General features: G+C 72.4%; 41 protein-coding genes and 1 pseudogene. 23 read left to right on the forward strand and 19 right to left on the reverse strand.

Annotated features, from left to right (window positions below; all coding sequences use genetic code 11):
* Nucleotides 1–460 precede the first annotated feature (460 nt).
* The 3 genes from AWQ71_RS37855 to AWQ71_RS37865 all read left to right on the forward strand — a co-directional run bounded on the left by AWQ71_RS37855 (nt 461) and on the right by AWQ71_RS37865 (nt 4,356).
* The gene (locus AWQ71_RS37855; RefSeq protein WP_067143734.1) at nt 461–1,435 is read left to right on the forward strand and encodes an aldo/keto reductase; all 975 of its coding nucleotides are present in this window, start codon (nt 461–463) and stop codon (nt 1,433–1,435) included.
* A gap of 296 nt (nt 1,436–1,731) precedes the next feature.
* The gene (polX, locus tag AWQ71_RS37860; protein WP_067143660.1) at nt 1,732–3,417 is read left to right on the forward strand and encodes a DNA polymerase/3'-5' exonuclease PolX; all 1,686 of its coding nucleotides are present in this window, start codon (nt 1,732–1,734) and stop codon (nt 3,415–3,417) included.
* Between the two features lie 123 nt (nt 3,418–3,540).
* On the forward strand, nt 3,541–4,356 hold the full coding sequence (locus tag AWQ71_RS37865; protein WP_157570826.1) for a hypothetical protein: 816 nt from the start codon (nt 3,541–3,543) through the stop codon (nt 4,354–4,356).
* Between the two features lies 1 nt (nt 4,357).
* Here the strand turns inward: AWQ71_RS37865 and AWQ71_RS37870 are convergent, their stop codons facing one another.
* Nucleotides 4,358–4,822, reverse strand: a complete 465-nt coding sequence (locus AWQ71_RS37870) for a MarR family transcriptional regulator (protein ID WP_218002143.1) — start codon at nt 4,820–4,822, stop codon at nt 4,358–4,360.
* Between the two features lie 102 nt (nt 4,823–4,924).
* Between AWQ71_RS37870 and AWQ71_RS37880 the strand changes: the two genes are divergently transcribed.
* The 3 genes from AWQ71_RS37880 to AWQ71_RS37890 all read left to right on the forward strand — a co-directional run bounded on the left by AWQ71_RS37880 (nt 4,925) and on the right by AWQ71_RS37890 (nt 9,548).
* Nucleotides 4,925–6,115 carry an FUSC family protein gene (locus AWQ71_RS37880; protein WP_084259750.1) on the forward strand — a complete coding sequence of 397 codons (1,191 nt, stop codon included), beginning with the start codon at nt 4,925–4,927 and terminating at the stop codon, nt 6,113–6,115.
* A gap of 230 nt (nt 6,116–6,345) precedes the next feature.
* Nucleotides 6,346–7,581, forward strand: coding sequence for a sulfite oxidase (locus AWQ71_RS37885; protein WP_084259751.1), 1,236 nt, complete (start codon nt 6,346–6,348; stop codon nt 7,579–7,581).
* 374 nt (nt 7,582–7,955) lie between these two features.
* A complete protein-coding gene (locus AWQ71_RS37890; protein WP_067143672.1) occupies nt 7,956–9,548 on the forward strand; it encodes a WS/DGAT/MGAT family O-acyltransferase in 1,593 nt (530 codons plus the stop codon).
* 34 nt (nt 9,549–9,582) lie between these two features.
* Here the strand turns inward: AWQ71_RS37890 and AWQ71_RS37895 are convergent, their stop codons facing one another.
* From AWQ71_RS37895 to AWQ71_RS37940, 11 genes are all read right to left on the reverse strand, one after another.
* Nucleotides 9,583–10,158: a TetR/AcrR family transcriptional regulator gene (locus tag AWQ71_RS37895; protein WP_245658930.1), complete on the reverse strand. Its 576-nt coding sequence runs from the start codon at nt 10,156–10,158 to the stop codon at nt 9,583–9,585.
* 148 nt (nt 10,159–10,306) lie between these two features.
* Nucleotides 10,307–10,471 (reverse strand): hypothetical protein, encoded by a 165-nt coding sequence (locus AWQ71_RS42365; RefSeq protein WP_174550792.1) that lies wholly within the window; start codon nt 10,469–10,471, stop codon nt 10,307–10,309.
* 295 nt (nt 10,472–10,766) lie between these two features.
* A complete protein-coding gene (locus AWQ71_RS37900; RefSeq protein WP_067143675.1) occupies nt 10,767–12,377 on the reverse strand; it encodes a monocarboxylic acid transporter in 1,611 nt (536 codons plus the stop codon).
* Nucleotides 12,374–12,706: a DUF485 domain-containing protein gene (locus tag AWQ71_RS37905; protein ID WP_084259756.1), complete on the reverse strand. Its 333-nt coding sequence runs from the start codon at nt 12,704–12,706 to the stop codon at nt 12,374–12,376. Before AWQ71_RS37905 ends, AWQ71_RS37900 begins: the two co-directional genes overlap by 4 nt.
* A gap of 280 nt (nt 12,707–12,986) precedes the next feature.
* Nucleotides 12,987–14,471 (reverse strand): sodium/solute symporter, encoded by a 1,485-nt coding sequence (locus tag AWQ71_RS37910; RefSeq protein WP_067143678.1) that lies wholly within the window; start codon nt 14,469–14,471, stop codon nt 12,987–12,989.
* Nucleotides 14,472–14,484: 13 nt separating this feature from the next.
* Nucleotides 14,485–14,907, reverse strand: coding sequence for a hypothetical protein (locus AWQ71_RS37915; protein ID WP_067143681.1), 423 nt, complete (start codon nt 14,905–14,907; stop codon nt 14,485–14,487).
* A complete protein-coding gene (locus AWQ71_RS37920) occupies nt 14,904–15,653 on the reverse strand; it encodes a LytR/AlgR family response regulator transcription factor (RefSeq protein WP_067143684.1) in 750 nt (249 codons plus the stop codon). Before AWQ71_RS37920 ends, AWQ71_RS37915 begins: the two co-directional genes overlap by 4 nt.
* 134 nt (nt 15,654–15,787) lie before the next feature.
* Nucleotides 15,788–16,960, reverse strand: coding sequence for a sensor histidine kinase (locus tag AWQ71_RS37925; RefSeq protein ID WP_067143686.1), 1,173 nt, complete (start codon nt 16,958–16,960; stop codon nt 15,788–15,790).
* Nucleotides 16,961–16,970: 10 nt separating this feature from the next.
* Nucleotides 16,971–17,396 carry an HIT family protein gene (locus tag AWQ71_RS37930; RefSeq protein ID WP_157570827.1) on the reverse strand — a complete coding sequence of 142 codons (426 nt, stop codon included), beginning with the start codon at nt 17,394–17,396 and terminating at the stop codon, nt 16,971–16,973.
* Nucleotides 17,397–17,463: 67 nt separating this feature from the next.
* Nucleotides 17,464–17,841, reverse strand: coding sequence for a DUF3618 domain-containing protein (locus AWQ71_RS37935; RefSeq protein ID WP_157570828.1), 378 nt, complete (start codon nt 17,839–17,841; stop codon nt 17,464–17,466).
* The gene (locus AWQ71_RS37940; protein WP_067143695.1) at nt 17,838–18,236 is read right to left on the reverse strand and encodes a phage holin family protein; all 399 of its coding nucleotides are present in this window, start codon (nt 18,234–18,236) and stop codon (nt 17,838–17,840) included. The genes AWQ71_RS37935 and AWQ71_RS37940 overlap by 4 nt, the downstream gene beginning before the upstream one ends.
* Nucleotides 18,237–18,575: 339 nt before the next feature.
* On the opposite strand from AWQ71_RS37940, the gene AWQ71_RS37945 reads away from it, so the two are divergent.
* The 5 genes from AWQ71_RS37945 (at nt 18,576) to AWQ71_RS37965 (ending at nt 29,557) form a co-directional block, all read left to right on the forward strand.
* Entirely contained in the window at nt 18,576–21,035 is a 2,460-nt protein-coding gene (locus AWQ71_RS37945; protein WP_067143698.1) for a glycoside hydrolase family 48 protein, read from the forward strand.
* 186 nt (nt 21,036–21,221) lie between these two features.
* Complete coding sequence (locus AWQ71_RS37950) at nt 21,222–23,591, forward strand: glycoside hydrolase family 9 protein (RefSeq protein ID WP_067143700.1); 2,370 nt, start codon at nt 21,222–21,224, stop codon at nt 23,589–23,591.
* 120 nt (nt 23,592–23,711) lie between these two features.
* Nucleotides 23,712–25,154, forward strand: a complete 1,443-nt coding sequence (locus AWQ71_RS37955) for a glycoside hydrolase family 10 protein (RefSeq protein WP_245658931.1) — start codon at nt 23,712–23,714, stop codon at nt 25,152–25,154.
* A 237-nt stretch (nt 25,155–25,391) separates the two neighbouring features.
* Nucleotides 25,392–28,667: an SNF2-related protein gene (locus AWQ71_RS37960; RefSeq protein ID WP_067143702.1), complete on the forward strand. Its 3,276-nt coding sequence runs from the start codon at nt 25,392–25,394 to the stop codon at nt 28,665–28,667.
* Nucleotides 28,664–29,557 carry an SWIM zinc finger family protein gene (locus tag AWQ71_RS37965; RefSeq protein ID WP_245658933.1) on the forward strand — a complete coding sequence of 298 codons (894 nt, stop codon included), beginning with the start codon at nt 28,664–28,666 and terminating at the stop codon, nt 29,555–29,557. The genes AWQ71_RS37960 and AWQ71_RS37965 overlap by 4 nt, the downstream gene beginning before the upstream one ends.
* A 9-nt stretch (nt 29,558–29,566) precedes the next feature.
* Here the strand turns inward: AWQ71_RS37965 and AWQ71_RS37970 are convergent, their stop codons facing one another.
* Together AWQ71_RS37970 and AWQ71_RS37975 are read right to left on the reverse strand one after the other, a co-directional pair.
* Nucleotides 29,567–30,496, reverse strand: a complete 930-nt coding sequence (locus AWQ71_RS37970) for a diacylglycerol/lipid kinase family protein (protein WP_067143704.1) — start codon at nt 30,494–30,496, stop codon at nt 29,567–29,569.
* 91 nt (nt 30,497–30,587) lie between these two features.
* Nucleotides 30,588–33,338, reverse strand: a complete 2,751-nt coding sequence (locus tag AWQ71_RS37975) for an immune inhibitor A domain-containing protein (RefSeq protein ID WP_067143705.1) — start codon at nt 33,336–33,338, stop codon at nt 30,588–30,590.
* A gap of 302 nt (nt 33,339–33,640) precedes the next feature.
* Here AWQ71_RS37975 and AWQ71_RS37980 point away from each other — a divergent pair, with 302 nt between their 5' ends.
* The 9 genes from AWQ71_RS37980 to AWQ71_RS38020 all read left to right on the forward strand — a co-directional run bounded on the left by AWQ71_RS37980 (nt 33,641) and on the right by AWQ71_RS38020 (nt 45,011).
* Nucleotides 33,641–34,990 (forward strand): FAD-binding oxidoreductase, encoded by a 1,350-nt coding sequence (locus AWQ71_RS37980; protein WP_067143707.1) that lies wholly within the window; start codon nt 33,641–33,643, stop codon nt 34,988–34,990.
* Nucleotides 34,991–35,071: 81 nt separating this feature from the next.
* Nucleotides 35,072–36,862 (forward strand): serine/threonine protein kinase, encoded by a 1,791-nt coding sequence (locus AWQ71_RS43540; protein WP_067143709.1) that lies wholly within the window; start codon nt 35,072–35,074, stop codon nt 36,860–36,862.
* A gap of 153 nt (nt 36,863–37,015) precedes the next feature.
* Nucleotides 37,016–38,623, forward strand: a complete 1,608-nt coding sequence (locus tag AWQ71_RS37990) for an acyl-CoA carboxylase subunit beta (RefSeq protein WP_067143711.1) — start codon at nt 37,016–37,018, stop codon at nt 38,621–38,623.
* Nucleotides 38,624–38,630: 7 nt separating this feature from the next.
* The gene (locus tag AWQ71_RS37995; protein ID WP_067143713.1) at nt 38,631–40,655 is read left to right on the forward strand and encodes an acetyl/propionyl/methylcrotonyl-CoA carboxylase subunit alpha; all 2,025 of its coding nucleotides are present in this window, start codon (nt 38,631–38,633) and stop codon (nt 40,653–40,655) included.
* Entirely contained in the window at nt 40,621–41,439 is an 819-nt protein-coding gene (locus AWQ71_RS38000) for an enoyl-CoA hydratase-related protein (protein ID WP_084259752.1), read from the forward strand. Before AWQ71_RS37995 ends, AWQ71_RS38000 begins: the two co-directional genes overlap by 35 nt.
* A complete protein-coding gene (locus AWQ71_RS38005) occupies nt 41,436–43,304 on the forward strand; it encodes an acyclic terpene utilization AtuA family protein (protein ID WP_067143717.1) in 1,869 nt (622 codons plus the stop codon). Before AWQ71_RS38000 ends, AWQ71_RS38005 begins: the two co-directional genes overlap by 4 nt.
* 68 nt (nt 43,305–43,372) lie before the next feature.
* The gene (locus AWQ71_RS38010) at nt 43,373–43,579 is read left to right on the forward strand and encodes a hypothetical protein (protein ID WP_067143718.1); all 207 of its coding nucleotides are present in this window, start codon (nt 43,373–43,375) and stop codon (nt 43,577–43,579) included.
* 163 nt (nt 43,580–43,742) lie between these two features.
* Nucleotides 43,743–44,594 (forward strand): helix-turn-helix domain-containing protein, encoded by an 852-nt coding sequence (locus tag AWQ71_RS38015; RefSeq protein WP_067143721.1) that lies wholly within the window; start codon nt 43,743–43,745, stop codon nt 44,592–44,594.
* Nucleotides 44,595–44,753: 159 nt separating this feature from the next.
* Nucleotides 44,754–45,011, forward strand: a complete 258-nt coding sequence (locus tag AWQ71_RS38020; protein ID WP_067143723.1) for a hypothetical protein — start codon at nt 44,754–44,756, stop codon at nt 45,009–45,011.
* A gap of 27 nt (nt 45,012–45,038) precedes the next feature.
* On the opposite strand, the gene AWQ71_RS38025 is transcribed toward AWQ71_RS38020, so the two are convergent.
* The 5 genes from AWQ71_RS38025 to AWQ71_RS38045 all read right to left on the reverse strand — a co-directional run bounded on the left by AWQ71_RS38025 (nt 45,039) and on the right by AWQ71_RS38045 (nt 52,242).
* Nucleotides 45,039–47,183 (reverse strand): ArnT family glycosyltransferase, encoded by a 2,145-nt coding sequence (locus tag AWQ71_RS38025; protein ID WP_169806728.1) that lies wholly within the window; start codon nt 47,181–47,183, stop codon nt 45,039–45,041.
* A complete protein-coding gene (locus AWQ71_RS38030) occupies nt 47,180–48,391 on the reverse strand; it encodes a bifunctional glycosyltransferase family 2/GtrA family protein (protein ID WP_067143748.1) in 1,212 nt (403 codons plus the stop codon). The genes AWQ71_RS38025 and AWQ71_RS38030 overlap by 4 nt, the downstream gene beginning before the upstream one ends.
* Nucleotides 48,392–48,528: 137 nt before the next feature.
* Nucleotides 48,529–49,977 (reverse strand): sensor histidine kinase, encoded by a 1,449-nt coding sequence (locus AWQ71_RS38035; RefSeq protein WP_067143725.1) that lies wholly within the window; start codon nt 49,975–49,977, stop codon nt 48,529–48,531.
* The gene (locus AWQ71_RS38040) at nt 49,974–50,717 is read right to left on the reverse strand and encodes a response regulator transcription factor (protein WP_157570829.1); all 744 of its coding nucleotides are present in this window, start codon (nt 50,715–50,717) and stop codon (nt 49,974–49,976) included. The genes AWQ71_RS38035 and AWQ71_RS38040 overlap by 4 nt, the downstream gene beginning before the upstream one ends.
* Complete coding sequence (locus AWQ71_RS38045) at nt 50,698–52,242, reverse strand: phytoene desaturase family protein (RefSeq protein WP_067143727.1); 1,545 nt, start codon at nt 52,240–52,242, stop codon at nt 50,698–50,700. The genes AWQ71_RS38040 and AWQ71_RS38045 overlap by 20 nt, the downstream gene beginning before the upstream one ends.
* Nucleotides 52,243–52,486: 244 nt before the next feature.
* Here AWQ71_RS38045 and AWQ71_RS38050 point away from each other — a divergent pair, with 244 nt between their 5' ends.
* From AWQ71_RS38050 to AWQ71_RS38060, 3 genes and pseudogenes are all read left to right on the forward strand, one after another.
* Nucleotides 52,487–53,401 carry a pseudouridine-5'-phosphate glycosidase gene (locus AWQ71_RS38050; protein WP_067143729.1) on the forward strand — a complete coding sequence of 305 codons (915 nt, stop codon included), beginning with the start codon at nt 52,487–52,489 and terminating at the stop codon, nt 53,399–53,401.
* Between the two features lies 1 nt (nt 53,402).
* Nucleotides 53,403–54,347 carry a carbohydrate kinase family protein gene (locus tag AWQ71_RS38055; protein WP_067143731.1) on the forward strand — a complete coding sequence of 315 codons (945 nt, stop codon included), beginning with the start codon at nt 53,403–53,405 and terminating at the stop codon, nt 54,345–54,347.
* 65 nt (nt 54,348–54,412) lie between these two features.
* Nucleotides 54,413–54,769, forward strand: a pseudogene (locus AWQ71_RS38060) (hypothetical protein); the annotation flags it as partial.

Here is a 54,769-nt window from a genome sequence, read left to right on the forward strand (position 1 = left end):
AACCTGGACAACCTCGCACCACTGTGCGCCGCGGACAACAAGTGGAAGTCCCGCCACCCCGACCGGGTAGAAGTGATCGACCAAGGGGACGGGACCGTGTCGATGCGGTTCCACCGGTATTCCAAGCTCCGCCCCCGACGCTGGACCGACAGACAGTAACCAACCACCACTGAACAGCCATCCGTGACCGGCGAGCGCGATCCGTCATGCACGTCGAAGCCGTCCGCAGGCATGCGGTGAGCCGGCGGGGTCCTTCGTCCTGGCACCGGTGACCTGTCTCGTTGGAGGCGGACTCTCGCAGATCATTAGGCTGCCGATCGAGTTGGGGCAAATGTTCCTCCTTCGGCAGCTGGTGACGCGCGGCGAAAGCGCTCACAACGACATGAGCTTCCGCGGGCTTCCAACGACGCTGTAAAGCCCGTATGTTCACCGCGACCGGACGGAACCTAGGGTGATCGGCATGGATTACGTACGGCTCGGCACCACCGGACTCAAAGTCAGCAGGATCTGCCTCGGCATGATGAGCTACGGCGACCCCGACAAATGGGGCGGCTGGGTACTCCCCCAGGACCAGGCCGAACCCATCGTCCGCAAGGCCGCCGACAACGGCGTCACCTTCTTCGACACCGCGGACGTCTACTCCCAGGGTGTCAGTGAAGAGGTCACCGGCAACCTCCTGCGCGCCATATTCCCCCGCCGCGAGGACTACGTCCTCGCCACCAAGGTCTACTTCCCCATGGGCACCGGCCCCAACGACTGGGGGCTGTCCCGCAAACACATCCACGCCGCGATCGACGCCTCGCTACGCCGCCTCGGCACCGACTACGTCGACCTCTACCAGATCCACCGCTGGGACGACGAGACCCCGATCGAGGAAACGATGGAGGCCCTTCACGACGTCGTCCGCGCCGGAAAGGCCCGCTACATCGGCGCCTCCTCCATGTACGCCTGGCAGTTCGCCAAGGCCCAGCACACAGCCGAACGCAACGGCTGGACCAAATTCGTCGCCATGCAGCCGCACTACAACCTCGTCTACAGAGAAGAGGAGCGGGAGATGATCCCGCTGTGCCGTGACCAGGGCATCGGCCTGATCCCGTGGAGCCCGCTCGCTCGCGGCCTGCTCGCCCGCGCCGGCGCCCCGGCCGACACCGCACGCCAGGTCGGGGACGGCGCGCGCCAGGAGCAGCTCTATGGGGGCGCGGGAGATGCCGCGATCATCGAGCGGGTGGTCGAGACGGCGCGTGAGCACGAGGTGCCTCCGGCTCAGGTGGCGCTGGCGTGGCTGCTCCACCAGCCGGGCGTGACCGCCCCGATCGTGGGCGCCACCAAGGAGCGGCACGTGGACGACGCCGTCGCCGCGGTGGATCTGGCCCTGAGTGAGAAGGAGCTCGCCTTCCTCTCCGAGCCGTACCTCCCGCGTACGATCATTTTCTGATGTCGAGCGTGCGTCCGGCCCGGTCCTGCCCGAGCCGGTCGTCGTTCGAGACGCACAGGGCGAGCGCCCGATGCGGGCGGCATCGGGCCTCGGCGACGCCGCCCGGCTCTTGGCCGTTCGCTTCACTGGCCGTTCGCTGGGCCAGTGAAGCGAACGGCCAGTGAAGCAGACAGCCGACGCCCACGGAGCAACGTCCCCGGGGGCGCCTCGGTCCCGGCGGGCCTCCTCGCGGCGCCCGCCCTGGCCGTCCGTGGCGGCGTCGAAGATTGTCGGGGGCACGCCGTACGCTGCAGGGCATGGGTCGGTCGAACGATGACGCGGCTGCCGCGATCGAGGAATACGCGGAGCTTTTCGCGCTGAACGGCGGGGACGCGTTCCGCGTCCGCAGTTACCAGAAGGCGGCGAAGTCGATCGCCGGCTACCCGGAGGACCTCCGCGAGACGGATCCGCGGAAGATCCCGGGGGTGGGCGAGGCGATCGCCAAGAAGGTCGATGAGTTCCTCCAGCGGGGCAGCTTCCGCCAGCTCGACGAGCTGCGCGCCGTCGTGCCCGACGGAGTGCGCGAGCTCACGAGGGTCCCCTCGCTGGGGCCGAAGAAGGCGCTGTTCCTGTTCCAGGAGCTCGGCGTCGACTCCCCCGCCGCCCTCGCCGAGGCGATCAGGGGCGGCCGGTTGGCCGGGCTGCGCGGATTCGGCCCGAAGACCGCGGAAAACCTGCTCAAAGGGGTCGAGCAGTTGGAGCAGTCGGCCCGGCGGGTCCACATCGGCATCGCCATGGATCTGGCCGAAAGGGTCATCGCCTCGCTGCCCGCCGAGCGCATCGCGTACGCCGGTTCGCTGCGGCGGATGCGCGAGACGATCGGCGACGTGGACATCCTCGCCGTCGGCCCGGTCGAGCTGATGGCCACCTTCGTGGCGCAGCCGTACGTCACCGAGGTGATCGCGCGCGGCGACCGCAAGACCTCGGTCCGGACCGACCGCGGCATCCAGGTGGACCTACGCCTGGTCCCGGCGGAGTCGTGGGGCGCCGCGCTCGTCTACTTCACGGGGTCGAAGGAGCACAACGTCCGCATCCGCGAGATCGCCGTCAAGAAGGGGTGGAAGCTCTCCGAGTACGGCCTGTTCGACGGCGAGGACGACGTCATCGCCTCGGAGACCGAGGAGGACATCTACCGCGCGCTCGGCATGGAATGGGTGCCGCCGACGCTGCGCGAGGACGGCGGCGAGGTCAAGGCGGCGCTCGACGGCCGGATCCCCCGTCTGGTCGAGCTGGGCGACATCAAGGGCGACCTGCACACGCACACGAATCTGACCGACGGCATCGCCTCGCTCGACGACATGGTGGCCGCGGCGGCCGGCCGGGGTTACGCCTACTACGCCGTCACCGACCACGCGCCCGAGCTGTTCATGCAGCGGATGACCCTGGAGAAAGCGCTCCAGCAGCGGGCCCAGATCGCCGCGCTGCAGGGGCGATATCCCGGCATGCGGCTGCTGCACGGCACCGAGCTCAACATCGGCCCCGACGGATCGGTGGACTGGCCGGCCGAGGTTCTGGAGGGGTTCGACATCTGCGTCGCGTCCGTCCATTCCCACTTCGGGCAGAGCCGCGACGAGATGACCCGCCGCTTCATCACCGCCTGCGAGAACCCGAACGTCCACATCATCGGCCACCCGACCACCCGCAAGATCGGCAAGCGACCCCCGGTGGACGCCGACTGGGACGCGGTCTTCCGGGCGGCGGCGCGCACCGGGACCGCCATGGAGATCGACTCGTTCCCGGACCGGGCCGACCTCCCGTCCGACCTGGTCCGGCGTGCCCGCCACCACGGGGTGAGGTTCTCGATCGACAGCGACTCGCACGCGATCCCGCATCTGGCCAATCTGAAGTTCGGGGTCGGCGTCGCCCAGCGGGCCTGGCTGACCCCCGACGACGTGATCAACACCTGGCCGCTGGACCGCCTGCTCGCCTTCCTCGGCCGCTAGAGCGGCGCGGCACCGCGCTCCACGAGAGCCGCGGCCCCACGAGGACGCTCATCCCTCTCCGGAGGGAGCGGAGTCCCGCTGGACGGGGAGGATCGGCCCGCGCCGCGCCGCCAGGCTGAGGCCATGAAGACAACGAGACCCCATGCGGCGGCCACCGTCGCCGCGGCCATGGCGGGTGTTGGGCTGGCCGGTTTCGGGGCGACCGGGATCGCCTTCGACATCGTCGGAGTGGTCATGGCGGCCCTCTCGTCGGTCACCGGGGCCGAAGAGGCGGTCCAGCTGCCGCTCGACTGGCCGATGACCGCCGCCCGCGCTGCCGCGCTCGTCGTCGGCACGGCGCTGCTCGTCTCCGCCGTACGGCGCCACCGCCGCGCCCGCTGCGCGTGCCGGCGGTGCGGGCGCCTGTCCGTGCCCACGGCCACCGCCGGCGAGGGTCGGAGGATGTGGGACAGGCTGAGCGTAGGAGCCGGGTACGCGACGGTGGCACTCGCCGCGGGATACGGCGCGCTGAAGGCCCAGTGGGGCCTCGGCGGCACCATCGGGCTCGACGATCCCCACGCGTTCGGGGAGGTTCGGCTGTGGTCGTCGGGGATGGGCGACACGGCCCTGCTGGCGCTGATCGGGATGGCTCTCGGGCTGGGCTTCGCCCGCACCTGGCGGCCTCCGCTGCGGATGCCGCGCTGGCTGCCGCTCACGGCCGCGTTCGTCGGCTGCGTGATGCTGGTCCCGGTCGGAATCCTGGGCATCGGTTACCGGATCGCGACCGTGCTCGGCATCGCACAGGTGTCGATGAAGGGCGTCTCGCTGTGGGTGTTCGACGTGATCTACGCCTGGTTCCTGATCATGGGACTGGCGATGGGGCTCGCGGCCGTCGGCTACCACTACCGCACGAGGGGGGTGTGCCGGTCCTGCGGCCAGGGCCGGCCCGCCTTCACATGATTCAGGAGGAGCCGTCCGCCTCCCGGCCCTCGCCGTCGCCGCTCACCAGCCGGTCCAGCAGGCCGGCGGCCAGGCGCAGGAGCCCGCGTTCGGTCGGGGTGAGCTCGCGTGCCATCCTCTGGGCCAGCCACGCGTCGGACTCCTGCGCGTACCGCATGAGTACGTCGGCGCCCTCCTCTGTCAGGGCGATCTGATGGCGCCGGCGATCCCCGGACGCGCGTGACCTGGTGACGAGTCGCTTCTCCTCCAGGGTCGCGAGGGTCCGGGTGAGCGACTGGGGTTGCAGCCGTTCCGACTCGGCGAGTTCCCCGGCCGTCATCGGCCCGTGCCGGTACAGCCGCCCGAGCAGCGAGAAGCCCAGCGCGCCGACCCCGTCGCCGTGACGCTCGGCGCGCAGTCGGCGGCTGAGCCGGGTGGACGAGCGGCGCAGCTCCGCCGCCGTGGCCAACAGTTCCTCATTATGCACAGTTAGTACGATAGCGCGTAGCAAAAAACAGGATCATGTGCTTTTTAGAAGCACATATTAGTAAGATCTGCGTAGCATTCGCCGATCGTTCCTGGGGGTGCGGTGACGACCACGAAGGCACAGCGGGACAGGTCACCCCGGGCCGCGTACCGCGCTCTCCCCATCGGCCCGATGCTCGCCGGGGCCGCCGGCATGTGCGGTCCGGTACTGGCGGGCGCGCTCACCGACCATATGGGGGCGGGGATGCTCGCGGCCCTCGGCGCGATGACCTCGGGCGGCAGTGCGCCGGACGCTTCCCCGGTCACCGTCCCAGCCCCCGCGACGAACAGGGCCGGGCCGTGGGCGCCGATCTCGACGAGCATTTCAGCGGGGATCCCGACGGTCCTGATCACGACCTTGGCGGGATTTGCCGGCGCCGCCCTGGCCGGCCACGGCTGGGGCACGGCAGTGGGAGTCACCGCGACCGCCCTCGTGGTGAGCCTGTCCTGCGGCCTCAGTCGCTCCGCCGTGGCGGCGGGCGTCCGGTTCGTCACCCTGATGGTGATCACGACCGGGCTCGGCCCAGCGGTCGGCCCTCCGACAGTCGCGGTGCTGTACGCCGCCGGAGCGTTGTGGGCCGTCGCCGTCAGAGCCGCGGCGGCAACTGTCGTCCGCACCCGGAGAGGACGGCGCGGCACCGTTTCCGCGGTGCCGGGCACCGCTTCGGCGGAGGTCGCGGCAGAAAACGCCACCACCCGCCCAGCCGTACCCGAGCGCGGGAAGGCCCTCCGCACCGGCCTCGCCCGCGTGACAGCGTACGCACGCCGGTTCCGGTACCTACGGACGGCGCGGTCATGGCACTACCCGGCACGGCTGACGCTCTGCCTCGCGGCGGCCGAGACCCTGGCGACATTGTGGGGCGACCCGAAGGCGTACTGGATCGCCGTGACAGTGGTCATCGTGGTGCGGCCCCGGTTGGACGGCGCCGTACGGAGGGCAGCGGAAAGGGCGGCGGGAACGGCGGCCGGGGCGCTCGCCGGCACCGCCCTCCTGCTCCGGCCGCTGCCGTTCTGGGCGTTCCTTCTGGTCCTGACCGGGCTGGCCGGGGCGCGGCCGGCGCTGCGCACCCGCGCCCCTGCCGTCTATGCGGCCGTGATGACGCCGCTGGTGATGCTGCTGGTGCAGGCCGACGGCGGGCAGGCGTCGCCGTACCTGCTCGCGATCCGTCCCGCGGACGCGGCCCTCGGCTGCCTCATCGCGATCGGCGCCGGCTATCTGCCGTGGTCGCCGCGGCAGGGAAGCGGGCGGAAGTAGGGTCGCGCCGCCGCCGACATCGATCACGGCGGCGCCCGTGCCGTCATCGGCCGCCTCCTCGACGAGTTCCACCGACAGGACGAGGTCCGCCTGGAACCCGCTCACCTGACGCGGTCCGCGGGCGCGCAATCCTGGTGGACCAACGGCACGCCCCCCGTTGACATCCCGCACTCGCTGATTCAATGGTTTCCTAGTAGGTAAATAGGAAATTCAAGGAGGGGTGGTCCACCATGGCTCTTGATGACCTGACCGGCGCGTCCGTCTCCGGGTCCGGCATTCCGCACCCGCGCGAGGAGACCCACCGCACTCCGTCACTCCCCTCCCCCCGTACCGGCGCCCACCCCGGCGGCGAAGCATCCGCCGGCCCCGACGGGCTGTCCGGAGACGACGAGGCGGAGCGGGCCATCGTCAAGCCGCTGCCTCCCGAACTGTTCGACATCCACGGCTCCTGTGCCGAGATGCGCTGGGAGGCGATGCGCGGCCGGGGCTACCACGTGCCGGGCGACCGCTTCTTCGTCCGGAACCACACCTCGACCCCGCGGATCGACGCCGCCACCTGGCGGCTCAGGTTGCACGGGTCAGGGCTGCGCCGTCCCCGCGAATTCACGTACGACGAACTGCTCACCCTGCCGACGCGGACCGCGGACGTGGCGATCGAGTGCGCGGGGAACGGGCGCTCCCTCTTCGCCACGCAGCAGGGACAGGGTGCCCCCGGCACGCCGTGGCGGCTCGGCGCCATCGGCGTCGCCCGCTGGCGCGGCGTGCCGCTGTCCACGCTCCTCGCCCTGGCCGGGCTCCGCGGCGACGCCGTGGACGTCCTGCCCACCGGCCTCGACCCCGAGTACGTCGACAACGGCGTGAACCTCGGCCACGTGCGCCGCCCGCTCCCGATCGCCAAGGCCCTGGACGACGTGCTCCTCGCGTACGAGATGAACGGCGAGCGGCTGCCGCCCGACCACGGCTTCCCCGCGCGGCTGGTCGTCCCCGGCTGGACCGGGATCGCCTCGATCAAGTGGGTGGGCGACATCGAGGTCTCCACCGCCCCGCTGTCCTCGCCCTGGAGTACCGACCTCTACCGGATGTTCGGCCCGGGCCGATCTGAGGAGCCGTTGACCACCCAGGTGGTCAAGAGCGCGTTCGAGCTGCCCTGGAACGCGGCGCTCCAGGCCGGGCAGCGGCACATCCTGCGCGGCCGGTCATGGTCGGGCACCGGGCGGATCGTACGGGTCGAGGTCAGCGTCGACGGAGGGCGGTCGTGGCAGCGCGCCGTGAGCCGGGGCCGCGCCCCCGCGGCCGGCTGGACGCCGTGGCACATCGCCTGGTTCCCTCGCGATCCCGGCCGGTACGTCCTGATGGCGCGGGCCACGGACGAGACCGGGGCCACCCAGCCGGAGCACACCCCGCACAACACGTTCGGCTATCTCTACGACGGGATCGTGCGGCATCCGGTCACGGTGATCGGCTAGGTCCCTGTCCGCACGCGTTCACCGGGATCGAGGGAATCGAGGGAGCGGAAGGGAACCACCGGGGCCCGAATGAGATCCTCACCCCCAACCCCGGCAAAGGTTGGCTGATCACGGCACTAGACGAGCGGGCCCACGGGAATGTCACCACAAGGCCACCTCACCTGCATCAGGAGAGGTCAGGCGCGTCCGACCTGCACAGGTCCCGCTCCGGTGGCCTGTCCCGGGCCCCATGCCGGGGTCATGCGCGGCCCAAATCTCCCCGGAGACGCGCAGGAAACGCGCCGGTAACCCGGCACGGAGATGATGGTCACACTCCGGGAGCAGGCGATGATCGTCCGCCACCGGAGCGCGGAGGAGAGCAGGAAGGATCACTGATGCGCCAGCTCACGGCACTCGACACGCAGTTTCTGAGCGCGGAGTCGCACACCACCGCGTCGCATGTCGGGGGCGTGGCGATCCTCGACCCGGCGTGCGCTCCCACCGGTACGGTCACCCGCGACGGCTTGATCAACCTGCTGCGCGAGCGGATTCACCTCGCTCCTCCCCTGCGGATGCGGATCGCCGACGTGCCGCTCGCGCTCGACCGGCCGTACTGGATCGAGGACGCCGACCTGGACCTGCGCGAGCACGTGTACGAGTCGACGCTGGCGGCCCCCGGCGACGACGACCAGCTCGCCGAGCACGTCGCGGGCATCCACGCGCGCCGGCTGGACCGGAGCCGGCCGCTGTGGGAGATGCACCTGATCCACGGCCTGCCGGACGGGCGGGTGGCGCTCTACACGAAGGTCCATCACTGCGCCATCGACGGGGTGTCCGGCGCCGAGATCCTCGCCTCCCTGATGGACCTCTCCCCCGAGCCTCGCCTGGTCGAGACGCCTCCGGAGATCCCGGCGGAGCAGACGCCGGAGCAGATCGGCCTGCTGGCGGGCGGGCTGGCCCGCTCGGTCGTCCATCCGGTCGCGGCGCTGCGGTCGTTCACCCGGGCGGTGGCCGACCTCGACGCCATCCCCCTCGCCTCGGCCCTGCCGGGGGCCCGGATGATCGCCCGCGCGACGCGGCGGCTGCTCGGCGACGAACGGCCCCGGCCGGAGCTGCCGCCGCTGGCCGCCCCGCGTACGCCGTTCAACGGGGTCATCTCCGGCGAGCGGAGCTTCGCCTTCGGCTCGATCCCCCTGGAAGAGATCCGGCGGGTCTCCCGCACCTTCGGGATGAGCGTGAACGACGTCGTCATGACCTTGTGCGCGTCGGCGCTGCGCCGCTGGCTGATCTCCTGTGACGCGCTGCCCGACCAGCCGCTCATCGCGGCGGTCCCCGTGGCCGTCCGTACGGCGCGCGGCAGCGAGACGATCGGCAACCAGATCTCCGCCATGATCACCCCGCTGGCGACGAACATCGAGTGCCCGAAGGAACGGCTGTCGACGGTGCGCTCGGCCATGCTGGCGGCCAAGCGGCGGTTCGCGGTGTCGCCCGCGACCTGGCTCAACGACGTGTGCGCCTTGTTCCCCGCGCCGTTCTCCGCGCTGGCGACGCCGGCCCTGTTCCGCCTGGCGGGCATGGTGGGCACCGGCGTCAACCTGATCGTGTCCAACGTGCCCGGACCGCCGTTCCCGCTCTACCTGTGCGGGGCGCGGGTGCTGTCGTACTACCCGATGTCCGTGTTGACCGACGTGACGGGCGCGCTCAGCATCACCTGCATCTCCTACGACGGACGGCTCGACCTCGGCGTCGTGGCCTGCCCGACGCGGGTCTCGGACGTGTGGAGCCTCATCGGGCACATCGACGAGGCGATGGAGGAGCTGACCACGCTGGCCAAGCGTGAGCGGGCCGCCGAGCGGGAATCGGCGGCGATGGAGCCGGAGGAGCCGGGCCCGGCGCAGCGACAGCCCGGGGCGGCGGAGGGCGCCGGGCGGGCGGCGCCGGACCCCGGCACGGCCGAGCCCGATGCCGTGGAGAAGATCCCCGCCTGAGGCGACCGACGAGGTCGGCCGCCGGTCGCGGGGGTCAGCCCATCGCGTGCGCGATCAGCTCGGCGACCGCGTCCGGATCGATGTGGTGGCCGGTGAGCTGGCAGATGCTCTCCTGATAGAGCAGGACCGCGGCGAACGTGGCGGCGGCCGCCTCCAGCCGGGCCGCGTCGCCGCGACCGCCGAGCATGGCGAGTTCGAGGGCGAACCGCGCCCGGTTGATGATCTCCGCGTTCAGGCGGCCGAGCCGTTCCCGCACCGAGAGGTGCGTGTCGGCCTCGCGGAACAGGATCCGCCGCATGGCGGGCGAGGCGTGCAGCGGCAGCCTGCGGGCCAGCCGGGACAGGGCCCCGGCGGCGTCGCCCGGCGCGGCCGCCGCCCCGCGCTCCACGGCGTCCTCGGTGTCCTCGGCGTCGTGCTCGGTGACCAGGGTCCGCTCGTCCACCAGCGAGATCAGGACATCGATCTTGCGGGGAAAGTAGTGGAAGAGCAGACCCTTGGGCACCCCGGCCAGCTCCGCGATCCGCGCCGTCGGGGTCGCGTCGTACCCGCCGCCCGAGAAGAGCTCCTCGGCCGCGTCGAGAATCCGGGTTCTGGCCGTCTGCCGGTACACGGATCCGACGATAACCACGCGGGATCCGGCGTACCATTACGCAACGGACAGTTGACCCTTCGGTCCCGGCCGTCCCGGTGCCGCTCCGCGCGTTTTCGACCCGGAACGCCACTGAGGATCTCCGTGCGCGGTCAACCCGCCCGGACGGTCAGCGGAACTCGGGGGCGTGGTCGGCGGCCCACTGCGCGAACGTGCCGGGCGGGCGGCCGGTGAGCCGCTCCACGGTGTCGGTGACACGATCGGAGTCCGGCCGGTGCTTCGCGGCCGCGATCAATGCCTCTACCAGCGCCGCGGGTCGGCCGTCCGCGAGCATCTGTGATCGTGCCAGGTCGGCGGGTACCGCCTCGAACCTCAGGCGACGGCCCAGCGCGGCACCGCGGTCCGCGCGATCTGCGGCCCGGCCACGACAGAGGGGCGGCAGAGACGAGACGGCCCGGCCGCGGGGCGCTACGCCACCCGCGACCGGGCCCGACCCGGGTCCGGGACGTCCTCGGTGTTCTGCCCGAAGGCAACCGCCATGACCGCCACCGGGGGCGTCCCGGATGCGCGGCGCCGTCCCCGAGGGGTATGGCCGGAGGTCCGGTCACCGCGTTTTGTTCAGTGCGCGCTCAGTGCTCGGAGGCCTTCTCCGCGCCGACACCGGTCAGCGAGCGGACCTCGATCTCGGCGTACTTGGACGCGTTGTACTCCTTGCTGAGGATCGTCCCGAGGTATCCGGCGAGGAAGCCGACCGGGATCGAGACGATGCCCGGGTTCGACAGCGGGAACCAGTGGAAGTCCACGTCGGGGAACATCGCCGTCGGCGCGCCGGAGACCACCGGCGAGAACACCACGAGCAGGACGGACGTGACCAAACCGCCGTAGATCGCGGACACCGCGCCGGCGGTGTTGAACCTCTTCCAGAACAGGCTGAAGAGGATCGCCGGCAGGTTGCCCGAGGCGGCCACGGCGAAGGCCAGCGCGACCAGGAAGGCCACGTTCAGCGACTGCGCGAAGATGCTCAGCCCGATCGCGACCGCGCCGATCACGAACGCGGAGATCCGGGCGACCACGACCTCCTGGCGCTCGGTGACGTTGCCCCGCTTGAACACGTGGGCGTACAGGTCGTGCGCGAAGCTGGACGAGGAGGCCAGGGTCAGACCGGCGACCACGGCCAGGATCGTGGCGAACGCGACCGCCGCGATGACCGCGAGCAGGATGGTGCCGCCCACCTCGCCGAAGATCTCCCGCCCGATCGCCTCGGCGAGCTGCGGCGCGGCGGTGTTGCCCGCCTTGTCCTGCTCCGTGATCGCCTTGCCGCCGACCAGCGCCGCCGCGCCGAACCCGAGCACCAGCGTGAACAGGTAGAACACGCCGATGAGGCCGATGCCCCACTGGACGGACTTGCGGGCGTCCCGGGCGGTGGGCACGGTGTAGAAGCGGATCAGGATGTGCGGCAGGCCGGCCGTGCCGAGGACGAGCGCCAGGCCGAGGCTGATCAGGTCGATCTTCCCGGCGATGCCCTGCGCCTCGGTGCCGTACTTCAGACCGGGTTCGAGGAGCGCCTGGCCCTTGCCGCTCTTCTCGGCCGCCTCGCCCAGCAGGCTGGACAGGTTGAAGCCGAACTTGCCGAGCACGAGCAGGGTGATCAGGGCCGCGCCGGTCATCAGCAGGACGGCCTTGACGATCTGCACCCAGGTGGTGCCCTTCATACCGCCGAAGACCACGTAGATGATCATCAGCAGGCCGACCCCGATGATCGTCCAGATCTTGCCGGCCTCGGAATGGATGCCGAGCAGCAGGCCGACGAGCGCGCCCGCGCCGACCATCTGGGCGAGCAGGTAGAAGATGCTGACCACGATCGTGGACACCCCGGCCGCCGTACGCACCGGGCGCGGGCTCATCCGGAAGGCGAGCACGTCGGCCATCGTGAACTTGCCGGAGTTGCGCATCAGCTCGGCGACCAGCAGCAGGGCCACCAGCCAGGCGACGAGGAACCCGATCGAGTAGAGGAACCCGTCGTAGCCCGAGAGCGCGATGATGCCGGCGATGCCGAGGAAGGACGCAGCCGACATGTAGTCGCCGCCGATCGCCAGCCCGTTCTGCAGGCCGCTGAACGAGCGGCCGCCCGCGTAGTAGTCCGCGGCGGTCTTCGTGTTGCGGCTGGCCCAGAAGGTGATGCCGAGCGTCCCGGCGACGAAGAAGACGAAAAGGATCGTCGAGAGAGTCTCGTGTCTCATGCGGCGGTCTTCTCCTCGACCTCGTGACGCAGCTCGTCGGCCAGCGGGTCCAGCTTCCGCGCGGCGTGCCGCGAGTAGGCCCAGGCGATCAGGAACGTCGAGACGAACTGCAGGATGCCGAAGACAAGGGCCACGTTGATGTTGCCGAACAGCTTCGTGCCCATGAAGCCACGGGCGAAGCCCGACATGATGACATAAAGCACGTACCACGCGAGGAACGCGACGGTCATGGGGAAGACCCAGCGCCGGAACCGGCTCCGCAGCTCGCGGAACCGCTCGCTCGTCTGTATCTCTTCATAAACGGACGCGTCATGTTGCCGAGTCGTCACACGACCTCCCACGGCTGTGATCTGGATCACGCAGAGCGTAGGAGGGGGGCGCGGCCCTGACGAGACGCCCACGCCCTCTCGTCGGTGAGCCGCCGCCTCGCGGCGGTCAAGCAGGTGCGGCGTGCGATGAATGGTCCCATCAATGCGCCGAGCGGTCGGACATCCCGCCCAGCGCTCGGCCGCCGCGGCGGTCGATCGGCGTACCGGGACGGACGAGGACGCACGAGAACGGACGCCGGACGAGGACGGGCGAGGACGGGCGAGGACGGGCGACGAACGGTCAGACGGAGCGCGGCCGCCAGTCACCCCGGTCCACGTCGAGGACCTCGGGGGTGTGCAGCCGGACCATGGTCCTGGCCACGTTCCTCGGCACCCGGGACGGCGTCAGCAGCGACACCACGATCATGACGGTGAAGGAGATCGGCACGCTCCACGCCGCCGGCTGAGCCAGCAGCGCCTCCACCCAGCCCGAGTACGGCCCGCCGACGATGGTGACGACGCCCGCGCCGCAGGCCAGCCCGCCTCCGGTGAGGAGCCCGGCCAGCGCGCCGACCGTGGTGAGCCGACGCCACCAGATGCCGAGCACGAGCAGCGGGCAGAACGAGGACGCCGCGACCGCGAACGCCAGCCCCACCACGTCGGCCACCGGGAGCGTCCGCGCCAGGCCCGCCAGCGCGAACGGCACCGTCACCGCGAGGACCGTCGCCATGCGGAACGGCCGCACCCCGCCGCCCATGAGGTCCTGGGCGATCACCCCCGCGACCGACACGGCCAGCCCGGACGACGTCGAGAGGAACGCGGCGAACGCCCCCGCCGTCACCAGCGCCGTCAGCAGCTCCCCCGCCGTCCCGCCGATGAGCCGCCCGGGCAGGGTGAGGACGACGGCATCCGTGGCGGGCAGCCCGTAGACCCGGCCGAGGTATCCGTACGCGGCGGGCATCAGATAGAACGCGCCGAGCAGCGTGAGCACCAGCAGCGTGGTCCGGCGGGCGGCCCGGCCGTCGGGGTTGGTGTAGAACCGCACCAGCACGTGCGGCAGCCCCATCGTGCCGAGGAACGTCGCCATGATCAGCGAGTACGTCGCGTAGACCGGGTGCTCCCGCCCGTGCAGCGGCAGCGCCCACGGGTCGCCGGGCGGCAGGCCGGGCGAGCCGCCGGACCGCCAGGCGATCAGCATGAAGACCAGCGGCACCGCCATCGCGGTCAGCTTGAGCCAGTACTGGAACGCCTGGACGAACGTGATCGACCGCATGCCGCCGGACAGCACGTTGAGGGCGACCACCACCGCCACGAGCAGCCCCCCGGCCCAGGTCGGCGCGCCCGTCACCGTCTGGAAGACCAGCCCGGCGCTCTGGAACTGCGGCATCAGATAGAGCCAGCCGATCAACACCACGAGCACGCTGGAGGCGCGCCGTACCACCATCGACTCCAGCCGCGCCTCGGCGAAGTCCGGCAGCGTGTACGCCCCCGACCTGCGCAGCGGGGCCGACACGAGCACGAGCAGCACGAGGTAGCCGCCGGTCCAGCCGACCGGGAGCCACAGCATGTCCGCGCCGTAGGTGAGGATCAGCCCGGCGACCCCGAGAAACGAGGCCGCCGAGAGGTACTCGCCGCCGATCGCCGACGCGTTCCACAGCGGCGACACCGTGCGCGAGGCGACGTAGAAGTCCGAGGTCGTCCGGGACACCCGGATGCCGAAGGCCCCGATCAGGACCGCCGCGAGCAGGACCAGCACCACCGCGGTCACGCCGTAGGCGGGGCTCACCGCCGCGCTCCGCTCACTCGCGGTCCATCAGCTCGGCGAAGTGGCGCTCGTTCCGTTCGGCCTGCCGTACGTACAACCAGGCGCCGACGACGAACGCGGGGTAGATGAGCCCGGCGAGCACCAGCCAGGGCAGCGGCACGCCGAGCAGGTCGGCCGAGCGCAGCTCCGGCACCAGCAGGAACAGCAGCGGCAGGCCGCCGACGACGCAGCCGAGCACGGTGCAGACGAACAGCGCCAGCCGGAACTGGGTCCGCACCAGCGAGGCCATGTAGACCTCGCCGACCCGCGTCTGCTCGTCGATCTCGGTGGTGAGCGGGCGGCGCGGACGCCGGGCGGCGGCGGCGCGGGGGCTGGTGACGGCGACCCGGCGGGGCCGCTCCGCGTCGGCGGCCGACCGGCTCACCCGCAGCAGGTCGGAGATCCGCTTCTCGGTCATCGCGGCCCGGCCTTGCGCGCGCGCCGCACCAGCAGGTCGCGCAGCTCGCGGGTGTGCCGGCGGCTGACGGGGATCTCCGTGTCGCCGATCCGCACCACGCACCGGCCGGAGTCGATGCGCAGCTCGTCGATGTGCCTGAGCGCGACCAGGTGGCTGCGGTGGACCCGGACGAACCCGGCGGTCGCCCAGCGCTCCTCCAGCGCGGCGAGCGGGATGCGTACGAGGTGGCTCCCGGTCGCGGTGTGCAGCCGGGCGTAGTCGCCGCGCGCCTCGACGTACCGGACCTCGGTGCTGGCCACGAACCGGGTCACCCCGCCCAGCTCGACCGGGATCGTGTCCGCCTGCGAGCCGGTCTCCGGCTCCGTACGGCTGCCGCACACCCGCCGGATCGCCTCGGCCAGCCGCTCGGGACGGACCGGTTTGAGGAGGTAGTCCTCGGCCTTCAGCTCGAACGCGTCCACCGCGTGGTCCTCGTACGCGGTGACGAACACGATCTTCGGCGGCCGGGTGAACTGGGCGAGGAGCCGGCCGAGCACGACGCCGTCGAGCCCGCGCATCCGGATGTCGAGGAAGACCGCGTCCACGGGCCTGCCCTCGGCCATCGCGCGGTCGAGCAGCTTCAGCGCCGCCGCGCCGTCACGGGCGGTCAGCACCTCGCCGATGCGCGGATCCGCCCTGAGCAGGTATGCCACGTCCTCCAGGGCGGGCTGCTCGTCGTCCACCGCCAGGACCCGCAGGCCGGTCACGGAAGCCCTCCTTCACCACACGGAATCCCATAGAGCGTGTTGAATCAGGACAGCCGAAGTCAACGCCTCACCGGTCGGGGATCACAACGATTCGGCCCCGCGGGATCGGCGCGCCGGAAGAACGCGGCCGGTTGTCAGGCCGAGACGCCGGGGTGGTACTTGGGGAGACGGATGCTGACCTTGGTCCCGGCGCCGCGGCCCGTCTCGACCATGAGGCCGTACTCGTCGCCGTACACCTGCCGGAGGCGCTCGTCCACGTTGGCCAGGCCGACGCCGGTGGCCCGGTCCTCGCCGGACAGGATGCGGCGCAGCCGTTCCGGGTCCATGCCGATGCCGTCGTCCTCGACGCTGATGCCGCACTCGGCGCCCGCGTCCTCGGCCAGGATCGAGATCCGGCCGACGCCCGGCTTGCTCTCCAGGCCGTGCCGTACGGCGTTCTCGACCAGCGGCTGCAGGCACAGGAACGGCACGGCGACGGCGAGCACCTCCGGGGCGATGCGCAGCGTCACCTGAAGCTGGTCGCCGAACCGGGCCCGTTCCAGGGTGAGGTAGCGCTCGATGGAGTGCAGCTCCTCGGCGAGCGTGGTGAAGTCGCCGTGCCGCCGGAACGAGTACCGGGTGAAGTCGGCGAACTCCAGCAGCAGCTCCCTGGCCCGTTCCGGGTCGGTGCGGACGAAGGAGGCGATCGTGGTCAGCGAGTTGTAGATGAAGTGCGGCGAGATCTGCGCGCGCAGCGCCCTGACCTCGGCCTCCATCAGCATGGTGCGGGAGCGGTCCAGCTCGGCCAGCTCAAGCTGCGAGTCCACCCACCGGGCCACCTCCTGCGCCGCCCGGACCAGCCCCGCCGACGCGTGGTCGCCGTACGCGGCGAGGGTGCCGACGACGCGGTCCTCGGTGGTGAGCGGCACGACCACGGCGTGCCGGATCGGGCATTCCAGGTACACGCAGTCCAGCGCCAGGACCTGAGTCCGGCCGTCCTCCAGCGTCCCGGCGGCGTGGCGGAACGCGTCCTTGGCGTGGTGGTCGCCCGCGCCGTCGTAGACGAGCAGTTCCTCGCGGTCGGTGACGGCGATCGCCGGGGAGCCCAGGAGTTCGCGCAGGTGCCGGGACGCCTTGAGCGCGCCGGCCTGGGTGAGCCCCGCGCGCAGCGGCGGCGCGGCGAGCGAGGCCGTGTGCAGGGTCTCGAACGTGGCCCGCTCCGCCGGGCTGCTGCCCAGCTCGCTCCGGCCGCGCAGCACACGCCACAGGACGACGGACGGCACGCCGATCAGGACCGCGACCACGAGGGCCGCCACCAAAGGTTCCACGCCGCGTCCTTTACGTTGTAGATTTCTGGATCGCGGCCCGGATCCGCGCGGCGTACTCCATGACCTCGCCCTCGTCGGCGTACTTCACCCGGGGCCAGAAGAAGCCGCGCAACCCGTCTTTGCGGTCGCGCGGCACGACGTGGGTGTGCAGGTGGGGGACGCTCTGGCTGACCCGGTTGTTCAGCGCGACGAAGGTGCCCGCGACGCCGAGGCCCTCCTCCACCGCCCTGGCCACCTCGCGTACCCGCTGGAAGTACGGCCCGACGTCGGCGTCATCCAGGTCGGTCAGGGTCTCGACATGGACGCGGGGCACGACGAGGACGTGCCCCTTGAACACCGGCCGGGCGTCGAGGAAACCCACGGCCACCTCGTCCGACAGCACCGTCGCGGCGGGGGTGCGGCCCGCCACGATGGCGCAGAACACGCATTCGTCCACGCGCGCTCCTTCTCGTGATGCTCCCGACATCGTGCCATCATCGCGATGCCGGACCACTCACGAGCGTTCAGGCGCCTCCCCGGCCGCGCATCCGGCGCCTCCTCGCCCGGCGCAGGGCGAGCCCGGCGGCCGCGCCGAGGGCGACGACCGCCGCCGGCAGCATCAGGCCGCCGGCCTGGCGGGCCTTCACGCGGGCCCGGCTCCTCAGGTCGAACCGGGAAACCAGTTCGGCCACCGTACGGGCGAGCTCCGCGCGGTCGCGCTCGATGTCGCCGCGCACCGCCGCCAGCTCATCGGCGAGGGGCCGCCACGCGACGGCGACGCGCTGGATGGTCTCGTTCAGGGTGTCGCCGGAGTCGGCGACCGCGCCGCCCTCCACGAGGTGGCTGTGCACCCCCACCTCTCCCGCACCGTGGCGGTCTGTCCCGGCGCCGGTCTCGCTCATCGGCGCACGCCTTCTCGCACCACGCCGATGTCGGTCTTGACGCTGCGCATCGCGCGATGGGGCGTCGGCGGTCCGGCGGAGGACACCACCTGCTTGCCCACCACCCCGACGAGCATGGCCAGGAAGAGGAGGCCGCCGCCGATGATCAGCGCGGACGCCCAGCCGGGCAGCACGAGCGCCAGCGCCATGATCGCCGCGGCGACCAGCGCCGCTCCACCGAGCAGCGCGGTCGCCCCGGCCGCGCCGAGGAGCCCGGCGCCGAACCCGGCGTGCCTGCCCTTCTCCATGAGCTCGATCTTGGCGAGCCGCAGTTCGCCCCGGACCAGCCGGGACACCTGCTCCGACATCTGCCGGACCAGTTCGCCGGTCGAGTGACCTTCCCTGGTGTGAACCATGGTCGCCTCCCATATCGGAGATGCGTATGCGCCTACCCGCCAACCTGGCCCCAAACCCGGGCGAAACAGATGAAAGTTTCAACCGGTACACGCCTGCTGTTCAGCGGCGTACCAGGCAAAAGGCCAGCCTGCGCGCGCGGCCCGCCCGGCGCGGGAGAGCGCGCGAACGGGCGCCGCGCGGACGGTGATTGACATCGCGGAGGGTGGTTCCACAATCCTGAATGGGAGCGCTCCCATGTCCGGTTCGATCCAGCCGTCCGTCCGCACCGCGAGGCCGCGTCCGCCACCTGGCGCTCCGTCTCGCCGGTGCCACCCCCCACCATTGGAGAACCCCAGAAGATGCGCACACGACCCCCACGAGCGGGAGCGCTCCCACGATCACGGAGACAGATCGCCTGGGTAGCCGCCGCCGGCGTCTCCGCCGCCATGCTGGCCGGCCTGGCGCAGTCCCCCGCGTCCGCCGCGGTCTCCTGCGGCGTGACCTACGCGGTCAACGAATGGACGTCCTCGCCCGGCGAGGGCGGGTTCACCGCCAACCTCACCATCAACAACCTCGGCGATCCGATCAACGGCTGGACGCTCAAGTTCACCTTCCCGGGGAGCCAGAAGGTGACGCTGCCGGGCTGGTCGGCCAACTGGAGCCAGAGCGGCGCCGCCGTCACCGCGACCAACCTGGACTGGAACGGCTCCCTGGGCACCGGCGGCTCGACCAGCGTCGGGTTCAACGGCACGTGGAGCGGCGCCAACCCCGCGCCCACCTCGTTCACGATCAACGGGGTGACCTGCGGTGGCGGCGGTCCGTCGCCCTCCCCGTCCGTGTCCCCGTCCGCGTCCCCGTCGGCGTCTCCCTCCGCCTCGCCGTCGCCGTCGGCCTCGCCCTCCCCGTCCGCGTCGCCGACCGTCAGCCCGCCGAGCAACGCGTACGTGCAGAACTTCCTCACGATGTACAACAAGCTGCACGACCCGGCCAACGGGTACTTCTCACCCCAGGGCGTGCCGTACCACTCGGTCGAGACGCTGATGGTGGAGGCCCCCGACCAGGGCCACGAGACCACGTCCGAGGCCTACAGCTACTACCTGTGGCTGGAGGCGATGTACGGCAAGGTCACCGGGGACTGGAGCAAGTTCAACAACGCGTGGGCCTCGCTGGAGAAGTACATCATCCCCGCCACCGCCGACCAGCCGACGAACTCCTTCTACAACGCGAGCAAGCCGGCGACGTACGCCGGTGAGTGGGACGACATCACGAAGTACCCGTCCCAGCTCGAGTCGGGCGTGAGCGTCGGCGTGGACCCGATCGCGGGCGAGCTGAAGTCCGCCTACGGCACCGGTGACGTGTACGGCATGCACTGGCTGCTCGACGTGGACAACACCTACGGCTTCGGCCGCTGCGGCGACGGCACCACCAAGCCCGCGTACATCAACACCTACCAGCGCGGGCCGGAGGAGTCGGTCTTCGAGACGATCCCGCAGCCGTCCTGCGACACGTTCAAGTTCGGCGGCCCGAACGGGTACCTCGACCTGTTCACCAAGGACGCCTCGTACGCCAAGCAGTGGAAGTACACCAACGCCCCCGACGCCGACGCGCGCGCGGTCCAGGTGGCCTACTGGGCGCTGCAGTGGGCCAAGGACCAGGGCAAGGAGTCGCAGATCTCCGGCACGGTCGCCAAGGCCGCCAAGATGGGCGACTACCTGCGCTACGCGATGTACGACAAGTACTTCAAGAAGCAGGGCTGCACCGCCACCTCCTGCGCCGCCGGCACCGGCAAGGACAGCGCGGCCTACCTGCTGAGCTGGTACTACGCCTGGGGCGGCGCGAACGACAGCTCGGCCGGCTGGGCCTGGCGGATCGGGTCGAGCCACAACCACTCCGGCTACCAGAACCCGCTCGCCGCGTACGCGCTGTCGAACGTGAACGAGCTGAAGCCCAAGGGGACGACGGCGGTCACCGACTGGTCGGCGAGCCTCACCCGCCAGCTCCAGTTCTACAAGTGGCTGCAGTCGGCCGAGGGCGCGATCGCGGGCGGCGCGACCAACAGCTACCAGGGCCACTACGCGGCCCCGCCGGCGAACCTGCCGACCTTCTTCGGCATGTCGTACGACTGGCAGCCGGTCTACCACGACCCGCCGTCCAACCAGTGGTTCGGCTTCCAGGCCTGGTCGATGGAGCGCGTGGCCGAGTACTACTACGCCACGGGTGACGCCAACGCCAAGGCCATCCTGGACAAGTGGGTCACCTGGGCGCTGGCCAACACCACCGTGAACGCCGACGGCACCTACCAGATCCCCTCGACGCTGCGCTGGACCGGCCAGCCGGACGCCAACTTCAGCGGCCCCGGGATGCCCCCGGCCAACACCGGCCTGCACGTCACGGTCGTCGACCGCACCACCGACGTGGGCGTCGCCGGCTCCTACGCCAAGACCCTCATGTTCTACGCCGCCAAGTCGGGCCACACGGCCGCCAAGAACACCGCCAAGGCGCTGCTCGACGGCATCTGGCAGCACAACCAGGACGCCAAGGGCGTGTCGGTGCCGGAGACCAAGGCGGACTACAACCGCCTCGACGACCCCGTCTACGTCCCGGCCGGCTGGACCGGCACGATGCCGAACGGCGACGCGATCAACTCGAACTCGACCTTCATCTCCATCCGGTCCTGGTACAAGAACGACCCGGACTGGCCGAAGGTCCAGGCGTACCTGAACGGCACGGCCCCCGCGCCGACCTTCAACTACCACCGGTTCTGGGCACAGGTCGACGTGGCCACCGCCCTCGGCCAGTACGGCCTGCTCTTCCCCTGAGACCGCAGGCCGGCGGCGCGGACCCGGTGATCCAGACCCGGGGGAACGGTGTCGCCTGACCCTTCACCGCACCCCCCGGTACCGCCGGGGAGGCCGGGCACCGGGCCCGGCCTCCCCGCCGAAGCCGGGGCGCGACGGCGCCTGACCCGCCGTCGCGCCCCCGACCCCCCTATGCGAGGCATCCACATGCGGCGTATGTTCACGGCTCTGGCGGCCCTGCTGGCCGCGGCCGCGTTCTCACCGGTGACCGAGAGCGCGGCGCTCACCCCCGCCGCGGCGGCGGCGCCGGCGTTCAACTACGGCGAGGCGCTCCAGAAATCCCTCTTCTTCTACGAGGCGCAGCGGTCCGGGAAGCTGCCGGCCGCGGGCAGGGTGAGCTGGCGCGGCGACTCGGCTCTCAACGACGGCAAGGACGCGGGCCTCGACCTCACCGGCGGCTGGTACGACGCCGGTGACCACGTCAAGTTCGGCCTGCCGATGGCGTCGACCGCCACCATGCTGGCGTGGGGCGCGGCCGAGTACCGCGACGCGTACGCGTCGTCCGGGCAGCTCACCTACCTGCTCGGCGACCTGAGGTACGTCAACGACTACTTCATCAAGGCGCACCCCTCGCCGAACGTGCTGTACGGCCAGGTGGGCAACGGCGGGACCGACCACGCCTGGTGGGGGCCGGCCGAGGTCATGCCGATGACCCGCCCCGCGTACAAGATCGACGCGACCTGCGGCGGATCGGACCTGGCCGGTGAGACGGCGGCGGCGATGGCCGCGTCCTCGATCGTCTTCCGCCCGACGGATCCGGCGTACGCCGACACGCTGGTGACGCACGCCAGGCAGCTCTACACCTTCGCCGACACCGTGCGGAAGAAGTACAGCGACTGCATCACCGACGCGGCGGGCTACTACCAGTCCTGGAGCGGCTACAACGACGAGCTGGTGTGGGGCGCCATCTGGCTCTACCGCGCCACTCAGGACGCGTCCTACCTCACCAAGGCCGAGTCGTACTACGCCGGCCTGGGCACCGAGCCGCAGTCGACCACGAAGTCGTACAAGTGGACCATCGCCTGGGACGACAAGTCGTACGGGTGCTACGTGCTGCTGGCCGAACTCACCGGCAAGCAGCAGTACGCCGACGACGCCAACCGCTGGCTGGACTTCTGGACCGTCGGCGTGAACGGCCAGAAGGTCCCCTACTCCCCCGGCGGCGAGGCCGTGCTCGACCAGTGGGGGTCGCTGCGCTACGCGGCGAACACGGCGTTCGTCGCCCTCGTCTACAGCGACTGGCTGACCGACGCCACCCGCAAGGCGCGCTACCACGACTTCGGCGTCCGCCAGATCGACTACGCGCTCGGCGCGAACCCCCGCAACTCGTCGTACATGATCGGGTTCGGCGCCAACCCGCCGAAGAACCCGCACCACCGGACCGCGCACGGCTCGTGGTCCAACAACATCGCCGAACCCGCCGCGAGCCGGCACATCCTGTACGGCGCGCTGGTCGGCGGGCCGAAGGCGGCCGACGACGCCTACACCGACAGCCGGAGCGACTACGTGATGAACGAGGTCGCCACCGACTACAACGCCGGATTCACCGGCGCGCTGGCCCGGCTGTACAAGGAGTACGGCGGAACGCCGCTGACGAACTTCCCTCCGGCGGAGACGCCCGACGGGCCCGAGATCTACGCCCAGGCGTCGGTGAACGCCGCCGGCCCGAACTTCACCGAGATCAAGACGCTGATCGTCAACCACTCGGCGTGGCCGGCCAGGGCGCTGGCCGACGGCACGTTCCGCTACTACTTCACGCTCGACGGCGACACGACCCCCGCGCAGATCACCCTGACCACCGCGTACAACCAGTGCATGGCGCCCACCGGCCCGACACAGTTCTCCGGGCGGATCTACTACGTCACGATCGACTGCTCGGGCCAGGTCATCGCGCCCGCGGGCCAGTCGGAGTCGCGGCGGGAGGTCCAGTTCCGGATCGCCAGCTCGGGCTCCTGGGACCCGTCGAACGACTGGTCGTACTCGGGCGTGTCCACCACCCCGGGCTCCACCCCGGTGACCGTGCGGAACATCACGATCCACTCCGGCGGCGCGACGATCTGGGGCACGGCCCCCGGCGCCGAGCCGTCGCCGTCCGCCTCTCCCTCTCCCTCACCCTCACCCTCGCCGTCCGCCTCTCCCTCACCCTCCGCGTCGCCGTCCGCGTCCCCCTCGCCCTCGGTGTCGCCGTCGGCCGGCCCCTCCCCCACGGGCCGGGCGTGCGCGGCCACCTACCGGGTGACGAACTCCTGGCAGGACGGCTTCCAGGCCGAGGTCACCGTGACGAACAGCGGCGGGACCGCGATCAGCGGCTGGACCGTGGGCTGGGCGTTCCCGAACGGCCAGACGATCACCCAGGTCTGGAACGGCACGCTGAGCCAGTCCGGGGCGAACGTCACCGTCAAGAACGTGGGCTACAACGGCGCCCTCGCCCCGGGCACCTCGACCGCGTTCGGCTTCACCGGCGGCTGGTCCGGCGCGGGCGGCGACCCGGCGCCGATCACCTGCACCCCCGCGTAACCGCGCCCCCCTGACCGCCCGCCTCCCCGGACCACAGCCCCCAGGGGAGGCGGGCACGCTCCCCGGCGGTGTCCGCCTCCGGGGCCACCCCCTGCAAGGACAGAAGAGGTGACACACCCCATGATGGACAGCACTTCCCGCACGCCTGCGAAGACGCTGGCGGGCCTCGCCGCGACGGCCCTGGCCGCCGCGGCCGTCGTCGCCGCGGTGACCGGCCCGGCGTCCGCGGCCAGCGGCCTCGGTCAACTCGCCGCGGCCCAGGGCAGGTACTTCGGTACCGCCCTGGCCAACAACCACCTCGGCGAGTCGGCGTACGCGACGGTCGCCGACCGGGAGTTCAACTCGGTCACGCCCGAGAACGAGATGAAGTGGGACGCCACGGAGCCGTCGCGCGGCTCCTTCACCTACACCGGCGGCGACGCCATCGTCAGCCACGCCCAGGGCCACGGGCAGAGCGTGCGCGGGCACACCCTGGTCTGGCACAGCCAGCTCCCGTCCTGGGTGAGCAACGGCGGCTTCAACGCCGCCACGCTGACCTCGGTCATGCAGAACCACATCAGCAACGTCGCCGGCCACTACAAGGGCAAGCTGTACGCCTGGGACGTGGTCAACGAGGCGTTCAACGACGACGGCACCCGCCGCCAGTCGGTCTTCCAGACGACGATCGGCGACAGCTACATCGCCACCGCCTTCCAGGCGGCGCGGGCGGCCGACCCGACCGCCAAGCTGTACTACAACGACTACAACATCGAGGGGATCAACTCGAAGAGCACGGCCGTGTACAACATGGTCAAGGCCTTCAAGCAGCAGGGCGTCCCCATCGACGGCGTCGGCCTCCAGACGCACCTCATCCTCGGCCAGGTCCCCTCGGATCTGCAGGCCAATCTGCAGCGCTTCGCCGACCTCGGCGTTGATGTGGCGCTGACCGAGGTGGACGTCCGGATGCAGACCCCGGCCGACTCGGGCAAGCTGGCGACCCAGAGCGCCAACTACGCCGCCCTGACCAAGGCGTGCCTGAACGTCACGCGCTGCGTCGGCATCACCGTCTGGGGGGTCACCGACAAGTACTCCTGGGTGCCGGACGTGTTCGCCGGGTACGGCGCTCCGCTGCTGTTCGACAACTCCTTCAACGCCAAGCCCGCGTACACGGGGGTGAGCGGCGCGCTCGGCGGGGGCACCTCCAGCCCCAGCCCCTCGGCGAGCCCGACCGCCAGCCCGAGCCCGTCGGCGAGCCCGACCTCCTCGCCGAACCCCGGCAGGTCCTGCTCGGCGACGTACCAGAAGGTGAACGAGTGGAACAACGGCTTCCAGGCCGAGGTCACGGTCACGAACACCGGCTCGTCGTCGATCGGCGGCTGGACCGTCACCTGGGCGTTCCCGAACGGCCAGAAGATCACCCAGCTCTGGAACGGCACGCTGAGCCAGTCCGGAGCGAACGTCACCGTGCGGAACGTGAGCTACAACGGCACGGTCGCGCCGAACGGCTCGACCACGTTCGGCTTCACCGCTGACTGGTCGGGCGGCAACGGCACGCCGTCCTCCGTCACCTGCGCCGCCTCCTGACCCGCGGACATCCGGGACGACCTTCCGCGCGGCCGTTTCCGAAACTTTCGCCGAAATGACGAAACTCTCGGATCCGCCGCCGGGGGGCGTCCCTCTCCGAGCCCCCGGAACCGTTCCGGGGGCTCTTTCGTTTCCCGTCGGTCACGGGCGGACAGATGGCCCGGAGGCTCCCGGCGGACGGGCTCCTCCACCCGGCGCCCGCTGTTAGCGTTGCCCTGTTCGGAAAGGAGTTACCGCGTGCTGGTGATCCACGGCGCCTGGTGCGGCGGCGATCTGGCGATCTGGGCGGAGGACACGCGCGGCGGCCCGGCCACCGCGTCACGGGCCAAGATCCGCCCGCATCCGTTCGCGGCGCCGGCGGCGGCCGTCGCCGCCGACCTGTCGCTGTGGGGGGAGGTCCCCGGCGCCGCGGCGGCCAAGGCGGCCGCGGCCGACCTGGTCCTGCTGCTGCCCGGTTCGGCGCGCGGCCCGCTGCCGTCCCCGGAGTCCGGCCTCACGACCGCCGCGCGCCGCCCGTCCATGGCGCTGTGGCGGGTGCCCGCGCTGCGGATCCCCGCGAGTGAGGCACTCGCCCTGCTTGAGCGGGTGGACGCGCCGGCCCACCTCCCGGCCGCGGCGTACGAGCCGGACGAGGCCGACGAGGCCGACGAGGCGCCGGCCCTCGGCGGGGCGGGTGGACCGGGCGACCACCTCGGCACGTCCTCCGAACCGGTGGGATCGACGTCGCGGGTCCCGGTCCCCGGCGCCTCGCTGCGCTACCTCGCCGCGGTCGCCGGATACGCCGCCGATCTCGTCGCGCACGGCCGGGTGCTCCCCCAGCTCGTCGGCGAGGACGGCGGTTACGCGGCGCGCTGGCGTCCCGTGCTGACCGGCCCGTACGCCGCCCGGTTCCGCGAGCTGGCCGCCGCGATGCCGCCCGTCTGCCGGGCCGTGGACGAGGAGCGCCCCTCGGCCCACGTGCTGATCGAAGTGCTGGCCTGCCTCACCGACGCGGTCGTGCGGCGGTCGCTGCCCGACCGGCTGCTGCGCGGCCACCGCCCGGGCCCGCGCAGCCCGCTGGCCGACCGCTGGACGGTGGCGCTCAGCGGGGAGGCGGCGGCGCTGCCCGGCGTGAAACCCGCCGAGGCGGAGAAGCTGGCCGCGCCGCTGCTGGAGTGGTTCGCCGCCGCGCACCGCCTCGACGGGCCGGTCCGGGTCTGCTTCCGGCTGACCGAGCCCGAGCCGGACCTCGACCCGGACCTCGACCCGGACCTCGACCCGGACCTCGACCCGGACCTCGACCCGGCCGCGTTCGTGCCCGCGGATGTGGTCGCCGCGTACGGCGGGCAGCCCGCGGCCGCCCCGGACGCCCCGGACGCCCCGGACGGCGACGTGTGGCGGCTGGAGTTCGCCCTCCAGTCCGCCGAGGACCCCAGCCTCTACCTGACCGCCCGCGACATCTGGGCGGGGACGGGCGCGCCGGGGTTCCCCGGCCGCCCGGACGAGACGCTGCTCGCCGGGCTCGGCCGGGCCGTACGCCTGTATCCGAAGGTGGACGAGGCGCTGCGCGGCCCGCGCCCGGACGGCCTGGCCCTCGACACGGCCGGGGCGTACGCGTTCCTCCGGCACGCCGCGCCGCTGCTGCAGGCCGCCGGGTTCGGGGTGCAGCTCCCCGCCTGGGCGGGCCGCACCCGGCTCGGGCTGAAGCTCACCGCGCGGACGCGGCAGTCCGGTCCCGGAGCCGTCGCCGGACAGGGGTTCGGCATGGAGCAGCTCGTGGACTTCCGCGCCGAGCTCGCCATCGGCGACGACACGATCGACGAGGAGGAGCTGGCCGAGCTGGCCCGGCTCAAGGTCCCCCTGGTACGCGTGCGGGGGCGCTGGGTCGAGCTGGACGACCGGCAGCTGCGGGCCGCGCTGCGCGCGGTCGAGCGCCGCCGGAACGGCGCGGCGACCGTCCACGAGGTGCTCCGGGAGGTGGCCCAGGGCGGCGAGGACGAGCTGCCGCTGGTGGCGGTGGACGCGGACGGCCCGCTCGGCGACCTGCTGTCCGGCGAGGCCGACCGCCGGCTGCGCCCGGTGGCGACCCCGGAGGCCTTCCAGGGCGCGCTGCGGCCGTACCAGGAGCGCGGGCTGGCCTGGCTGTCGTTCATGTCCGCGATCGGCCTCGGCGGCGTCCTCGCCGACGACATGGGCCTGGGCAAGACCGCACAGACGCTGTCGCTGCTGCTGAGCGAGCGGGAGTCGGGCGCGCGGCCGGCTCCGACGCTGCTGGTCTGCCCGATGTCGCTGCTCGGCAACTGGCAGAAGGAGGCGGCGCGGTTCGCGCCGTCACTGGACGTCTACCTGCACCACGGCACGGGCCGGGAGCGCGGCGACGAGCTGGCCGAGCGGGTGGGCCGGGCGGACGTCGTGCTCACCACGTACGGCACCGCCCTGCGGGACCAGGAGGCCCTGGCCGGGTTCGACTGGGGCCGGGTCGTCTGCGACGAGGCGCAGGCGATCAAGAACAGCGCGGCCCGGCAGGCGCGGGCGGTGCGCGCCCTGCCCGCGCGGACCCGGCTGGCGCTGACCGGCACGCCGGTGGAGAACCACCTGGCCGAGCTCTGGTCGATCATGGAGTTCTGCAATCCCGGCCTGCTCGGGCCGGCCAAGGAGTTCCGCACCCGCTACCAGGAGCCCATCGAGCGCACGGGCGACGAGGCGGCGACCGCCGCGCTGCGCCGGGCCACCGGGCCGTTCGTGCTGCGCCGCCTCAAGACCGACAAGACCATCATCTCCGACCTGCCGGAGAAGATGGAGATGAAGGTCTGGTGCACCCTCACGCCCGAGCAGGCCACGCTGTACCAGGCGGTCGTCGAGGACATGATGGCCCGCATCGCGGACAGCGAGGGCATCGAGCGGCGCGGCAACGTGCTGGCCGCGATGACCAAGCTCAAGCAGGTCTGCAACCATCCGGCGCACCTGCTGAAGGACGGCTCGCGGCTGCCCGGCCGGTCGGGGAAGCTGGCCCGGCTGGAGGAGCTGGCCGAGGAGGTCGTCGCCGAGGGCGACAAGGCCCTGGTCTTCACGCAGTACTCCGAGTTCGGCGCGCTGCTCCAGCCCTACCTGGCCGCCCACCTCGACCGGCCGGTCCTGTGGCTGCACGGCGGCCTGCCGAAGAGCCGCAGGGACGCGCTGGTGGAGCGGTTCCAGAACGACGACGAGCCGATGCTGTTCCTGCTGTCGCTCAAGGCGGCCGGCACCGGCCTGAACCTCACCGCCGCCAACCACGTGATCCACGTGGACCGGTGGTGGAACCCGGCCGTGGAGAACCAGGCCACCGACCGCGCCTTCCGCATCGGGCAGACACGGAACGTGCAGGTCAGGAAGTTCATCTGCGTGGGCACCCTGGAGGAGCGGATCGACGAGATGATCGAGCGCAAGACGGCGCTCGCCGAGCGGGTCGTGGGCGCCGGCGAGGACTGGATCGCCGAGCTGTCCACGGACCGGCTGCGTGAGCTGTTCCAGCTCGGATCGGAGGCCGTGCAGTGATCCGGAAGAAGTCCGGGGGCAGCGGGTCGCACGGCGACTGGTTCGAGCCCTCCCGCCCGATCAAGGTCGAGGGCGGCCTGCGGGTGCGCAGCAAGCGCGGCTCGATCGGCGAGCAGTGGTGGTCGCGCCGGTTCATCGACATCCTGGAGACCCTCTGCGACCGCGGCCGGCTCTCCCGCGGCCGCTCGTACGCGCGGTCCGGTCAGGTGCTCGACCTGGAGATCGCGCCGGGCCGGGTGCGGTCCCGGGTCCAGGGGTCGCGGCCCACGCCGTACCGGGTCGTCGTCGAGGTCGAGGCGTACGGCGCGGACCGGTGGCGGGACGTGGTCGAGGCGCTGGCCGGGCAGGCGCTGCACCGTGCCGCGCTGCTCGCCGGGGAGATGCCGCCCGAGATCGAGAAGGTCTTCCGTTCGGTCGGCCTGCCGCTGTTCCCGGACGAGGACGGGCTGGAGATGTCCTGCTCGTGCCCGGACTGGGGGTTCCCCTGCAAGCACCTGTCGGCGGTGCTGTACGTCCTGGCGGAGTCGTTCGACGACGACCCGTTCCTGGTGCTGGCCTGGCGGGGCATGGCCAGGGACCGTCTGCTGGACGCGTTGCGCGACACGGCTCTGGCGGGGACGGGCGGCGGCGAGGAGCCGTCCCGGCCGGGCCTTTTCGACGTGCCCGACGTGCCGTTCGCCGAGCGGATGGCGGACTTCTACGAGACGCCGGTCTCGCCGGCCCGGCTGCGCGACCGCGGCGACCTGCCCGCCTCTCCGTCGGACCTGCTGCTGCGCGCCCTCGACCCGCCGCCGGTCAAGGCGCGGCACATCCCGCTGCTCGACCTGCTGCGGCCCGCGTACCGCGTGCTCGCGGAGGGCGGCCCGGAGGGCGCGGCGGACCGGGACTGACCACCCGGCTCAGGTGTCGGTGAAGCTCTGGGGCACCATGACGCGCACGCCGTTCGGGATCGTCTTGATCACGAGCGGGGTGCGCAGCCGCACCTCGCCGTCGATGTCGGCGGCCATCGGCGGGTCGGTCTCCAGCAGCATCTCGGTCCCGGACACGAAGGGGCCGCCGGCGAGGCTCTGCCAGCGGCCGGTGGTGGCCCGCACGAGGGTCTCGGCGAGCAGCCTGAGCCGTTTGCCGGAGCCGAGCTGGTACGCGACGAGCCTCCGGTTGTCGATGCTGATGTCCCTGGCGATCTGCCAGCCGCCGTGGAAGCGGCCGTTGGCGATGTTGAGCTGGTGGGTGAGCACCTCGTGCCGCCGGCCGTCCACGGTGATGTACGCCCGGAACGGCTGGTGGCGGGGCAGCAGCCGGATCGCGGTCAGCGGGTAGGCGGCGCGGCCGAGGAGCCGCTTGACCCACGGGCGCACGGTCCCGGCGACCTCGACGGACACGCCGAAGCTGGCGAGGTTGGCGAAGGGGCGGTCACCGCAGAGGCCGAGGTCGATGTCGGCGACCTTGCCCCCGGTGAGGACGCGTACGGCGCGGGCGAGGTCGAGCGGCAGGCCGAGGCTGCGCGCGAAGTTGTTGGTGGTGCCGAGCGGCAGGACGCCGAGGGCGACGTCGCGGTGCGCGATGTGCTTGATCGAGCTGCTCAGGGTGCCGTCGCCGCCGCCCACGACGAGCAGGTCGGGCGCGGCGTCGAGCGCCCGCTCGATCGTCGCCCTGAGCCGGGTGGGGTCGGTCACCTGATGGACCCCGACCAGGTCGAACCGGCCGGTGCGGAGGAGCCGCATGACCTCGGGGTAGTGGCGTCGCCCCCGTCGCGACCGCGTGTTCACCACGACGGCGGCGCGGCGATGCGCATGGATCGCGGCCGTATGGTCCGCTTTGCTCCGCATGATCACATGGTAGGCGGGCCCGGCGGCTGCTGTGTGCCGCCGGGCCCGCCCGTCCGTTTACCGCATCGCGGTCACTTCTTGTTACTTCGTGTTACTTCTTGGGCGTCTTGACCTGGACGACCACGCCGAGGTTGAACGGCATCGGCGTGAGGAGCCTGATCTCCACGCCGAGCTGCTTCTTCTCGTCCCCGGGGTTGCCGGTGCCGAGGATCGCGCCGTTGACGTCGGCGCCGTACAGCTCGGTCGCCGGGGTGCCGTCGGGGTGGACGATCCGGGTGGTGTACGGCTGGTTGTCCTTGGACGGGACCACCGCGGAGCCGTCACGGTGCCGGTAGAAGAGCTGGCCGTCGCGAATCTCGAAGCCGGGGTACCAGCCCTTGGCGTCGGTGAAGGTCGACACGGCGTTCTGCTTCGCGAACGAGGTGCAGTACTCCTTGAACGGCTCGCCCTCGATGCACTCCTTGAACGGGTACGTGCCGGCGAAGTTGAACGACGCGTTGGAGGACTGCGGGCGGGACGGGAGGTTCTTCAGCGTCGACGGGTCCTTGGTCGCCGCCTCGCCCGTACGGCGCAGCGGCTCGAAGTGCGAGTCGACGAGGAGGAGCTGGCCCTTCGGACCCACCGAGGGCAGGTCGAAGCTGCTGTCGGCCACGTTGTTGGCGGCCCGCGAGGCGTCGCGGTACCAGACCAGCAGGCCGGGCGCGTTGTACTTGACCTTCTCGACCTTCCAGGCCCCGTCGCGCTGCCAGGTCGTGTCGTAGGTGTACTCGAGGCCCTTGTCGAAGCCGTCGAAGTTACGCCACTCGGCGAGGTAGTACTGGGCCGTCTGCAGCTCGCCGGTGTGGGTCACCCAGCCGGCGCCGCTGGTGTTGGTGAAGGTGCCGGTGGCGGCGGTCCAGCCGTTGTCGCCGTTCTCGACGTCGTCACTCCAGACGGACGTGCCGCCGTCGGTGAGCGAGAAGTCGTCGAGGAACCAGCCGGTGTTGACGGCCGCCGCGTCCGTGGCGTAGCGGAAGCGGACCTGGACGGACTTGCCCGCGAACGGCGTCAGGTCGGTGTACAGGTGGGTCCAGCCGTCGGTGTCGCCGGTGATCCCGTACTTCTTGTTGCCGAAGTCGCGCAGACGGCCGTTGGGGTCGGCGTAGCCGTCGTCGGTGCTGACGAGGGAGCCGTCCTCCTTGTAGACCTTCTGCTCGGCCCAGGTGGCGCCGCCGTCCGCGGAGACCTCGACGAACCCGAAGTCCCAGTCCTGCTCGATGCTGTAGTCGCTCCACCACCGGAACTTCTCGTCGGCGCCGGCCGGGACGTCGACCGTCCTGGTCAGCTTCGAGTCGGCCCAGTTCTGGTCGCTGTTGGACCACCAGACCTTGGAGCCGCTGTGCGGGGTGGTCATGACGACGTGCTTGTCCGGCAGGTTGATCCGCAGGCCGTCCTCCATGTTCTTCGGAGTACGGGAGCTCTGGCCGATGGTCAGCGCCTTGGTGCCGTCACCGGGGTTGAGGTTCTTGGGGTTCGCCCAGCCGAGCACCCACTTGTCCCACAGACCCATGTGCGAGGGCAGCGACTGGAAGATCGGCCCGGAGTGGGAACCGCTGGCCATGAGGTCCCAGAAGTCCACGTCGGAGTCGCCGCCGCCGGAGGCGTCGTAGAGGTCCGGCAGGCCGAGGTCGTGGCCGTACTCGTGCGCGAAGACGCCGACGCCGGAGTTCTCGGGCTGCACGATGTAGTTGGAGATCTTGACGTTGGTACCGGGGACGGTGTAGCCGCCGGTCACGTCGCTGGAGTGCGCCCAGATGGCGAAGGTGCCCTCGGCGCCGCCGCCGCCGGACTTGTCCTCACCGGCGTGGATCAGGACCAGGTGGTCGATCACGCCGTCCGGCTCGTCGTAGTTGCCGTTGCCGTTCGCGTCGGAGACGTCTTCCCGGTCGTAGTCGGCCCACGGGAAGTTCGGGTTCTGCGCCACGAGGGCGTTCACCGCGTCGATCGGGAGCTGGGCGGCGCCGCGCGGGTTGTCCGGGTGGCCGCTCATGTCCTGCATGGGCGAGCCGCACTTGCCGGCGCCGTACCACGCCTCGGAGTGCGGGACCTTGACCCAGCCGACCGCCTCACCGGAGACGGTGTATGCGCCCTTCGACATCTCCTCGTACATGTTCTTCATGGTGGAGCCGGAGATGTCGATGCCCTTCTTACCGTCCCGGGGGTCGGTCAGGTCAGGGCGGACGCGGGTGGTGATGCCCTCGGAGGAGTAGAGCATCTTGTTGTAGTGGGCGTTGTTGAAGTCCGCCACCCACATCGAGTTGTTGTCCTTGCCACCCCCGGCGGCGTCAGCCGGGTTGGCGATGTTGTTGTGCAGCGGACCGTTGACCTTCGTGCCCGGCGGCTCGGTCACGCAGTCGTCGACGTTGTTGATCGACTTGGGGTGCGAGAAGCCGGAGAAGTCGTCGTTCGCCTCGTCGTTGAACTCGACGAGCAGGGTGAGCAGCTTGGCGGTCTTGGTGGTCTTCGACTTCTTGTACAGGAAGTCGAAGGGGTTCTGACCGGTCTTGATGGCCCGCTTCTCGTTCTTGGCCAACTCGCGCGCGGCGACGGGGTTGCCGCTGGCGTACTTGCGGTCGATCTCCTTCGCGAGCGCGGCCGTGCGGGCGGCGCCCTTCGGGGAGACCTTTTCGGGGGTTTCGCTGACGTCGCTCTGCACGCTCGGCGCCGCGTAGTTGATGTAGTGGTCAGCCGCCGAAGGCTGATAGTTGGCCTGGGGGGCGGCCGCACCTGAGGTGGCGAGTCCCGCAGCGGCCAGCCCGAGAGCGGGCACCACCGCGGCGAGACGCCTGAGTCTCCTGGACAACAAGATCCCTTTCCTGCCCGGGTTCGCCGGACGCGTCACGAGGCGCACCGGGATGAGCGCACGCCTGGCCTAGGGGGGGTCCCGTGGCGAGGCGCGCCCCGGGAGCCGCAAGCGGAAGATAAAGAGCAAGTAAAGGGGGCGTAAAGGGGCGCAAGGGAAGTTTGTAGAACCGTGATCTCCGCGGAATCGGGCGCCGCCCCACCTGCGCGGACGCCGTGCGCGCCGCACGCGGCGGCTCGACCGATGTCCCCACCTGCGATTTCTCGCATCATGTGAGCGCGCTGCGGCGTAAAGTCCCATTTGTGAAAGAGCTCATCGCCGCGCTTCCCGAGGGTCGGGTGCTCACCGATCCCGATGTCACCGAGTCGTACGCCAGGGACCGGACCTTCCTGCGCCCGGGCAAGGCCCTGGGTGTGGTGCTCGCCCAGTCGCGGGACGACGTGGTGACCACGATGCGGTGGGCCACCGAGCACCGGGTGCCGGTCGTGCCGCGCGGGGCGGGCACGGGCCTGGCCGGCGCGGCCACGGCGGCGGACGGCAGCGTCGTCCTGTCGCTGCATCGGATGACGTCGATCCTCGAACTGGCGCCCGACGACGAGATCGCGGTCGTCGAGCCCGGCGTGATCACCGCCGACCTGGACCGCGCGGCCCGCGAGCACGGCCTGATGTACGCGCCCGACCCGTCGTCGTACGAGATCTCGACGATCGGCGGGAACCTCGCGACCAACGCGGGCGGGCTGCGCTGCGTGAAGTACGGCGTGACGCGGGACTCCGCGCTCGGCCTGGAGGTGGTGCTCGCCGACGGGCGGGTGCTGGAGACGGGCCGCCGCACGGTGAAGGGCGTCACCGGTTACGACCTGACCGGGCTGTTCGTCGGCTCGGAGGGGACGCTCGGGGTCATCACGAAGGCGACCGTGCGGCTGCGGCGGGCCCCGGCCGAGGTGGCCACGGTCGCGGCGGAGTTCTCCTCGCTGCGGGACGCGGCGGCGGCCGTCTCGGCGATCATCGCGGCCGGATGCCAGCCGTCGCTGCTCGAACTGATGGACCGCACCACTCTCAAGGCGATCGACGACTGGAAGAACATCGGCCTGGAGCCGGGCACCCAGGCGATGCTGATCGCGCAGTCCGACGCCTCCGACAGCCAGCGGGCCGCCGCCCGGATGGCCGAGCTGTGCGACGCCAACGGCGCGTCCTTCACCGCTTTGTCCGGCTCGCCCGAGGAGGCGGCGGAGCTGGTCGGGGTACGGCGGCTCGCCTACCAGGCCAAGGAGCGCCTCGGGCAGTGCCTGGTCGAGGACGTGTGCGTGCCGCGGTCGGCGCTGCCCGGCATGATCTCGGCGGTGGAGGCGGCGGCGGCGCGGCACGACGTGATGATCGCGACGGTGGCGCACGCGGGCGACGGCAACCTGCACCCGGTGTTCGTCTTCGAGCGCGGACTGGCGGAGCCCCCGCCGCAGGTGTGGGCCGCGGCCGACGAGGTCTTCCGCGAGGCCCTCGCGCTGGGCGGCACGCTGACCGGCGAGCACGGCGTCGGCCTGCTCAAGCGCCGCTGGCTCGCGCTGGAGTCGGGACCGGTGGCCACCGAGGTCCAGCACGGGATCAAGCGGGTCTTCGATCCGCTCAATATTCTCAATCCCGGTAAGGCCATCTAAAGCAATAGAAATCCGCCTCACCTTCTATCACTGGTAGCGTTTTCCTCTCCTGTCACGCTAATTCGGGAAAACGGGGTCAACATGACGCTGGGGGAAGGTGATCCGGAGAAGCTGGGCCCATACGAGCTCGTGGACCGGCTCGGAGAGGGCGGCCAGGGGGTCGTCTATCTCGGTCGGGGCCCGGCCGGCGAGCAGGTGGCGGTCAAGCTGCTGCACACCCGCTTCTCGGCGGACCCCGAGGCACGGCACCGGTTCCTGCGCGAGGTCGCGCTGGCCCAGCGGGTCGCGCCCTTCTGCACGGCGCCCGTCCTGCACGCCGACCTCGCCGGGAACCAGCCCTACATCGTCAGCGAGTACGTCCCGGGGCCGTCGCTCCGGCAGCTCGTGGACAAGGAGGGGCCGCGCCGGGGGGCCGCGCTCGAACGCCTCGCCATCAGCACGGCGACCGCCCTGGCCGCCATCCACCGGGCCGGGATCACGCACCGCGATTTCAAGCCGGCCAACGTCCTGATGGGGCCCGAGGGCCCGGTCGTGATCGACTTCGGCGTGGCCCGGGCGTTGGACTCGCCGCAGGCGACCGCGACCGGCGCCACCATGGGGACGCCGTCGTACCTCGCGCCCGAGCTGCTCTCGGGCAGCGAGGCGACCGGGGCCGCCGACGTCTTCGCCTGGGGCGTCACCATGGTGTTCGCGGCGACCGGGACGCCGGCGTTCGGCGCCGACTCGATCCCGACGGTGATCAACCGGATCCTGAACGTCGAACCCGACGTCAGCGCGCTCGTTCCGCCGCTGCGCGACCTCGTCTCCGCGTGCCTGTCGAAGGACCCCACCCGGCGGCCCACCGCCGACGACGTGGTCGCCATGCTCACCGGCCGTCCGGGGGCGTACGCGCCGCCCGCGCACCCCGGGCCCGCCCACGCGGCGCCCGCGCACCCTGAGCCCTCCCACACGGTGGCCGCGCACCCCGCGCCCACCCGCGCGGTGCCCACTCAACCGGGGCCGTCCCCGGTGCAGGGCCCGGGGCCGCAGGCGGGGCCGGCGGCGCCCACGACCCGGCCCGCCGGGCGGAAGGCGGGGCGGCGGCTGCCGATCCTCGCCGGCGCCGGGGGCGTGGTCGCGGTGGCGGCGATCATCGCGGCCACCCTGGTGAACACACAGACCACCACGAACGTGGCCAACGAGGAGCCGAAGGCCGCCGCGGTGGAGACGGGCGATCCCGCGGACGCCACCGTCCCCACCCCGGACAGGCCCCGGACCGCGGACCCCTCGCCCTCGCCGTCGCGGTCCCCGCGCTCCCGCCCTGCGCAGAGCCGTACCGCGCCGCCGCCCGTGCCCGCCCGGCAGGAACCGGCGCACACCGCGGCGCCGACCCGCACCGCGCCGCCGAAGCCCGCGTCGACGCCGCGCCCATCGGACTCCTCTGTCCTGATCCCGCCGGGCTCGGAGCCGGACCCGGCGCCGACCAAGACGGCCGCGCCGGCCAAGACCCCGGCGCCGACGAAGGCGCCCGCCCCGACGAAGACGGCCGCGCCGCCGCCTCCGAAGCCGAACCCGTACACGGCGACGGGCGTGTGCGGGGCGGGTTTCAAGGTCATCGACTCCCACGGGTGGGGCGGCAACGCGACGACCTACCTGCTCTACAACGCGTCCACGGGCAACAACTGCGTGATCACCATGTCCAAAAACGTGGTGCCCGGCAAGATCAAAATGGGCGCGGTGCTGCAGGTCAAGGGCGGCGCCTCCGCCAGCGACTGGGGCTCGTACACGACCTACGCGGGCCCGAAGAAGCTCGCCGCGAAGGGCAAATGCGTCATCTGGGGAGGCGGGTACGGCTCCGCCGCCTGGAACAGCTCCTGGTCCCACTGCGGCTGACGCGGCCGCGCACAGCGCCGGCCCGGCGGCGGCACGGCGGCGGGCACACGACGACGGCCCGCCGCCGGCACACCCCGGACCGGCCCGGCGTTGACGCGCACGCCGCTCTCCGAGCAGGATCTTGCCCATGGCTGCACACGGTTCGGTGGCGCGATGGCGATCCTGACCAGTCGCCTGGACGCCGCCGCCCCCGAGTACGACGCGCGCCGCGCGGCCATGCTCGCCCGGCTGGGCGAGCTGGCGGCGGAGCACGCGAAGGCGGTCGCGGGCGGCGGCCCGAAGTATGTGGAGCGGCACCGGGCGCGCGGCAAGCTGCTCGCCCGCGAGCGGATCGAGCTGCTGCTCGACCCCGACTCCCCGTTCCTCGAACTCTCGCCGCTGGCCGCCTGGGGAACTGACTATCCGGTGGGCGCGAGCGTGGTCACCGGCATCGGGGTGATCGAGGGCGTCGAGTGCGTGATCAACGCCAGCGATCCCACGGTGCGCGGCGGCGCGTCCAACCCGTGGACGCTGCGGAAGTCGCTGCGCGCGGCCGAGATCGCCCTGCGCAACCGGCTCCCCCTGGTGAACCTGGTCGAGTCGGGCGGCGCCGACCTCCCGGCGCAGAAGGAGATCTTCATCCCCGGCGGGCAGGTGTTCCGCGACCTGACCCGGCTGTCGGCGGCCGGCGTCCCGACGATCGCGCTGGTCTTCGGCAACTCGACGGCCGGCGGCGCGTACGTGCCGGGCATGAGCGACTACGTCGTCATGGTGAAGGACCGGGCGAAGGTGTTCCTCGGCGGCCCTCCCCTGGTCAAGGTGGCGACCGGCGAGGAGGCCGACGACGAGTCGCTCGGCGGCGCGGACATGCACGCCCGGATCTCCGGGCTGGCCGACTACCTCGCGGCCGACGAGCACGACGCGCTGCGGATCGGCCGCCGGATCGTGGCCCGGATCAACCGGCGCGAGCCGGGGGCCGCACTCGCCCCTGTGCCCGCCTTCGCGCCGCCGCCCCGCTACGAAGAGGACGAGCTGCTGGGGATCGTCCCGGAGGACCTGAAGATCCCGTTCGATCCACGCGAGGTCATCGCGCGGATCGTGGACGGCAGCGACTTCGACGAGTTCAAGCCGCTGCACGGCCCGAGCCTGGTCACCGGCTGGGCCGCCCTGCACGGCCACCCGATCGGGATCCTGGCCAACGCGCGGGGCGTGCTGTTCGGCGCGGAGTCACGCAAGGCCGCGCAGTTCATCCAGCTCGCCGACCAGTCGCGTACGCCGCTGATCTTCCTCCAGAACACGACCGGATACATGGTGGGCCGCGAGTACGAGCAGGACGGCATCATCAAGCACGGCGCGATGATGATCAACGCGGTATCCAACTCGACGGTCCCGCACATCACGATCGTCATGGGCGCCTCCTACGGCGCGGGTAACTACGGCATGTGCGGCCGGGCGTACGACCCGCGCTTCCTGTTCTCGTGGCCGAGCGCGCGGTCGGCGGTGATGGGGCCCGCGCAGCTCGCGGGCGTGCTGTCCATCGTCGGGCGGGCCGCCACCGAGGCCAGGGGCCAGGTCTACGACGAGGAGGCGGACGTCGCGATGCGCCATGCGGTCGAGGCTCAGATCGAGGCCGAGTCGCTGCCGTTCTTCCTCTCCGGCCGGCTGTACGACGACGGCGTGATCGACCCCCGGGACACGCGCACCGTCCTCGGCCTGTGCCTGTCCGCGATCGGCAACGCCCCGGCCGCCGCGCCCGCGGGCTACGGCGTCTTCCGGATGTGAGGGTGCGATGAGGACGATCAACCGGCTGCTGGTCGCCAACCGCGGCGAGATCGCCCGCCGGGTGTTCCGCACCTGCCGCGATCTCGGCGTGGAGACGGTCGCCGTCTTCTCCGACGTCGACGCGGACGCGCCGCACGTCACCGAGGCCGACCAGGCGGTACGGCTCGGCGGCCCCCGGTCGTACCTGGACGCGGACGCGATCGTCGAGGCGGCCCGGACCGCCGGCGCGGACGCCGTCCACCCGGGGTACGGCTTCCTCTCCGAGAACGCCGAGTTCGCCCGGGCCGTGCTCGACGCGGGCCTGATCTGGGTCGGCCCGCCGCCGGAGGCCGTCGCCGCGATGGGCGCCAAGGTCGAGGCGAAGACGTTGCTGGCCGCCGCCGGGGTGCCGGTGCTCCCGACCTACGACCTCGACGACCTCGACGACCTCGACGACCTCGACGACCTCGACGACGATGACGCCCGCCCGCCGCTCCCGCTGCTGGTGAAGGCGTCGGCGGGCGGGGGCGGGCGCGGCATGCGGATCGTGCGCGCCGCCGCGGAGCTGCCCGAGGCGGTCGCGTCGGCGCGCCGGGAGGCGCTCGCGGCCTTCGGCGACGGCACGGTCTTCGCCGAGCCGCTGCTGGAGCACGCCCGGCACATCGAGGTGCAGATCCTGGCCGACGCCCACGGCACGGTCTGGGCGCTGGGTGAGCGCGAGTGCTCGGTGCAGCGCCGCCACCAGAAGATCGTCGAGGAGTCGCCCTCCCCCGCCGTCACCCCCGAGCTGCGCCGCGAGCTGTGCGACGCCGCGGTGCGGGCCGCGCAGGCGATCGGCTACGTCGGCGCGGGCACGGTCGAGTTCCTGGTCAAGGACGACGTCGTCGCCTTCCTGGAGATGAACACCCGGCTCCAGGTCGAGCACCCGGTGACCGAGTACGTCTACGGCGTGGACCTGGTCCGGCTCCAGGTGGAGATCGCCGAGGGCGCGCCACTGCCCGGGCTGCCGCCGAGCCCGGTCGGCCACGCGATCGAGGCCCGTCTCTGCGCCGAGGACCCGGCGAACGGCTGGCGGCCGCAGGCGGGGGTCCTGCACCGCTTCGAGGTGCCCGGCGTGGACGCCGAGTTCCGCGCCGCCGGGACGCTGCGCCTCGACTCGGGCGTGGCCGGCGGCGCGACGGTCACCCCGCACTACGACCCGATGCTGGCGAAGGTGATCGCCTACGCGCCCACCCGCGCGGGCGCGGCGCGGCGGCTGGCCACCGCGCTCGCCCGGGCCCGCCTCCACGGGCCGGTGACCAACCGCGACCTGCTCGTCAACGTCCTGCGCCATCCCGCGTTCCTGTCGGGCGAGACCGACACCGGCTTCCTCGACCGGCACGCCGCGGCCGTCTCGGCGCCGCGCGCCGGCGCGGACGCCGTGCGGATCTCCGCGCTGGCGGCCGCGCTCGCCGGCGCGGCGGCCAACCGGGCGGCGGCCCGGGTGCTCGGCGAGCTGCCCAGCGGCTGGCGCAACGTCGTCTCCCAGCCCCAGCGGACCGCGTTCGCGCTCCCCGGGGAGCCCGGAGAGCGCGTCGAGATCGCCTATCTCATCACCCGCGACGGCCTGTCCGCCGAGGGGTTCGACGGCGTGGAACTCGTCTCGGCGACGCCCGGCGAGGTCGTGCTGTCGGTCTCCGGGGTCCGCCGCGCGTTCGCCGTGCACGCCCGCCCCGGCGTGACGTACGTCGACTCCGTCCTCGGGGCGGTGCGGCTGGCGCCGCTGGAGCGGCTGCCCGAGCCGGCCCGACAGGTGGAGCCGGGGTCGTTGCTCGCGCCCATGCCGGGTACGGTCCTTCGCGTCGCCGTCGAACCCGGGGACCGGGTCGCCGCGGGCCAGCCGGTGGTCGTCCTTGAGGCGATGAAGATGGAACACCAGATCGTCTCGCCCGGGGCGGGCGTCGTGGCGGCGCTCGACGCCGTCGCCGGCCGCCAGGTCGAGGCGGGAGCCGTACTCGCCGTAATCGAGGAGCACGCCGATGACAACGCCGATGACAACGTTGGTACGCAGTGAGACCGCCGGAGGCGTGCGCACGCTGACCCTCGACTCACCGTCCAACCGGAACGCCCTGTCGGTCCGGCTGCTCGGCGAGCTGCGGGAGGCCCTGGACGGCGCGCTGGCCGACCCCGATGTGCGGGTGATCGTGCTGACCGGCGCCGGGCCGGTGTTCTGCTCCGGCGCGGACCTGAAGGAGCAGCGCGCGCAGCGGGAGGGCGAGCCGGGTGCCGCGCCGGTGACCGGGGCGTTCCCCGAGATCCTCTCCCTCATCTGGGACAGCCCCAAGCCGGTGATCTGCCGCCTGAACGGCACCGCGCGGGCGGGCGGCCTCGGCCTGGTGGCGGCGTGCGACTTCGCCTTCGCCCCGCTGTCGGCGACGTTCGCGTTCAGCGAGGTGCGGCTCGGCGTCGCGCCGGCGATGATCGCGGTCACCTGCCTGCGCCGGATGGAGCCGCGCGCGGCGGCCGAGTACTTCCTCACCGGCGAGGCCTTCTCCGCCGCCAGGGCCGCCGAGGTCGGCCTGCTCACCCGGGCGGTGCCCGAGGACGAGCTGGACGCGACCGTCGCGCGGTACGCCGACATGCTGCTGCGCGGCGGGCCAGAGGCGCTGGCGATCACCAAGCGGCTGGTCCGCGAGGTGCCCGCGATGCCGGTGGACGAGGGGCTGCGCCGGATGGCCGAGCTGTCCGCCGAGCGGTTCACCTCCAAGGAGGGGCAGGAGGGCATCCGCGCCTTCATGGAGAAGCGGCCCGCCGCCTGGATCCCGCCCGCGCCCGCCTCCGGGGACGCGCCGCGATGACCGAGCGGGGGGACGGCGCGGGCGCCGGGCCGCTCCGCGTCGCCAACTGCAGCGGGTTCTACGGGGACCGGCTGTCGGCGGCGCGCGAGATGGTCGAGGGCGGCCCGATCGACGTGCTGACCGGCGACTGGCTGGCCGAACTGACCATGCTGATCCTCGCCGGGAACCGGCTGAAGGGCCGTCCCGGCTACGCCCGCACGTTCCTCACCCAGATGGAGCAGGTGCTCGGCACCTGCCTGGACCGCGGTATCAAGATCGTCACGAATGCGGGCGGACTCGACCCGGCCGGGTGCGCGGAGGCGGTGGCCGAGCTCGCCGACCGGCTGGGGCTGTCGGTCACCGTCGGCCACACGCCCGCCGTCGACCCGATCGAGGGCCGGGTCCGCGTCGCCCGCCGCCGGGCGCGGATCGCCCACGTGACGGGGGACGACCTCATGCCCCGGCTGTCGCCGGCCTCCCCCGAGCCGATCCCGGCCGCCGCGCTCGTCAACGCCGACACCGGGGAGCCGTTCACCGGCCGTCCGGTCACCGCCAACGCCTACCTCGGCGGGCGGCCGATCGCCGTCGCGCTGGAGCAGGGCGCCGACGTGGTCGTCACCGGGCGGGTCACCGACGCCGCCCTGGTCACCGGCCCCGGCATGTGGTGGTACGGCTGGCGCCCCGGCGACCTGGACGCGCTCGCCGGGTCGGTGGTGGCCGGGCACGTGATCGAGTGCGGCTGCCAGGCGACCGGAGGCAATTACGCCTTCTTCGAGGAGGTGCCGGACCTGGCGCGGTGCGGCTTCCCGATCGCCGAGCTGCACGCGGACGGGTCGAGCGTGATCACGAAGCATCCGGGCACCGGTGGCCTGGTCTCCGTCGGCACGGTCACCGCCCAGCTCCTGTACGAGATCGCCTCCCCGCGCTATCTCGGCCCGGACGTGACGGCCCGCTTCGACACGATCCGGCTGGAGCAGGAGGGCCCGGACCGGGTCCGGATCAGCGGCGTGCGCGGCGAGCCGCCGCCGGACACGCTCAAGGCCGGGATCAACCTGGTCGGCGGCCATCGCAACACCATGACGCTCGTCCTCACCGGGCTCGACATCGAGGCCAAGGCGCGGGTCGCGGAGGAGGCGGTCTTCGCGCGGGTGCCCCGGGAGTCGTTCGAGCGGGTCCACGTCGAGCTGACCCCGCTGCCGGACGGCGACGCGGCGACGGCGCTGCTGCGGATCACCGTGATGGACCCCGACAAGGAGAAGGCCGGACGGCGGTTCTCCTCCGCCGTGGTGGAGACCGGGCTGGCGAGCTACCCGGGGTTCTACGCGCTCACTCCCCCGGGCGACGCCGCGCCGTACGGCGTCTTCTGGCCCGCCCTGGTGGACGCGGGCGTGGTGCCCGCGGTGGTGACGGTCGAGGGCAGGCGGATCACCGTGCCGTGCCTCGCCCCCGCGGACGTCCACCGCGGCCGCCACGGGAGCCTGCCGGAGGCCCCGTCCTTCCCCGTCCCGGCTCCGGCCGCTCCCGGCGTCCCTGTACGGCGGGCCCCGCTCGGGCGGGTGGCCGGGGCGCGTTCGGGCGACAAGGGAGGCAACGCGAACCTGGGCGTCTGGGCCACGACCCCCGAGGGGTACGCCTGGCTGGCGGCGGAGCTGACCGCCGACCGGCTGAAGGAGCTGCTGCCGGAGACGCGCGACCTCACCGTCGAGCGCTTCGAGCTGCCCAACCTGCTGGCGCTCAACTTCGTCGTCCACGGGCTGCTGGGCCGGGGCGTGGCGGCCAATCCGCTGCTGGACGCGCAGGCCAAGGCGCTCGGCGAGCGGCTGCGCGCGGCCACCGTGCCGATCCCGGAGCGCCTGCTGGCGGACAACCGGAAATTGCCGGAGTGACCCCCCGAAAAACCCAAGAACCTTTACAATTGCCAGCAATTGTTGCCGGTTTCGGGGAAGGACCGCCCATGCGACTTCGCTTTCTCGGCTCGACGTCGGAGGCGGGGGCGTGCCCCTCGCTCTACGAGACCGACCGGGGCACGATCGTCGTGCAGGGGATGGAGCTCGTCGACGCCGACGCGCGGGCGGACCTGCGCCATGTGCTCGACGGCGAGACGGCCGTCGAGGTGCCCAAGGAGCTGCTGGTGGAGATCGCCAGACGCGTGCTCGCCTGATCACGATTAGGCACACCCCTATGGCCGGATCGGCCCGGCGGGTCTACCTTTGAGCGCACCACAGGCGGAGGTAGCACGTGACCGACCGAACCACCCGTACGGCGACCGCCCATCCACGCGCCGGAGGGGGGAGCCCGGCGGCACCGCGCGGGAGGGTCCTCGGGTGAGCGGCTTCCAGCAGGCCCGCGTGGATCTGGGGGCCGAGCTGCGGCGGCTGCGCGAGGCGGCGCACCTGTCGGGCAAGGAGCTGGCCGAGCGCCTCGGCTGGCAGGCGTCCAAGGTCTCCCGGATCGAGAACGCCCGGCAGACCGCCACCGAGGACGACGTGGTCACCTGGGGGCAGGCCGTGGGCGCCGCCCCGGACACCGTGGACGACCTGATCGAACGGGCCCGCGGCCTCGTCGAACGGCACGACTCCTGGCGGCAGCGGCACCGGAGCGGCCTGGCCGCCCTCCAGGAGGACCTGCGTGACCTGGAATGGCGGACCCGGATCATCCGGGCGTTCGAACCCGGCATCGTGATCGGCCTGCTGCAGACCGCCGAGTACGCCAGGAACATCTTCACCCGGGTGCGCCGCCTGTACGAGGCGACCGACGACATCGACGCGGCGATCCGGGTCCGGATGCAGCGCCAGGAGATCCTCTACGACCCCGCCCGCTCGTTCCGGTTCGTCCTGCCGGAGGCGGTGCTGCGCTACCGGTTCGCGCCGCTCGACGTGATGCGCGGCCAGATGGACCGGCTGCTCGCCGTCACCACCCTGCCGAACGTCGAGTTCGGCGTCATCCCGACCGGGGCGCTGCTGCCCACGACCCTGGTGAACCCGTTCTGGATCTACAACGACTCCCTGGTCGGGGTCGCCACCAAGACCAAGGAGATCCTGCTGCGCGACTCCGAGGACGTCGCCTTCTACGCCCGTGAGTTCGAGGAGCTCTGCGCGGTGGCCGCGTTCGGGGAGGACGCCCGCCGGCTGATCGTCCAGGTGATCGACGACTACGACCGGCAGCCGCCGAGCTGACCGCGTGAATGGCCGGGCCACACAGTCGCCGCGTCCGCCTGCCGCGGCCGTCCCGTCCCGTCCCGCGCGGCCCGTCGTCGCCGGAAGAATCGCCGCAATTGCTTGTATCCGGCTCCCAGCGCGTGCAATCCTTTCCACCTGAACGGGAGGTGAAGCGCGTTGGTCGACACGGTTTCGCGCATCCAGGAGTTCGCGTCGGCGGTTCGCACGCACATCGACCTCTCGGTCCGGGTGGTCGGCGACATGCCTCCCCGGGTGCAGGTGCGCAACCGGTTCAGCGAGACCCTCCGCGAGACCGTCACCTGCTCCGAGGACGGCGCCTTCCTCACCTCGTGGGGCTACCGGCTCGGCACCGTCGAGTGCGTCGAGTCCGCCGCCGCCCGGCTCGCCTACCTCCTGGCCGCCCTCCCCGCCTGACGGCTCGTACCTACCCGACGAGCCGCCTCAGTTCAGCCGGTACAGCGACGCCTCCCCGTCGGTTCCCCCGTACTCCGAGGCGGCCACCGGCGTGCCGTTGGCCTTCACCCACGCGGTGACCTCCGAGGACCCGCCGCGCGGCCCCTCCCCGCCCAGCAGGACGTACTTCAGCCGGCCGTCGGCGGCGTACTCCTGGAGTTCGGCGACCGTCATCGCCGGGTCGCCTCCGGTGAAGCCACCCATCGCGATGACCGGCCGGCCGGTGGAGAGGATGAGCGACGAGGCGCTCTGCGCGGAGGCCACCGCGACGAGCCAGGTCGCCCCGCCCTGGTTCCGCTCCAGATAGGCGGTCATCGCCTCGTCGACCCGGCCGCCGGGACCGCCGCCGAAGCCCCGCCCGCCGGGACCGCCGCCGAACCCCGGGCCTTCGGGGACGCCCGACGCGCTGGGGCCGCCGTACCGGCCCTCGGGACGATCACCGGCCCCTTGTCCCGGGCCTCCCGGGAAACCGCCTCTGAAGCCGCCTGCGGGCCCTCCTGCGGGGCCTCCGGGGAAGCCCGCCCCGCGACCGGTGACGGGACCCGCCGTCGGGTTCGTGCCGTTCACCCGGGACCCCAGCGGCGTCACCGCGTACGCCGCCGGACCGGCGAGCACGGCGAGCACCCCGGCGGTCAGCCCGGCCGCCGCGACGCGGCGCGCTCCGAAGGTCGCCGCCGCGAGCCCGAGGACCGCCGCGGCCGCCGTCCCCGCGACCACCCAGGGCAGCCACGGGACGAACTCCGGCGTACGGCGCAGCACCGCGAAGGACCACGCGCCGGTCACGGCGACGGACGCCGCGAGCACGCACCCCCAGACGCGGGAGGCGCGCCGCGCCCGCCACATCAGGACCCCGCCGAGGCCGGTCAGCGCGGCGATCGCGGGCGCCATGGCGGTCGTGTAGTACGGGTGGAACGTGCCCTCCGAGAAGCTGAACACGGCGTAGTGGACGAGCAGCCACCCACCCCACAACAGCGACGCGGCCCGGGGAACGGAGCGCCGGCCCGGCCACGACCCGGTCACCGTTCCCGCGCCCGGCGCCGGAACGTCCGGGGAGAACCGGCGGGTGGTCAGGACGAGCCCCGCCACCAGCGCGATCACCGCGAACGGGATCAGCCACGAGATCTGCCCGGCCAGGACGTCGTTGAAGAGCCGCCCCGCCCCCGCCTCGCCGCCCCACCCGCCGGGACCGCCGAACCCGCCGCGCCCGCCGCCGGACGGGTCGCCCTGGCCGAAGCCGCCTCCACCGCCGCCGAAGATGCGGCCCAGGCCGTTGTAGCCGATGACGAGGTCCCACACCGTGTTGTCGGTGCTGCCCCCGATGTAGGGCCGGCTCCCCTCGGGCCACAGGTCGACGACGACCATCCACCAGGCGCTGGACACCGCCAGCGCGACCCCGGCCGCGAGCAGCCGTCCCGCCCGCCGGAGGAACGCCCCCGGCGCCGCGTACAGGTAGGTGAGCGCGAACGCGGGCACCACGAGGTACGCCTGCAGCATCTTGGCGTTGAACGCGAGGCCGACCAGGACCGCCGCGACCACGAGGGTGCGCGTGCGGCCGTCGCGGACCGCCGCCAGGCAGAACCAGGCCGCCGCCACCAGGAGCAGCACCAGCACGGTGTCCGGGTTGTTGTCGCGGTCGATCGCGACGGTGATCGGCGTCAGCGTCATCACCAGGGCCGCGACGAGCGCGGCCGCGTGCCCGGCGGCGCCCGCCAGGGAGCGCCGGACCGCGGAGTGGAGCACCGCGACGGACGCCACACCCGCGGCGGCCTGCGGCAGCAGCATGCTCCACGTGCCGAAGCCGAAGATCCGCGCCGACAGGCCCATCACCCACAGGGCGAGCGGCGGCTTGTCGACCGTGATGAACGAGCCCGCGTCCAGCGCGCCGAAGAAGAACGCCTTCCAGCTCCGGGTGCCGGAGTAGACGGCCGCCGCGTAGTACTCGTTGGCGTATCCGTTCGCGCCGAGCGCCCAGGTGTGCAGGACGGCCGCGAGAACGAGCACGGCCCACAGCGCGGGGCGGGCCCAGCGCGGGTCCCCGGGACGGCCGAGCAGCAGCCGGCGCGTCCTGCCGTACCCGTGTGGCGCGGTGACGGCCGGGGCGGCGTGGGGCGCCGCGGTGGGGGACGCGCTCACCGGCCCTCCCTCCGCGGGTTGAACACCCACACCCGCATGAGGAGGAAGCGGGCCAGGGTGGCGGCGCCGTTCGCGACGATCACCCCGGCCAGCTCGGTCCCGCGCGAGGCGCCCGCGGGCAGCAGGGCGAGGATGCCGGTGGTGAGGGCGAGGCCGATCAGGAAGGCGGCCAGTCCCTCGATCTGGTGCCGCAGCGCCCCGGACGTCCCGGTGACCCCGAACGTGAAGCGCCGGTTGGCGGCGGTGTTGGCGATCGCGGTGACCAGCAGCGCGACCGCGTTCGCGGCGACCGCGGGCATGACGCCGCGCAGCAGCCAGAAGATCGCCAAGTGGGCGGCGGTGCTGATCGCCCCGATGATCGCGAAGCTGGGGAGCTGCCGGGCCATCCCGGCGGGCAGCGCGGCATGCCGTACGCGGGCCGGGACGGGCAGGCGCACCGCGCCGGAGAGCGTCCTGCGCGCGACCCGCCACATGCCCCGGAGGTCGTCGGCGGCGGTCCTGACGATGTCCACCCGGCTGTCGGGGTCGTCCACCCAGTCCACCGGCACCTCGTGGATGCGCAGCCCGTGCCGCTCGGCGAGGAGCAGCAGCTCGGTGTCGAAGAACCACTCCTGGTCCTCCACGACCGGCAGCAGCGCCCGCACGATCTCGGTGCGGCCCGCCTTGAACCCGCACTGCGCGTCGGAGAACCCCGCCCCCAGCAGCGAGCGGAGCAACAGGTTGTAGGAGCGGGAGATGAACTCGCGCTTGGGCCCGCGCACCACGTTGGAGCCGGTGGCGAGGCGGGTGCCGATGGCGAGGTCGCTGTGCCCGGTCAGCAGCGGGGCCACCAGCGGCAGGAACGCGTCCAGGTCGGTGGACAGGTCCACATCCATGTAGCTGACGACGTCGGCCTCGCTCTCGGCCCACGCCCGCCGCAGCGCGCGGCCGCGTCCCTTCTCGTCCAGGTGGAGGGCCCGGACACCCGGCAGTTCGCGGGCCAGCTCCGCCGCGATCGCCCAGGTGCCGTCCGTGCTGGCGTTGTCCGCGATCGTGATGCGGAAGCCGTACGGGAAGTCCCGGCTCAGGTAGGCGTGCAGCCTGCGGACGCTCTCGGCCAGCACGCGCTGCTCGTTGTGTACGGGGACCACGACCTCGACGAGGCGGGTCCTTCCCGGGGCCCCGCCGGAGGACGGGGCCGGAGTCGGGGGAACGGTCGCGATGCTCATGTCGTCCAACGTCGGCAGAGCGAATTGAACCTTGGTGAGCCGCCGATTAAGGATGTCTGAGAAAAGCCCGGGAGCCCCTGATCACGGACCTCCCGTCGCCGCTCGTCGCCCGTCCCTTGAGCCGCGTCTGAGCTGGGTCAGCCGGACTCGCCCGGGGTCCCCGGGAGGGCGACGGTGGCCACCGTCCCGCCGCCCGGCGCGTTCGCCACGCGCACCTCGCCCCCGGCGTCGCGTACGGCCTGGGCCACGATGGCGAGGCCGAGCCCCGAGCCGGGGAGGCTGCGCGCCGACGGCGACCGCCAGAACCGCTCGAAGACGTGCGGGAGCTCGTCGTCCGGGATGCCCGGCCCGTGGTCGCGCACGGTCAGCACACCGGCGGCGAGCCGCACCTCGACCAGGCCGCCCGGCGGGCTGAACTTCACCGCGTTGTCGAGCACGTTCACCGCGGCCCGCTGCAGGCCCCGGACGTCGCCGTGGACCCGCCACGGCTTCAGGTCCACCCGGAACTCCAGCCCCGGGCCGCGCCGTCTGGCGCGTTCCACGGCGGCGGCGACCAGGTCGTGGAACTCGACGTCGGCGGAGCGCTCGCCCGTCTCGGCGCTGCGCGACAGTTCGAGCAGGTCGCCGATCAGGCTCGACATCTCCTCGAACTGCTCCTTGACGTTGACCAGCAGCCGGCGCTTGGCCTCCGGCGCCAGCGGCCGGCCGGTGTTCTCACTGCGCAGCATCAGGTCGATGTTGGTGCGCAGGCTGGTCAGCGGTGTGCGCAGCTCGTGTCCCGCGTCCGAGACCAGGCGCCGCTGGCGCTCCTGCGAGCTGGACAACGCGGCCGTCATCGTGTTGAACGACCGGCCCAGCCGGGCGATCTCGTCGGTGCCCTCGACCGGGATCCGGATCGCGAGGTCCTCCGTACGCGCCACGTGCTCGACCGCGCCCGTCAGCCGCTGGACGGGGCGCAGCGCGGCGCGGGCCAGCCAGAGACCGGCCGCGGCCGCGCCGACCACGCCGGCGACGGCGACCGAGCCGAGGATCAGGGCGAGCATCCGGAGCGTCCCGCTCAGGTCCTCGGTGGAGCGGAACACGCTCACCGCCACCGGCTCGCGCACCGCGAACCGCCGTACGTCGTCGGGCGCCCCGGGCGGCGGCTGCGACGTGTACGTCCTGGTGAGGACGAGCACCTCGCTGCCGTTCTCGGTCACCGCGTCGCGCAGGACCGGCGCGCCGCCCGCGACCGCGAGCGCCCGCTCCTCGGCGGTCGGGACGACCTGGTCGGAGCCCCCGAAGACGCAGACGGAGCCGTCCGCGCGGATGACCGCCCAGCCGCGCCCGGACGGGTCCCACGGGTGCGGCGGCCCCGCGCCCTTGACCCCGGGGAGGCTCTGGCGCGCGGTGCCGTCGCAGTCGGCGAGCGCCAGCGCCACCTGCTCGGCGCGCGGGACGAACTCCAGCAGCGAGTCGCGCACCTGCCCCTGCATCTGGTCGCGGATCAGGAACCAGCACATCGCCGCCGACAGCGCCACGGCGGCGGCCACCGCGGACGCGATCACCAGGGTGAGCCGGGACCTGAGCGAGCGGCGTCTCCTCACGGGGAGGTCCGCAGCACGTATCCGACGCCGCGCACGGTGTGGATCAGCCGGGCCTCGTCGGCGGCCTCGGTCTTCCTCCGCAGGTACATCACGTACACGTCGAGGGAGTTGGACGACGGCTCGAAGTCGAAGCCCCACACCTCGCTGAGGATCTGTTCGCGGGTCAGCACCTGGCGCGGGTGCACGAGGAACAGTTCGAGCAGCAGGTACTCGGTGCGGGTCAGGTCGAGGGTGCGGCCGCCCCGGGTGACCTCGCGGGCGGCGGTGTCCATGCGCAGGTCGGCGAAGGCGAGCACGGCGCCCGCCTCAGCGCCCGGGGCTCCGGCGCTCAGCGCGCCGCGCCGCAGCAGGGCGCGCACCCGGGCGAGCAGCTCGTCCAGCTCGAACGGCTTGACCAGGTAGTCGTCGGCCCCCGCGTCGAGGCCGGACACCCGGTCGCCCACGGCGTCGCGCGCGGTCAGCATCAGCACCGGGACGTGGTTGCCTCCCGCGCGCAGCCGGCGGCAGGTGGTGAGGCCGTCCAGGCGCGGCATCATCACGTCCAGCAGCACCGCGTCGTACGGCTCGCGCTCCAGCCGGTCGAGGGCGGAGGTCCCGTCCGCGACGGTCTCGACCTTGTAGCCCTCGAACTCCAGGCTGCTCCGCAGCGCCTCACGCAGCGCCGGCTCGTCGTCGACCACCAGCAGCCGCGCCGCCCCACCCTCTACTCCCGTCACCGTCTCACGGTATCCGCGCCCCATGAGAGCTCGATGAGAGCAGGACGGCCATCGCGGCGTTGTGACCGGGGATGCCGCTGACGCCTCCGCCGCGCCGGGCGCCCGCGCCGCACAGCAGGATCCGCTCGTGCGCCGTCTCCACGCCCCATTGCCCGTCCGCGGCGGACTCGGCGTACGGCCAGGACAGGTCGCGGTGGAAGATGTGCCCGCCGGGGAGCCCGGCCTCGGCCTCCAGGTCGAGCGGGGTGCGCGCCTCGATGCACGGCTCGCCGGACGGCGCGCGGAGCAGGCAGTCCTCGATCGGCTCGGCGAGCACCGCGTCGACCGACGCGAGGGTGCGGCGCAGCGCCTCCTCGCGGGCGCCGGGCGCGGTGAACAGCCGGGCGGGCATGTGCAGGCCGAACAGCGTCATCGTGTGCGCGCCGGACTCCCGCAGCTCACGCCCGAGGATGGACGGGTCCGTCAGCGAGTGGCAGTACATCTCGGCGGGCGGCAGGTCCGGGATCCGGCCCGCCGCGGCCTGGGCGCGGGCGGCGGCGAGCTGCCCGGCCCCCTCGTTGATGTGGAGGGTGCCGCTGAACGCCTCCTCCGGGCGTACGGAGGCGTCCCTGAGCCGGGGCAGCCGGGAGACCACCATGTTGACCTTGAGCTGGGAGCCCTCCGGCCGCTCCGGGGTCTCGCCGAGCAGCCGGGCCAGCACGGCGGGCGGCAGCGCGGCCAGGACGTGGCCGGCGGAGACCGTGTGCTCCCCGTCCGCGTCGCGGAAGGCCACCTCGCCCGACGGGTCGACGGCGAGCACCTCGGCGCCGCACCTGATCTCGGCCCCGGCGCTCCTGGCCGCGTCCGCGAGGGCCTGCGTGACGGCTCCCATGCCGCCGACCGGGACGTTCCAGTCGCCGGTCCCGTCGCCGATGACGTGGTACAGGAAGCACCGGTTGGCGAGCAGGTCGGCGGCCGGGTCGGCGAAGGTGCCGATGAGCGCGTCGGTGAGGACCACGCCGCGCACGGTGTCGTCGGCGAAGCGCTCGGCGACCACCTCGCCGATCGGGCGTTCGAACAGGTCGCGCCACGCCTGCGCCCCGACGAGGTCGCGCAGCGCCGCGCGGTCGGGCAACGGTTCGAGGAGGGTGGGCGCGACCTGCCGGGCGACGTGGGCGGTCATCGCGTAGAAGCGGCGCCACGCGTCGTGGTCGCCGGCGCCGCCGGTGACGGCGGCGAACGACGCGGCGGTGCGCGCCTCGTCTTCGCCGTCCACGAGCAGCCCGGTGTCCCCGACCGGCGTGTACGAGGCGAAGCGGCGGCGGCGCAGCTCGACGCGTACGCCGAGGTCCTCGACGATCTTCCGGGGCAGCAGGCTGACCAGGTAGGAGTACCGCGACAGCCGGGCGTCCACTCCGGGGAAGGCCCGGGCGGAGACCGCGAGCCCGCCGACGTGGTCGAGGCGTTCGAGCACGAGCACCCGGCGTCCCGCCCGGGCGAGATAGGCGGCGGCGACCAGGCCGTTGTGCCCGCCGCCGGCGACGACCGCGTCATAGCGCGAGTGAGCCATCGTTCTCCAGGGGTCGGCCGCCGGCCGGAGGCGGCGGGGTACCGGACGTGTCGTGGCCGGCGGGGACCCCAGGTCGCCGCGTGGCCGCGCGTGAGGGGCACACTAGCCCGGAGGGTCCGCCCGGACCAGGGGGTCCATGCCCACTTCCCCGCTGTTTCGCTGGCTGATCGTGCGGTGGACGGCCCCGAGCGATACGTATAAGTTTGTCCTTTTGTAACCATTTGGGAAGCTACCTGGGAGAGCCATGCTCAAGGTCGTGCCGTCGGAGGAAGTCGCCGAAGCCCTGTCGGCCGGGAGGCCGGTCGTGGCGCTGGAGTCGACAATCATCTCCCACGGGCTGCCGCAGCCGCGCAATCTGGAGGTCGCCCTCGAACTTGAGGAGATCGTGCGCGCGGCGGGGGCGGTGCCGGCGACCATCGCGGTCCTGGACGGCGTGCCCCGCGCCGGGCTGGACCGCGAGGGCCTGGAGCGCATCGCGACCGAGCCCGGCCTGCGCAAGCTCGGCTTCCGCGACCTGTCCCCGGCCGCCGCGCTGAAGGTCAGCGGCGCGACCACGGTGTCCGGCACCTCGTTCCTCGCCGCCCGGGCGGGCATCCGCGTGTTCGCCACCGGCGGGCTCGGCGGCGTCCACCGCGGCTGGACCACCGTGCAGGACGAGTCGGCCGACCTGGACACGCTGAGCCGTACCAGGATCACGGTCGTCTGCGCGGGCGTGAAGTCCATCCTCGACGTGCCCGCCACGCTGCAGCGGCTGGAGACCCGGCAGGTCACCGTGGTGGGGTACCGGACCGACGAGTTCCCCGGCTTCTACCTGAACACCTCCGGCGAGCCGGTGGACTGGCGGATCGAGACCGCCGCCGAGGCCGCCGAGATCATGCGGGCGCAGGACCTGCTCGGCGGGCCGGAGACGGCGCTGATCGTCGCCAACCCGGTGCCGGTCGCCGACCAGCTCAACCCGGCGCTGCACGACCGGGTGCTCGCCGAGGCGCTCCGCGCGGCCGACGAGCGGGGCATCGCCGGGCAGGCGATCACGCCGTTCCTGCTGGAGTACCTGGTCAACGGAACGGACGGCGCCTCCCTTGAGGCGAACCTGGCCGCGGTGCGCGGAAACGCCCGCCTCGCCGGGGAGATCGCGGCATCCTGGTCGCGGGAGGACTGACGTGGGAGGCCTGCTGGTGATCGGCGACGTCGTCACCGACGTCGTGGCGTTGCACGGACAGCCGGTCGCCACCGGCACCGACACCGCGGCCGACATCGTGCTGCGTCCGGGCGGCTCCGGGGCCAACACGGCCTGCTGGGCCGCCCGTCTGGGCGCGGACACGCGGCTGCTGGCCCGCGCCGGGCACGACACCGGCGAGTGGCACCGGGCCGAGCTGGTCAAGGCCGGGGTCCGGCCGCACCTGCGGATCGACCCCGAGCGGCCGACCGCCGTCGTCATCGCCATGGTCGACCCGAGCGGTGAGCGCTCCATGCTCACCAACCGCGGCGCGGGCCGCCACATCGGCCCGGAGGACTGGTCGCCCTCGTTCCTCGACGGTGTCGCGTACCTGCACCTGTCGGGCTACACGCTGTTCGAGCAGCCGGGCCTCGACCTCGCCCGGCTCGCCATGCGCGAGGCCGCCGGACGCGGCGTGACCGTCAGCGTGGACGCCGCCTCGACCGGGTTCCTCCGCGAGTTCGGGCCGGAGCGCTTCGTCCACGAGACCTCCGCCGCCCAGATCGTCATCGCCAACCTCGACGAGGCGCTGCTGCTCACCGGCGCGACCGCCCCGGAGGCCGCGGCCGCGTCCCTCAGCGACGCGTACGGCACCGCCGTGGTGAAGCTGGGGGCGGGCGGCGCGCTGCTCGGCGAGGACGGAACGGTCGTGGCGAAGGCGCCCGCGGCCCCCGCCGAGGTGGTCGACTCGACCGGCGCGGGCGACGCGTTCGCCGCCGGGTTCCTCGCCGCGCTGCTGTCCGGACTCGACCCGCGGACCGCGCTGGAAAATGGTTGCCGGGCGGGCGCCGTGGCGGTCGCGCAGGTCGGCGGCCGTCCTCCGGTCCCGGGAACGGCCGCTCAGTCAGCCGGTATCGCCAAGGAGCTTTACCCTATTGACACTGATTGATAGCTTGCGGCGTAAGCTGCACCATTAGCAACATGCGTCACTCTCGGGAGGGTGCGGTCATACCGATGGACGCCGAGTCAACGATCTGCCTGAGCGATCTGGTTCCCGCCCTTCGCTGGACCCGTGCACAGCACGTTGCCGAGGTTCTGGCCGACCCTCGCCTGCCCGCGGGCTGGTGGGGCTCCGTCGCGCTCGGCCGAGCCCTCGGCGCGACCGGAGTGGACTGGCTCTGCGAGCGGCTGGCCCGGCTCGCCGCGACCCGCTGGGATCACCTCGCGCTGACCGACCTGCTCCCCGCGATCCAGGTCCACTCGGTGGATCCGACTCTCCCCGGCTGGCAGGAGCCGGCCCGCTCCGCGGTCACCGGCCTCGGCGGCTGGCACCGGCTCCGCCGGCTCACCCCCGGAGACCTGCAGAGCCCC

Origin of the sequence: Microtetraspora malaysiensis, assembly GCF_001528665.1 — a bacterium.
In the GTDB taxonomy this organism is placed as follows: domain Bacteria; phylum Actinomycetota; class Actinomycetes; order Streptosporangiales; family Streptosporangiaceae; genus Microtetraspora_A; species Microtetraspora_A malaysiensis.

Excerpts from the sequence above, each read along its gene's own strand:
- AWQ71_RS37855 (WP_067143734.1), top strand. The coding sequence starts at position 461 with ATGGATTACGTACGGCTCGGCACCACCGGACTCAAAGTCAGCAGGATC.
- polX (WP_067143660.1), top strand. The coding sequence starts at position 1,732 with ATGGGTCGGTCGAACGATGACGCGGCTGCCGCGATCGAGGAATACGCG.
- AWQ71_RS37865 (WP_157570826.1), top strand. The coding sequence starts at position 3,541 with ATGAAGACAACGAGACCCCATGCGGCGGCCACCGTCGCCGCGGCCATG.
- AWQ71_RS37885 (WP_084259751.1), top strand. The coding sequence starts at position 6,346 with ATGGCTCTTGATGACCTGACCGGCGCGTCCGTCTCCGGGTCCGGCATT.
- AWQ71_RS37890 (WP_067143672.1), top strand. The coding sequence starts at position 7,956 with ATGCGCCAGCTCACGGCACTCGACACGCAGTTTCTGAGCGCGGAGTCG.
- AWQ71_RS42365 (WP_174550792.1), bottom strand. The coding sequence starts at position 10,471 with ATGCTCGCGGACGGCCGACCCGCGGCGCTGGTAGAGGCATTGATCGCG.
- AWQ71_RS37900 (WP_067143675.1), bottom strand. The coding sequence starts at position 12,377 with ATGAGACACGAGACTCTCTCGACGATCCTTTTCGTCTTCTTCGTCGCC.
- AWQ71_RS37915 (WP_067143681.1), bottom strand. The coding sequence starts at position 14,907 with ATGACCGAGAAGCGGATCTCCGACCTGCTGCGGGTGAGCCGGTCGGCC.
- AWQ71_RS37935 (WP_157570828.1), bottom strand. The coding sequence starts at position 17,841 with ATGAGCGAGACCGGCGCCGGGACAGACCGCCACGGTGCGGGAGAGGTG.
- AWQ71_RS37940 (WP_067143695.1), bottom strand. The coding sequence starts at position 18,236 with ATGGTTCACACCAGGGAAGGTCACTCGACCGGCGAACTGGTCCGGCAG.
- AWQ71_RS37945 (WP_067143698.1), top strand. The coding sequence starts at position 18,576 with ATGCGCACACGACCCCCACGAGCGGGAGCGCTCCCACGATCACGGAGA.
- AWQ71_RS37950 (WP_067143700.1), top strand. The coding sequence starts at position 21,222 with ATGCGGCGTATGTTCACGGCTCTGGCGGCCCTGCTGGCCGCGGCCGCG.
- AWQ71_RS37955 (WP_245658931.1), top strand. The coding sequence starts at position 23,712 with ATGATGGACAGCACTTCCCGCACGCCTGCGAAGACGCTGGCGGGCCTC.
- AWQ71_RS37970 (WP_067143704.1), bottom strand. The coding sequence starts at position 30,496 with ATGCGGAGCAAAGCGGACCATACGGCCGCGATCCATGCGCATCGCCGC.
- AWQ71_RS43540 (WP_067143709.1), top strand. The coding sequence starts at position 35,072 with ATGACGCTGGGGGAAGGTGATCCGGAGAAGCTGGGCCCATACGAGCTC.
- AWQ71_RS37990 (WP_067143711.1), top strand. The coding sequence starts at position 37,016 with ATGGCGATCCTGACCAGTCGCCTGGACGCCGCCGCCCCCGAGTACGAC.
- AWQ71_RS37995 (WP_067143713.1), top strand. The coding sequence starts at position 38,631 with ATGAGGACGATCAACCGGCTGCTGGTCGCCAACCGCGGCGAGATCGCC.
- AWQ71_RS38000 (WP_084259752.1), top strand. The coding sequence starts at position 40,621 with ATGACAACGCCGATGACAACGTTGGTACGCAGTGAGACCGCCGGAGGC.
- AWQ71_RS38005 (WP_067143717.1), top strand. The coding sequence starts at position 41,436 with ATGACCGAGCGGGGGGACGGCGCGGGCGCCGGGCCGCTCCGCGTCGCC.
- AWQ71_RS38010 (WP_067143718.1), top strand. The coding sequence starts at position 43,373 with ATGCGACTTCGCTTTCTCGGCTCGACGTCGGAGGCGGGGGCGTGCCCC.
- AWQ71_RS38030 (WP_067143748.1), bottom strand. The coding sequence starts at position 48,391 with ATGAGCATCGCGACCGTTCCCCCGACTCCGGCCCCGTCCTCCGGCGGG.
- AWQ71_RS38040 (WP_157570829.1), bottom strand. The coding sequence starts at position 50,717 with ATGGGGCGCGGATACCGTGAGACGGTGACGGGAGTAGAGGGTGGGGCG.
- AWQ71_RS38045 (WP_067143727.1), bottom strand. The coding sequence starts at position 52,242 with ATGGCTCACTCGCGCTATGACGCGGTCGTCGCCGGCGGCGGGCACAAC.
- AWQ71_RS38050 (WP_067143729.1), top strand. The coding sequence starts at position 52,487 with ATGCTCAAGGTCGTGCCGTCGGAGGAAGTCGCCGAAGCCCTGTCGGCC.